This window comes from Nonomuraea sp. NPDC048826, assembly GCF_043198225.1.
GTDB lineage: Bacteria > Actinomycetota > Actinomycetes > Streptosporangiales > Streptosporangiaceae > Nonomuraea.
Window position 1 is genome coordinate 499,400 of the sequence record NZ_JBICUQ010000007.1, and the last position, 56,819, is coordinate 556,218.

The window sequence follows — 56,819 nt, forward strand, 5'->3', positions numbered from 1 at the left end:
CGGCGCCAGGCCGCTGACCAGCATGAGGCTGGCGAAGATCCGGGCGATCGCGGGCCCGTCGTAGAGGTCGCGCACCACGGCGCGGACGATGACCAGGGCGGCGCCGCCGAGCATGCCCTGCAGCAGCCGGAGCGCGATGAGCACGGGCACCGACGGGGCGAAGGCGCACAGCAGGGAGGACACCATGAAGCCGGCCACGCCGACGATCAGCGGGACCCGGCGGCCGCGCACGTCGCTGAGCGGCCCGGCCACGATCTGCCCCGCCGAGACGCCGATGAGACAGGCGGTGAGCGTGAGCTGGACCTGGGCGGGGACGCTGAGCATCTCCTCGGTGATGGCGGGCAGCGCCGGCAGGTACATGTCGATGGACAGGGGCCCGATCGCGGAGAGCGCGCCGAGGATGAACAGCAGGAGCCCTCGCCGGCTCGGCTTGACGATCGGTTGCGCGGCTTCTGCCACGGACATGCGGGTGTACCTCTCTCACTGCAGGCCGACGGGGGCGGGATGCGAAGTGGCCGAGGAGGAAGAACCTCTTTTTGGCAATACACATTCCCGGTTTCCGGAAATTTCCGGTAAACCGATCGTCGCAGGCTTAAATCCCCGTCGTCACCCGGCGCGGGGCTGGTCGGCGAACCACCGTTCGCGGTCCCTAGACTCGGGGTCATGACATCCCCAGCCGTCGAGATCGTCGACCTCGTGAAGCGGTACGGCGGCACCGCCGCGATCGACGGCCTCACGCTGAGCGCCGCCCGCGAGGCGGTCACGGCCATCCTCGGCCCCAACGGCGCGGGCAAGACCTCGACGGTGGAGATCTGTGAGGGGTTCCGCACCGCCGACGGCGGCACGGTGCGGGTGCTCGGGCTGCCGCCCGCCGCGGCCGAGCTGCGCCCCCGGGTGGGCATCATGCCGCAGTCGGGCGGCGTGCCGCCCGCCGCCCGGTGCGGCGAGTGGCTGCGGCTGGTCGCGCGGTTCCACGCCCGGCCGCTGGACCCGTCCGCCCTCCTGTCCAGGCTGGGGCTGTCGGACCACGTACGGACCCCGTTCCGCCGTCTGTCGGGCGGGCAGCAGCAGCGGCTGTCGCTGGCCGCGGCCGTGATCGGCCGGCCGGAGCTGGTGTTCCTCGACGAGCCCACGGCCGGGCTCGACCCGCAGGCTCGGCACGCCTGCTGGGAGCTGGTGGGCGAGCTGCGCGCCGCCGGGGTGTCGGTGGTGCTGACGACCCACCACATGGACGAGGCCGAGCGGCTGGCCGACCACGTGGTGATCATCGACAGGGGGCGGGTGGTGGCCGAGGGCAGCCCGTCGTCCCTGACCGGGGCCGAGCGGCAGCTGCGCTTCCGCGCCCGCCCTGGGCTGACGCTGGAGGAGCTGCTCAACGCGCTGCCGGTCGGCAGCGCGGCCAAGGAGTCGCCGTCCGGCCACTACATCGTCGAGGGCCAGGTCGACCCCGAGCTGCTGGCCACCGTGACCGCGTGGTGCGCGGCGGAGGGCGTGACGGCCGACGACCTGCGCATCGAGCGGCGCACCCTGGAGGACGTGTTCCTGGAGCTGACGGGCAGGGAGCTGCGGTGACGACACCCACACTCGACTTCACGCCGGCCCCGGGGGCGGCGCCGTTCCCGCGCATGGTGCTGGCGCAGGCCGGAGCCGAGGTCCGCGGCATGCTGCGCAACGGCGAGCAGCTCCTGCTCACCATGATCATTCCGGTGCTGCTGCTGGTCGGCTTCTCGCTGGCGCCGCTGATCGACGTGGGCGGCGGACGCCGGGTCGACTTCCTGGCCCCGGGCGTGCTGGCGCTGGCGGTGATGTCCACGGCGTTCACCGGGCAGGCGATCGCGACCGGGTTCGAGCGGCGCTACGGGGTGCTCAAGCGGCTGGGCGCGACCCCGCTGTCCAGGGGCGGGCTGATGCTGGCCAAGACGGCGGCGGTGCTCGTGGTGGAGGCCGTCCAGGTGGTGGTGCTGGTCGCGGTGGCGCTGGCGCTCGGCTGGAGCCCGCAGGGCTCGCCGGTGACCTCCGTGCTGGCCGGCGGGGCGCTGGTGCTGCTCGGCACCGCCGCCTTCAGCGGGCTCGGGCTGCTCATGGCCGGGCTGCTGCGGGCCGAGGCGACGCTGGCCGCGGCCAACCTGGTCTACCTGCTGCTGCTGGCGGCGGGCGGGGTGGTGTTCCCGCTGGACAAGTTCCCCGCCGCGGTGCGTCCGGTGCTGGAGCTGCTGCCGATCTCGGCGCTGACCGGCGGCCTGCGCACGGTCCTCACCGGTGGCGCGCTGCCGCTGGCGGCGCTGGCCGTGCTCGCGGTGTGGGCCGTCGTCTCGCTCGGGCTGGCCGCGCGCACCTTCCGCTGGGAGTGATCATTCGGGGCGCGGCGCGCCCTCTTCCGGGGCGCGTGAACCGTACCGTCTGCGGCTGATCGCGGCGACCGCCGTCAGCGGCGCGGTGACGGCCGCGGCCAGGCCGAACAGCAGCCCGTACGAGCCGCGCCCGGCGAGCGGGCCGGCCGCCCACGAGGAGACGGCGCTGCCCATGAACAGGCAGGAGGCGAAGAACGCCACCGTCGTGCCGCGCGCCCGCGGCGCCACGGACGTCGCCCAGGTCTGCAGCGACGAGTGCATGAACGACCAGCCGCCGCCGAGCAGCAGCGCGGTGACCGCGACCGTGGCCAGGTTCGCCTGGACGGCGACGATCACGAAGCCGGCGCACATCTGCGTCCCGCCGGTCAGGATGAGCACCCATACCGGCCACCCTCCCGCCAGCCGCTTGACCACCTGCGAGAACAGGTAGACGCCCGCCCCGTAGCCGGCCGCGGCCAGCCCGGCGGGCCCGGTGGCGACGCCCTGGTGCTGCAGCGCCGTGGCCAGGAACGTCAGCATGCCGAGCAGCACCGCGCCCTCGACGAACGCCAGCGCGAACACCAGCAGCGCCCACGGGCGGCGCAGCACCTCGCCGACGTGCCGGCCCAGCCCGCCGACCTCGGCGCGCGGCGGCTCCGGCAGCCATCGCAGCGCGACGGCGCAGGCCAGCGCGCACGCGGCGGGCACGCTGAACGCCGCCCGCCAGCCGGCCAGGTCGCCCAGCACGCCGCCGAGGCCGGTGGCCAGCGCGGTGCCCAGCGCCATCAGCCCCATCAGGTCGGACAGGGCGCGCTGCCGTAACGAGACCTCGACCGTGTCTCCCACGTACGTCAGCGACGTGGGGATCACCGCGCCGAAGCAGGCGCCGGCCGCGATTCTGGCGGCGATCAGCGCGGGCAGCGCCGGCATGGCCGCCGAGGCCAGGCCCGCCAGCCCGGCCCCGAGCAGCGCCAGCCGCATCACCCGGACCCGCCCGAACCGGTCCGACAACAACCCCCACACCGGCTGCGAGACCCCGTAGGCGAGGTAGTAGCCGCTGGCCACGGCCACCGCGGTGGCCAGCGGGACCTCCAGCTCGGCCGCGATCAGGACCAGCAGCGGCGTCACCACCAGGCGGTCGAAGCTGCTGACGAACGAGGCGGCGGCGAGGGCGAGGGGCGGGCGGGTGCGGCTGACGGTGGGGGCTGAGGCGCTCATGTGCTCCGCGTCCGGGGTCGGGGGTTCTGGATCAGTAAAACACTCCCTTTGTCAGGAATGTTCTGGCAGGTCGCTACGCTTCTCCCCGAAGTGCCCGAGGTAAGGAGCTCAGTGACCGCCTTCGCCCTTGACAACCCGCTCGACCGCGGCGGTCTGCCGCGGCCGGGTAACCTGCTGCGCACCGCCGCCGACTCCATCCCGCCGTCCGGGCTGGTGCTGCTGGCGATCTTCTCGGTGCAGCTCGGGGCGGGGTTCGCCAAGCAACTGTTCGCCGCGCTGCCGCCGAGCGCGGTGGTGTTCCTGCGCATCGCCCTGGGCGCGCTGGTCATCGGCGCGCTGGCCCGGCCGAGACTGCGCGGCCTGCGGGGTCGTGACTGGGCGGTCGGGATCGGGTTCGGCGTGACGCTGGCGCTGATGAACCTGACCTTCTACGAGGCGCTGTCGCGGCTGCCGATGGGCGTCGCGGTCGCCGTCGAGTTCCTCGGCCCGCTGGGCGTGGCGGTGGCCGCCTCCCGGCGCCGTCTGGACCTGCTGTGGGTGGGGCTGGCCGGGGCCGGGGTCGTGCTGCTCGCGCCCTGGGGCGAGACGGGGTCGGCGAGCTGGGTCGGGATCGGGTTCGCGCTGGCGGCGGGGATCTGCTGGGCGGCCTACATCCTGCTGTCCGCGGCGGCGGGCAGCAGGTTCCCCGGCGCCACCGGGCTGGCGTTCGCGATGATCGTGTCGGCCGTGGTGATCGCGCCGGTGGGCGTGGTCAGCGGCGGGGCCGACCTGCTCCGGCCCGAACTGCTGCTGATCGGGCTGGGCGTGGGGCTGCTGTCGTCGGTGATCCCGTACTCGCTGGAGCTGCAGGCGCTGCGCCGGATGCCCAAGCACGTGTTCGGCATCCTGATGAGCGTGGAGCCCGCCGCGGCGGCACTGGTCGGCGTGCTGGTGCTCGGCGAGCTGCTGCACGCGCAGCAGTGGGTGGCCGTGCTGTGCATCGTCGCGGCCAGCCTCGGCACCACCAGGACGACGCGGAAGGGTTAGCCCTCGCGGGCCGCCCAGATGCCTCTGACGTGCTGGATGTGCTCGCTCATGATGTGTTCGGCGGCCCGCTCGTCGCCGTTCTCCAGCGCGTCGAGCAGCGCCAGGTGCTCGCGGGCGGAGTCGGCCAGCATGCCGCGCTCGGCCAGCTGCGACAGGCCGTAGAGCCGGGCCCGGGTGCGCAGGTCCTTGACCACCTCGACCAGGTGGCCGTTGCCCGAAAGGCCGAGCAGCTCCAGGTGGAAGCGCAGGTCGGCGTTGACGTAGGCGAGCAGGTCGCCCCGCTCGGCGGCGGCGAGGATCTCCTCGGCGGCCGGGCGCAGCCGCCGGAAGTCGGGGGCCCGGCCCGCGTCGGCCATCCTGGCGACCGTCGGCACCTCGATGAGCTCGCGCAGCTGGGTCAGCTCGTCGAGGTCGCGCTCGGACAGCTCGGTCACCCGGAAGCCCTTGTTGCGTACGGCCTCGACCAGGCCCGCCTTGGCCAGGTCGAGCATGGCCTCGCGGACCGGGGTGGCCGAGACGCCGAACTGGGCGGCCAGCACCGGCGCCGAGTAGACCACGCCGGGGCGCATCTCCCCGGTGATCAGTGCCGCCCTGAGCGCCTGCGCCACCTGCTCGCGCAAGCTCTGCCGCTCCCCCACCATCGGCAGGTCGAGCCGGTCCTCGGCAGCCATCCGCCCTTCCCTTCCCTAGGTCTCCCTGTTCCAGGCCTCGTACGCGGCGGCCGCGACCACCAGGTCCTGCCATGCCATGCCGGTGCCCTTGAACACCCGCGGCCCGGCCCCGGCCGCCACCCGGCCGGCGATCAGGTCGGCCAGGTTCCCGGCGAGATGGCGGGTGGTGATCGTACCGTGGCCGATCGGGATGACGACATCGCCCGCCTCGGCCAGGGCCGCGGAACGGGCCTCCACGACCACCGTGGCCCGGGCGACGAGACCGCCGTCGAGCTCGCGCGCGGCGGGCTCGTGCGAGCCGATGGCGACCACCGTCGCGCCGTCGCGGACGAGCCCGCCGTCGAACAGCGGCTCCCTGGCGGTGGTGCAGCAGACGATCAGGTCGGCCCCGGCGACGGCCTCCGCGGACCGGTCCCCGGTGCGGGCGTCCGCCTCGAGTCCGAGCCCGGCGCAGCGGGCCGCGAAGGCGTCCGTACGGGCCGGGTCGCGGCCGACGACGGTGACCCGGCGCAGTGGGCGGACCTCGCGCAGCGCGAGGACGTGCCCCCATGCCTGCGGGCCGGTGCCGAACAGCACCAGGTCGCCGGCGTCCGGGCCGGCCAGGTGGCTGACCGCCAGGGCGGAGACGGCAGGGGTGCGCAGGGAGGTGAGCGCGATCCCGTCCATGGCCGCCAGCGGGGCCAGGGTCTCGCCGTCGTACAGCAGGTAGGCGCCCTGGATCCGGGGCAGCCCGCGGGCGGGGTTGCCGGGCGCGACGGTGGCCGCCTTCACGCCGGCGTAGCGCCCGAAGGCGGCGGGCATCAGCAGGAGCTGCCCGGCGGGCAGCTCGACGACGGGCCGCCGGGGCGTCTCCTCCGGGTCCAGCCCGGCCCGCAGCGCCTCCTCCAGCAGCCGTACGGCGCGCGCGGCGGGCACCAGCCGGGCCACGGCGGCGGCGTCGAGGTAGGGCAGCCCGGTCATCGCAGCGTGAACCCGGTGCCGAGGGGGTCGTCGGGGTCGAGCTCGAAGGCGTGCCGGCCGGTCCGGTAGGCCATGCCCTCGATCTCGGGGATCACCCCGGCCTCGACGACCCCGGCCACCCGGCCCAGGAACGTGGTGCCGACGACGCTCTCGTGCGCGAGCGTGCCGCGCAGCCCGTCCTCGTGCAGCAGCGCCAGCCGGGCCGCGGTGCCGGACCCGCACGGCGACCGGTCGACCTCCCCGTCGGCGAACACGGTCACGTTGCGCTGGCGCGCGTGCCCGGGCTCGGCGTCCAGCTCGTCGTGGAAGATGACCCCGTACACGCCGGACAGCCGGTCGTCGCCGGGGTGCCGGGTCGCCGGGTGACCCGCCAGGGCGGCCTTGACGCGCCGCCCCCAGGCGATCAGCTCGGTCAGGTGCTCCGGCCCCACTTTCAGCCCTACGGCCGCGGCCGGCAGCGAGGCGTAGATCGCTCCGCCGTACGCGAGGTCGACGCGGACGCCGGCGGCCTCGACGCCGCGCGCGATCACGTACGAGGGGACGTTGACGAAGGTGACGCCGGTGACGCGGCCGCCCGCGCAGCGCACCCGCGCCGTGACGCGGCCGGACGGCACGTCGATGACCACGTCCGTCACGCCGTCGGGGTCGGCCGCCACCAGGCCCTCGCGCACCGCGTGCACGCCGAGCGCGATCGTGCCGTGGCCGCACGCGGTGGAGTAGCCGTCCTTGTGCCAGAACAGCACGCCGAGGTGCGCGCCCGGGTCGTCGGGAGGGACGAGGAAGCAGCCGTACATGTCGGCGTGGCCGCGCGGCTCGTGGCAGAGCAGCCTGCGGATGTGGTCGGCGGGCAGGGCGTTGGCGCGGCGTTCCAGGACGGTGGCGCCGGGGATGACGGGGACGCCGCCGGTGACGATCCGGAACGGCTCGCCGGCCGTGTGGTAGTCGACGGTCGTGACAGTCGTGACGGGCGGCGTGCTCACAGCTCGAAACCCTCCGGGAACGGGTCGCGCGGGTCCAGGAAGTACTGGGCGGTGCCGGTGATCCAGGCGCGGCCGGTGATCGACGGCACCACGGCGGGCCTGCCGCCGACGGTGGTGTCCTCCAGGAGCCTGCCCACGAACCGGGTGCCGATGAACGACTCGTTGACGAAGTCGCGGCCGATCGGCAGCTCGCCGCGGGCGTGCAGCTGGGCCATCCGGGCGCTGGTGCCGGTGCCGCACGGCGAGCGGTCGAACCAGCCGGGGTGGATGGCCATGGCGTGCCGTGAGTGGTGGGCGTCGGAGCCTGGGGCGGCGAAGTAGACGTGGTGGCAGCCGCGGATGCGGTCGTCCTCGGGGTGCACCGGCTCGTCGGCGGCGTTGATCGCCTCCATGGTGGCCAGCCCGGCGGCCAGGATCTCGTTGCCGGCCTTGCGGTCGAACGGCAGCCCGTAGGCGTCGAGGTCCACGACGGCGTAGAAGTTGCCGCCGTACGCCAGGTCGTAGCGGATCTCCCCGTACCCGGGCACGGTCACCGCGGCGTCGAGCCGGTCGGCGTAGGAGGGGACGTTCCGCAGCGTCACGGACATGGCCATGCCGTCCTCGACGGCCACGTCCACCACCACCAGCCCGGCCGGGACCTCCAGGCGGACGGTGGTGACGGGCTCGGTGACCTCCACCATGCCGGTCTCGACGAGCACGGTGGCCACCCCGATGGTGCCGTGGCCGCACATCGGCAGCAGGCCGGACACCTCGATGAACAGCACCCCCCAGTCGGCGTCGGGCCGGGTGGGCGGCTGCAGGATGGCGCCGCTCATCGCGGCGTGCCCGCGCGGCTCGTTCATCAGCAGCTTGCGGATGTGGTCGAGGTGGTCGCGGAAGTGGATCCGCCGCTCGGCCATGGTGGCGCCGGGCACGGTGCCGACGCCGCCGGTGATGACCCGGGTGGGCATGCCCTCGGTGTGGGAGTCGACGGCGTGGAAGACCCGCCTGGTCCTCATCGCAGGCCCTCCGCGAGCGCCTTCTCGGTGGCGGCGCGCACGGCGGCGGCCTGGTCCTCGGTGAGCGGCTGCCGGGGCGGGCGGCACGGGCCGCCGCGGCGTCCGGCGAGGTCCATGGAGAGCTTGATGGCCTGGACGAACTCGGTCTTGGAGTCCCAGCGCAGCAGCGGGTGGAGCTTCTTGTAGAGCGGGAGCGCGGTCTCCAGGTCGTGGGCCAGGGCCGCCCGGTAGAGGGCGACGTTGGAGACCGGCAGCGCGTTGGGGTAGCCCGCGACCCAGCCGACGGCTCCGGCCAGCGCCAGCTCCAGCAGCACGTCGTCGGAGCCGATGAGCAGGTCGAGGCCGGGGGCCAGCTCGGCGAGCTCGTAGGCGCGCCGCGGGTCGCCGGTGAACTCCTTGACCGCCACGATCAGCCCCTCCTCGTGCAGCCTGGCCAGCAGGGCCGGGGTCAGGTCGACCTTGGTGTCGTAGGGGTTGTTGTACGCGACCACGGGCACCCCGGCACCGGCCACCTCACGATAGTGCGCGAAGACGGCTGATTCGTCCGCCCGGTAGGCGTTCGGCGGGAGCAGGAGCACCGATCCGCAGCCCAGTTCCGCCGCCTTCTCGGCCCAGCGCCGCGACTCGGCCGCGCCGTACGCGCCCGCGCCCGCCATGACCCGGTCGCCGCCGACCGCTTCGACCGCGGTCTCCAGGACCTTGGCGCGCTCGCCGGGGGTGAGCGTCTGGTACTCGCCGAGCGAGCCGTTGGGCACGACGCCGTCGCAGCCGTTCTCGACCAGCCAGCGGCAGTGCGCGGCGTAGCCGTCGTAGTCGACGGACAGGTCGTCGCGCAGCGGGAGCGCGGTGGCGACCATGACGCCGTGCCAGGGCTTGGTGCGTTCAGTCATGGGGTTCCTCCAGGGTGAGTTCGGCGAGAGCGGCCAGGGGGACGGGCTGGGCGACGGGGCGGCGGGGCGCGGCCTGCCCGCCGCCGGTGAGGCAGGCGACGGGGTAGCCGCAGATCCGTCCCTGGCACCAGCCCATGCCGGCCCGGGACAGCAGCTTGGCGGAGCGGGCGTCGGTGGCCCCGAGCTCGCGGGCCTCGCGGATCCGCGCCAGCGGCACCTCCTCGCACCGGCACACGAGGGTGTCGTCCCGCAGCCATCCCTGCCATCCGTCCTTGACGGGGTAGGCGGCGAGCAGGGCGGCGGCGAACGCGCGCAGCCTGGCCCGCCGCCGCAGCAGGATCCCGGGCGCCCCGGGGAGGCCCGTGTGGTCGGCCGCGACGGACAGGCCCGCGACGCGGCCTTCGATCTCGGACAGCTCCCGGCCGCCGACGCCCGTGGGCTCGCCGGCGGCCCAGACGCCGGGGACCGTGGTGCGCTGGGCGGCGTCGACGGAGAGCACGGGGGTGCCGTCGGCGTCCGGGCGGGTGGCGCAGCCGAGCTGGACGCCCAGCTCGATCTGGGGGACGAACCCGTAGCCGGTGGCGAGCGTGTCGCAGGGGATCCGGCGGGTGTCCAGCACGTTCCAGTCGCGGTCCAGGCGGGCCACGGTGACGGCGGTCAGCTCCCGGTCGCCGTGGGCGGCCACCACCGCGTGCCGGGTCCGGTACGGGATGCGGCGCCGGGCGAGCGCGGCCAGGTAGCCGGCCGCCTCGCCGGCCTTGCCGAGCGCGAGCAGGGGGTGGCGGGCCAGACCGAGCCCGCCGCCGGCCTCGTACACGCCCGGCACCTTCGCCCCGGCCGCGGCCAGGCCGGCCGCGACGGGCAGCAGGAACGGCCCGGTCCCGGCCACCACGACCCGGCTGCCCGCGACCACGCCGTACCCCTTGAGCAGCGCCTGCGCCCCACCGGCGGTGAGCACGCCGGGCAGGTCCCAGCCGGGGAACGGCAGCGGGCGGTCGTGCGCCCCGGTGGCGATCAGCAGCCTCCGGCACCGGACGGCGGCCCCGCCGACGCAGTGCACGGTGAAGGCGTCGCCGTCGCGGGTGACGGCCCACACCTGGTGGCCGAGCCGGATCGTGGCACGTTCCCGCAGCGCCGCCGCCTGCCGGGCGAAGCGTTCGAAGCCGGGGGTTGCGGGCTCGCCGGGCGCGTCCCGGTGCCGGAAGTACTGGCCCCCGAGCCGTGCGCCGGAGTCGACGAGCGCCACCCGCAGGCCGCGCAGCGCCGCGGACAGCGCCCCGGCCACTCCGGCGGGCCCGCCGCCGACGACGGCGAGATCGTACGGAGCGGTCACGACGTCGTCACCTCGTCCCCCGGGCGGGCCTCGGCGAGGCAGGCGCGTTCGACCGGCTCGCCGTTGACGCTGATCAGGCAGTCGAAGCAGACCCCGATCCCGCAGAAGAGCCCGCGCGGGCGGCCGCCGAAGCGGGTGGTGCGCCAGGCGCGGATGCCCGCCGCGTGCAGGGCCGCCCCGATGGTCTGGCCGGGCAGCGCCGGCACGGGACGGCCGTCGACGGTGATCTCGAAGGTCATGCGTGCTCCCCGAAGCGGTCGGGACGGAACGGGTGCGGGTCCAGGTCGGGCCGCTGCCCGGTGAGCACCTGGGCGAGCAGGTGCCCGGTGGCGGGCGCCAGGCCGATGCCGGCCCCCTCGTGGCCGCAGGCGTGGTGGAGTCCGGGCGCGCGCGGGTCGGCGCCGATCACGGGCAGGTGGTCCGGGCAGTACGGGCGGAAGCCGCAGTAGGACCGGATGGCGCGGACCGCGCCGAGTGCCGGGAACAGCGCCACGGCCTGCGCCGCGAGCCGTGACAGCACCGGCAGGGACGTGGTCCGGTCGAACCCGACCCGTTCCCTGCTGGCGCCGATGAGCACGGTGCCGGCGGGGGTGCCCTCGACGACGGCCGAGGTCTCCAGCGCGGCCGAGTCGCTGGCGACGTTGGTGACGTAGGCGGCCGTGTAGACCTTGTGCCGGATGAGCGGCTCGGGCAGCGGCTCGGTGACCAGGATGAACCCGCGCCTGGGCAGCACCGGGAGCCGCACGCCGGCCAGCGCGGCCAGCTCGCCGCCCCAGGTGCCGGCGGCGTTGACCACGGCCCCGGCCAGCAGGTCGCCCTCGCTGGTGCGCACGCCGGTGACGCGGTCGCCCGCGCGGGTGAAGCCGGTGACGGTGACGCCGAGCCGCACCTTCAGCGCGCCCCCGCCGAAGCTGTCGGCGCCGTGCCTGAGCAGCCGGGCGGCGGCCAGCATGGGCTGCACCTGCGCGTCCTGCGGGTAGTGGACGCCACCGGCCAGCCCGTCGGCGAGGTGGGGCTCCAGCGCGCGCAGGCCGCCGGCGGGGACGACCTCGTGCGGCAGTCCCTGCTTGGCGGCCAGGTCCACCAGGTGTTCCTGGATCTCCGGTGTCTCGGCGACGACCAGCCCGCCCTTGGGCTCGTACTCGAAACCGCCGCCCGTCTCGGCCAGCTCCCGCCACAGGCGGTTGGAGAGCACGGCGAGGTCCAGCTCGGGGCCGGGTTCCTTGTCGGAGACGAGCACGTTGCCCTCGCCCGCCCCGGTGGTGCCGCCGGCCACGGGGCCGCGGTCGAGAACGGTGACGTCGAGCCCGGCGCGGGCGGCGTAGTAGGCGCACGCGGCGCCGACGACCCCGGCGCCGACGACGATCACGTCCGGCATCACCACCTCCCGCTCAGTAATATGTCACATACGCCGAGGGTTGAAAAGGCGGTGAAAGGACCGCCCCACCCGGCCCGTACCATCGATGACGTGAAGGTACCCACCGACCACCCCTCTCCTTTCGTGCGGCGCCTGCTGTCGTTCTGGGCCCCGACCCCCGCCGCCATGCGGGCCTGGGCGCTGGCCTCCGTCGTGGTCAACGCCGGCATCACGGTCAGCGGCGCGGTGGTCCGCGTCACCGGCTCCGGCCTGGGCTGTCCCACCTGGCCGCGGTGCACCCCGGAGAGCTTCGTCCCGGTCGCGCATCCCGAGATCGACCCGCTCAACATGGCGATCGAGTTCGGCAACCGGCTGGTGACGTTCCTGGTCCTGGTGGTGGGCTTCGCCTGCGTGGTCGCGGCGATGCGGCTGTCGCCGCGGCGCCCGTCGCTGGTGCGGCTGGCGTGGCTGCAGCCCGTGGGCATCGCGGCCCAGGCGCTGTGGGGCGGCGTGGTGGTCAGCTCGATGCTCAACCCGTTCACGGTGAGCATGCACTTCCTGCTGTCGATCGGCCTGACCGCCTTCTGCTGGATGCTCTACGTCCGCGCCGGCGAGGGCGACGGGCCCGTCCGCCCGGTGACCCACGGCGCGATCCGGCGGCTCGGTCACGTCCTGCTGGCGGCGGTGTTCGTGCTGGTGGTCATGGGCGTGGTGGTGACCGGCACCGGACCGCACTCGGGTGACGTGCTGGCCTCGCGGTTCGGCTTCGACATCGAGACCGTGGCGCGGCTGCACGCCGACGCCGCCTACCTGGTGGTCGGGCTGACGTTCGCGCTGCTGTTCGCGCTGTACGTGACCGGCGCGCCGCGGGCGGCCCGGCGGGCGGCGCTGGCGCTGCTGGTGGTGGAGCTGCTGCAGGGCGTGGTCGGCTACGTCCAGTACTTCCTGGGCGTGCCCGCCGCGCTGGTGACGCTGCACGTGCTGGGCTCGACCCTGGTGTGGATCGGCGCGCTGCGGGTGGTCAGCTCGCTGCGCACGCGCGGCCCGCTGGCCGAGCCTGCCGCCCCGGCTCCCGCGGGGACGCCCGCGTCCGTGTGACGCGCGGCCCCGCTCCCCCGCCGGACCGGCCTCCCGCGACGCAACCGGTCTGCCAGTCTTTGGGGTGATAAGTCCGCCACTCCCCCACGGACCGGAGGCCCCGTTTGTTAGCGTTCGTCCGCCCCTCTCGGAAGACCCTGCGGCGCGCGTACCAAGCCGTGGTGCTGGTCAGCGTGCTCGCCCTGGCGCCGACGACCTGGGCCTGGCTCGCCAGCGACCCGCACCGGACGGTGGCCGGCGACGCCGGCTGGCCGGACCGGGTGCCGCCGGCGCAGGCCGCGCTGGTGCTCGGCGCGGGACTGTACGGCGACCGGCCGTCCCCCATGCTGGCCCGCAGGCTCGACCTCGCCGCCGACCTGTGGCATGCCGGACGGGTACGGGCGCTGCTGCTGTCCGGTGACAACAGCCGCAAGGAGTACGACGAGCCGACGGCCATGCGCGACTACCTGCTGGCCGCCGGCGTGCCCGGCGAGGTGATGGTGCTGGACTACGCCGGGTTCGACACGTGGGACTCGTGCGTGCGCGCTCGTCAGGTGTTCGGGGCCGAGCGGGTGACCGTGGTGACGCAGGACTTCCACCTGCCCAGGGCGGTGACGCTGTGCCGGACGGCCGGGCTGGAGGCGTTCGGGGTGGGCGACGACGCGGCCAGTGTCTGGGGCGTCACCGCCTACGCGCTGGCCGCCCGCGAGATGCCGGCCACGGTCAAGGCGTTCGCCGACGCGCTGGTGCTGCGCTCGGACCCGGTCTTCCCCGGGCCGCGGGAGACCTCGCTGCTCACCATCCTGACTCAGCCCGGCGCGTAACCGGCCGTGCCGATCTGCGCGGGCGGCTCGGGGAACTCGGCGCGGGCGCTGCTCATGCACTCCAGCAGGGCCCGCTGCTCCTCGTGGAAGGTCTGCTCGTCGACCATCCGCCGTGCGGCGCGCTCGTGCAGCAGGCCCAGCTCGGTGGCGGCGAGCTGGTAGTCGCTCATCGCCCGCAGCCCCTTCTTGCCGCCGTACATGCGCGCCCACTGCCGGGCGTGCCTGCGCCGGGGCAGCGTCACGAGCATGTGGATGTCCTCGGCGGTCACCAGCTTGGTCGGCTCGTACGGGGGGAGGTAGCGCTGGATGAGGGCCACGATGCGGCGCCGGTCGCGGATGACCACGCCGATCAGCACCACCAGCACCGCCATCAGCACCAGGTAGGCGACGGCCAGGCCGGGGAAGCCGCCGTAGGAGACGAGCCCGTTCCACAGGCCGTGCAGGATCATCGCGCCCGACCAGCCGGCCAGGATGGAGAAGGTCCGCTGGGGCCCCTCGCGCTGGGCCGCGAAGGCGACCGCGACCCCGATCATCGAGGTGAACAACGGGTGCGCGAACGGCGACAGGATGCCCCGCAGCACGACGGTGACGGCCAGCCCGACACCGCCGGCCTCGGAGTTGAGCGCGGCCAGGTAGTAGCTGACGTTCTCGCTCATGGCGAAGCCGAGGCCGACCATGCTGGCGTAGATGATGCCGTCGGTGAGCCCGTCGAGCTCGAACCTGCGGAACCGGAGCAGCCCGAGCAGCACCAGCCCCTTCATCGTCTCCTCGACGACGGGGGCGCCGAAGGTGGCCGCGATGTTGCGGGCGCTGGCCTCCGACAGGTTGACGGTGTCCATGATGTAGTGCAGGTTGAGCGAGTTGACCACGCCCGCGACCAGCACGGCCACGCCCGCTCCCCACGCGAAGGCGAAGACGAGGTTGCTGCGCGGCTCCGGCTCCATCCGGTCGAGCGCGAGCACGGCGGCCAGCAGCAGCGGCACCGGCGCGAGGGCCAGGGTGAGCGCGATGAAGAACTGGACGGGTTCGCCGTTGAGCACGTCGAAGGAGAACGACACGAGCGTGCAGATGCCGGTGAGGACAAGCCCGATGATCAACGCTGAAGACGGGCGGTCCTTGAACACCCAGCGTGGATCATGGGACGGCATACGGTGACTGTAACCGATCAGGAAGGCGATGTCCTTCCTGGCATCATACGCCCACCGGCCCCGGCGGTCAGGCCAGGAGCGGGTCGATGGCGACGGCCAGGAACAGCAGCGCCAGGTAGGCGTTGGACCAATGGAAGAAGCGCATCGGGCGCAGCGCCACCCCGGTCTTGCCGGCGTTGAGCCGGGTCAGCAGGGCGTGCACCTCCCACAGGCACAGCGCACCCAGCACGGCCGCGACGGCCGGGTAGAACAGCGTGGTGCCGGCGACCGGCCACAGGGCCAGCGAGCACAGCACGGTCGCCCAGGTGTAGGCGATCGACTCCATGATCACCCGGCGCTCGGTGGCGACCACGGGCAGCATCGGCACCTCGGCCGCCGCGTAGTCCTCCTTGTAGCGCATGGCGAGGGTCCAGGTGTGCGGCGGCGTCCAGAAGAACACCACGCCGAACAGCACCAGCGGCGCCCAGTCGAGCCGCTCGGTGATGCCCGCCCAGCCGATCAGCACCGGCATGCAGCCCGCGATGCCGCCCCACACGATGTTCTGCGCGGTGCGCCGCTTGAGGAGCAACGAGTAGACGAACACGTAGTAGAGGATCGCGGCGGTCGACAGCGCGGCCGCGAGCCAGTTGGTCGTCAGCCACAGCCCCGCGGTGGACAGCACGCCCAGCACGATGCCGAAGATCAGCGCGGCGCGCGGCGACACCTGGTGCCTGGCCAGCGGGCGGCGCCGGGTGCGGCGCATCTTCTGGTCGATGTCGCGGTCGATGTAGCAGTTGAGCGCGTTGGCGCTGCCGGCCGACAGCGTGCCGAACACCATGACCGACACCGCGGTCCACAACGGCGGCAGGCCCCCGGCCGCCAGGAACATCACCGGGAGCGTCGAGATCAGCAGGAGCTCGATGACGCGCGGCTTGGTGAGGGCGACGTAGGCCATGACGACCTCGCCGATCGACCGGGGCGCGGGGTGCGCCACCGCGGCCTGCCGGTGGTCGGGGGCGTCGTGCGGCCTGCTCGCCTGCCTGTTCGTCAGCACCGTCAAGGCGCTTCCAGCACGTGCGGAGTCAACGCGTAACCTCGGATTAGAGCGGATTCGTACGGGCAGCCGTGGCGTCCCTGGGAACAAACAAACTGTAGTCGCAGGGGCGGGCGGTCCGGCCAATGGGGGGCGTGCGCTTGCTCGGGACACGGTCGGGTGGATCGAGTGGATATGGAATCGACGTCCGTCGCCTCTCGGTTAGGGTCCCGTGTGGGCGGGATTTGCCAACCGGCACCATCATCAGACAACTAGATTCCGGAGATCGAGCTTGAGCACCGAACTCGTGCCAGCCCTTGAGTGGACCGACCTCGACAGGCAGGCTGTCGACGTCGTCCGAGCGCTGGCGATGGACGCAGTGGAGAAGGCGGGTTCGGGACACCCCGGCACCGCGATGAGCCTGGCCCCCGCCGCCTACCTGCTCTTCCAGCGTGAGATGCGGCACGACCCGACGGATCCCCAGTGGATCGGCCGTGACCGCTTCGTCCTGTCCGCCGGTCACACCAGCCTGACGCTGTACATCCAGCTCTACCTGTCGGGCTACGGGCTCACCCTGGACGACCTGCGGCGGCTGCGCCAGTGGGACAGCCTCACGCCCGGCCACCCGGAGCACGGCCACACGGCCGGCGTCGAGACCACCACGGGCCCGCTGGGCCAGGGCCTGGGCAACGCGGTGGGCATGGCGATGGCGGCCCGCCGCGAGCGCGGCCTGTTCGACCCGGACACCGAGCCGGGCCGGTCGCCGTTCGACCACCACATCTGGTGCATCGTCAGCGACGGCGACATCGAGGAGGGCATCAGCCACGAGGCCAGCTCCCTCGCCGGCCACCAGAAGCTGGGCAACCTCATCGTCATCTACGACGACAACGAGATCTCCATCGAGGACGACACGCTCATCGCCAAGTCCGAGGACGTGGTCAAGCGCTACGAGGCCTACGGCTGGCACACCCTGAGCGTCGACTGGACCGAGACCGGCGACTACACCGAGGACGTCCAGGCGCTGCACGAGGCGCTGCAGGCGGCCAAGGCCGAGACCGACCGGCCGTCGTTCATCCGGCTGCGCACGATCATCGGCTGGCCCGCGCCCAACAAGCAGAACACCGGCAAGATCCACGGCTCGGCGCTCGGCGCCGAGGAGGTCGCGGCCACCAAGCAGGTGCTCGGCATGGACCCGGCCAAGACCTTCGACGTGCCGGCCGAGGTGCTGGAGCACGCCCGCCAGGCGGCCACCAGGGGCCATGCGGAGCACGCCGAGTGGGAGCGTGACTACCTGCGCTGGCGTGAGGCCAACCCGGAGCGGGCGGCCGAGTTCGACCGCATCTCCCACCGCGAGCTGCCCGCCGGCTGGGCGAGCGCGCTGCCGTCGTTCGAGATCGGCGGCTCGATGGCCACCCGCAAGGCCTCCGGCGAGGTGCTGAGCGCGCTGGCGCCGGTGCTGCCCGAGCTGTGGGGCGGCTCGGCCGACCTGGCCGAGTCCAACAACACCACGATGAAGGGCGAGCCGTCCTTCATCCCCGAGGAGTTCCAGACCAAGGACTTCCCCGGCAACCGCTACGGCCGCACGCTCCACTTCGGCATCCGCGAGCACGCCATGGGCGCCATTCTCAACGGCATCGCACTGCACGGCGGCACGCGCCCGTACGGCGGCACGTTCCTGGTGTTCTCCGACTACATGCGCCCGTCGGTGCGGCTGGCCGCGCTGATGAAGCTGCCGGTCACGTACGTGTGGACGCACGACTCCATCGGCCTGGGCGAGGACGGCCCGACCCACCAGCCGGTCGAGCACCTGTGGGCGCTGCGCGCCATCCCCGGCCTGGACGTGGTGCGCCCGGCCGACGCCAACGAGACCGCGGCGTCCTGGAAGACGGTGCTGGAGCACACCGACCGTCCGGCGGCGCTCGCGCTGACCCGGCAGAACCTGCCCACCTTGGAGGGCACCAGCGCCGACGGCGTGGCCCGCGGCGGCTACGTCCTGCGCGAGGCCTCCGACGGTCAGCCCAAGGTCATCCTCATCGCCACCGGCAGCGAGGTGGAGATCGCGGTCCAGGGCCGGGAGCTGCTGGAGTCGCAGGGTCTTCCGACACGAGTCGTGTCGATGCCGTGTGTCGAGTGGTTCAAGGGGCAGGACTCCGCATACAGGCAGACCGTCCTGCCGTCGTCGATCCGCGCTCGGGTCGCCGTCGAGGCGGGAATCGCCCTCGGCTGGCACGAGTTCATCGGAGAGTGCGGTGAGGTCGTCAGCCTCGAACACTTCGGCGCCTCCGCGCCGTACAAGACGTTGTACGAGCAGTTCGGGCTGACGGCGGAGCGCGTGGCCGCGGCGGCCAGGGCGTCCCTGGCCAAGCTGGGGCAGGACAAGGGCGAGACGACGGGAAACTGATAGACATGAGCGAGATCCTCAAGAAGCTGTCAGGCCAGGGCGTGGCCATCTGGCTCGACGACATCAGCCGCGAGCGCCTGCGCACCGGCAACCTGGAGCAGCTGATCCGGGAGAAGAACGTCGTCGGGGTGACCTCCAACCCGACGATCTTCGCCAGCGCGCTCGCCAAGGGCGACGCGTACGACACCCAGATGCACGACCTGGCGGTGCGCGGCGTCGACATCGGCGAGGCCGTGCGCGCGATCACCACCTACGACATCCGCTGGGCGGCCGACGTGCTGCGGCCGGTGTACGACGCCACGGCGGGCGTCGACGGCCGGGTGTCGCTGGAGGTGGACCCGCGCCTGGCCCGCGACACCGACAAGACGGTCGCCGAGGCCCGGGCGCTGTGGTGGCTGGTCGACCGGCCCAACCTGTTCATCAAGATCCCGGCGACCCTGGAGGGCCTGCCGGCGATCACGCAGGCGATCGGCGAGGGCATCAGCGTCAACGTCACGCTGATCTTCTCGCTGGAGCGCTACCGCGCCGTCATGGACGCCTGGCTGTCCGGCCTGGAGGCCGCGCAGGCCAAGGGCCTCAACCTCGCGACGATCGAGTCGGTGGCGTCGTTCTTCGTCAGCCGCGTCGACACGGAGATCGACGGCCGGCTCGACAAGCTCGGCAAGCCCGAGCTGAAGGGCAAGGCCGCGGTCGCCAACGCGCGGCTGGCCTACGCCGCGTTCGAGGAGATCATGAACTCCGACCGCTGGCAGCGGCTGCGCGCCGCCGGCGCCCGCCCGCAGCGGCCGCTGTGGGCCTCCACCGGCGTGAAGAACCCCGACTACTCCGACACCCTGTACGTGGACGAGCTCGTCGCCCCCGGCACCGTCAACACCATGCCGGAGAAGACGCTCGACGCGACCGCCGACCACGGCAAGGTCACAGGCGACACCGTGCGCCCCCACTACGAGCAGGCCTGGAACACCATGGCCGAGCTCAAGGACGCCGGCGTCGACTACGACGACGTGGTCCGGGTGCTGGAGGAGGAGGGCGTGCAGAAGTTCGAGGCGTCCTGGAACGAACTTCTCGAGACCGTACGCAAGAACCTGGTCCCCTAGACCGCCGGTCGCGCCGCGGCGGAGGGGTCGCTCCTCCGCCGCGGCGCGCCTGCACAGGAGGTTTGAGATGAGTGACCCGGCAGGGCCCCCGGCGGAGGCGCTCACCGTCGCCGCCGCGGTCGCCGGCACCTCGACCACGATCGAGGTGGCGGCCGCCAACCCGCTGCGCGACCCGCGCGACAAGCGGCTGCCGCGGGTGGCGGGCCCGTGCGTGATGGTGTTGTTCGGCGTGACGGGCGACCTGGCCAAACGCAAGCTGCTGCCGGCCATTTACGACCTGGGCAACCGGGGGCTGCTGCCACCCGGGTTCTCGCTGGTCGGGTTCGCCCGGCGTGATTGGCAGAACCAGGATTTCGCCCAGTTGACGCACGACGCGGTGAAGACGCATGCCAGGACCCCGTTCCGGGAGGAGGTCTGGCGGCAGCTTCGCGAGGGCATCCATTTCGTCCCGGGCGAGTTCTCCGACGACGGCGCGTTCGACGCGCTGGCGATGGCGCTGCGGGAGATCGACGAGCTGCGCGGCACGGGCGGCAACTACGCGTTCTACCTGTCGGTGCCGCCGAAGTTCTTCCCCGTGGTGGTGGAGCAGCTCAAGCGGACCGGGCTGGCGCAGGCTCCTGACGGCTCGTGGCGGCGGGTGGTGATCGAGAAGCCGTTCGGCCATGACCTGAAGTCGGCCCACGAGCTGAACGAGATCACCACGTCGGCCTTCCCGGAGAGCTCGATCTTCCGGATCGACCACTACCTGGGCAAGGAGACCGTCCAGAACATCATGGCGCTGCGGTTCGCCAATAACCTGTACGAGCCGATCTGGAACCGCAGCTTCGTCGACCACGTGCAGATCACGATGGCCGAGGACATCGGCATCGGCGGCCGGGCCGGTTACTACGACGGCATCGGCGCGGCCCGCGACGTGATCCAGAACCACCTGCTCCAGCTGCTGGCGCTGGTGGCGATGGAGGATCCGACCTCCTTCGACGCCAAGGCGCTCCGCCGCGAGAAGGAGAAGGTGCTGATGGCCCTGCGGCTGCCGTCCGACCTGGGCCGCAACACCGCGCGCGGCCAGTACGCGGCGGGCTGGCAGGGCGGCGAGAAGGTGCCGGGCTACCTTCAGGAAGACGGCATCTCGTCCGACTCGATGACCGAGACGTACGCGGCGGTCAAGCTGGAGATCGCCAACCGGCGCTGGGCCGGGGTGCCGTTCTACCTGCGCACCGGCAAGCGGCTGGGGCGCCGGGTCACCGAGGTGGCGGTGGTGTTCCAGCGGGCGCCGCACCTGCCGTTCAGCAAGGACGACACCGAGATCCTGGGGCAGAACGCGCTGGTGGTCCGGGTGCAGCCGGACGAGGGCATCACGGTGCGGTTCGGCTCGAAGGTGCCGGGCACCGCGATGGAGGTCCGCGACGTGTCCATGGACTTCGCCTACGGCGAGTCGTTCCTGGAGTCGTCGCCCGAGGCGTACGAGCGGCTGCTGCTCGACGTGATGATCGGCGACCCGCCGCTCTTCCCGCACCAGCGCGAGGTGGAGCTGTCGTGGAAGATCCTCGACCCGATCGAGGAGTTCTGGGCGACCCAGGGGCAGCCGGAGCCCTACCCGTCGGGGTCGTGGGGGCCGCCGTCGGCCGACGCGATGATGGCCCGCGACGGGCGCGTGTGGAGGAGGCTCTAGTGACAACCGCCGAGCGCGGCGCGCGACCTGCCGAGGAGAGCTCGTGACGACGTTCATGCTGGCCGACACGACGGCCGGGAAGATCTCCAGCCAGCTCACGCAGCTGCGCCACCAGATGGGCGCGCCCGCGGTCGGCATGGTGCTGACGCTGGTGGTGGTGTGCGAGGAGCGCGACCAGTACGACTCGATACGCGCGGCCACGGAGGCGGCGCGCGAGCACCCGTCGCGCATCCTCGTGGTGATCAACCGGGAGACCGACGAGGCCAACCGGCTCGACGCCGAGCTGCGCATCGGCGAGTCGGCGCCGGGCGAGACGGTGGTGCTGCGGCTGTACGGGGAGCTGACCGACCACGCCGACTCGGTGGTGAGCCCGCTGCTGCTGCCCGACACGCCCGTGGTCGCCTGGTGGCCCAGCCGCGCTCCTGAGGTGCCGTCGGCGGACGCCATCGGGGCGCTCGCCCAGCGGCGGCTCACCGACGCCAGGGCCGCCGCCGACGGGGTCGCCGCGCTGAGCGACCGGGCCAAGGGCTACTCACCCGGCGACACCGACCTGGCGTGGGCGCGGCTGACCCCGTGGCGCAGCCTGCTGGCGGCCGCGTTCGACCAGCCGGTGGGCAAGGTGTACGGCGGCCAGGTCGCCGGCGCGGCCGGCAACCCGAGCGGCCCGCTGCTGGCCGCCTGGCTGTCGGAGCGGCTCGGCGTCCAGATCGGCGTCACCGAGTCCGGCGGGCCCGGCCTCACCGAGGTGCGCCTCACGATCGACGACGGCGAGCTGTCGGTGATGCGCGAGGACGCCCGGGTGGCGACGCTGTCGCGGCCCGGCCAGCCCGACCGGCACGTCGCCCTGGCCCGGCGCCAGCTCTCGGAGCTGCTGGCCGAGGAGCTGCGCCGGCTCGACTCCGACGAGACCTACGAGCAGGCCGTCAAGCGGCTCGCCCGCACCTACGCCCACTAAGGTGATACAGGTGAGCGTTCCCACTGTTGTCGTGCACCGTAATGCCGATGTGCTGGCCAAGGCCGTGGCGGCGCGGATCATCACCCGGCTGGTCGACGTGCAGTCCGCGAAGGGCTCGGCGTCGCTCGTGCTGACCGGCGGCAGCGTCGGCATCGCGACGCTGACCGCGATCCGCGACACCCCGGCCCGTGACGCCGTCGACTGGCGGCGGCTCGACCTGTGGTGGGGCGACGAGCGCTTCCTGCCGTCGGGCGACCCGGAGCGCAACGAGACAGGCGCCCGGGAGGCGCTGCTCGACCACGTGGACGTCGACCCGTCGCGGGTGCACGTGATGGCCGGGCCCGACTCGGGCCTGTCGGCGGAGGAGTCGGCCGACGCCTACGCCACCGAGCTGGCCAAGGCCGCCCGGCCGGAGGACCACGGGCCGGCGCCCAGCTTCGACGTGATGCTGCTGGGCATGGGGCCCGACGCCCACGTGGCGTCGCTGTTCCCGGGGATGCCCGCCCTCTACGACACCCGGCCGGTGGTGGCGGTGCACGGCGCGCCGAAGCCGCCGCCGACCCGGATCTCGCTGACGCTGCCGACGATCCAGGGTTCGCGCGAGGTGTGGGTCGTGGCGGCCGGCGAGGAGAAGTCGGGCGCGGTCCGCCTGGCCCTGTCGGAGTCCGGCCCGGTGCAGGTCCCGGCGGCGGGCGCGCGGGCCCGGGGGCGCACGCTGTTCCTGCTCGACCGAGCGGCGGCGGGCAAGATCCCGCTCGGTCTCGGCCGCATCGCCTCCCCCTGATCTGAGACCGCGAGCGCCCGCCGGCACGACGCCGGCGGGCGCTCGCGTGTGTGCGGCGCCCGGACGTGAGCCCGGCGCGCCGATGATGAAAGTTTCAGCGCTCCGGCCGACCCGGGCCCGGCTCTCCCGTCGCTTTCCCGCACCCTCGCCGACCTGCGCCGACCTTCGGTCCGCAGCGGTCGCGGAGGCAGCGCCCGAGCGCCTCTGGTGCAGGGGCCGTGGTTTGTCCGGCTTCCCGTGATCCCGGTGCTGTGCTTGAGTCGGCAGCACTTCGGAAAGCGCTTACCAAGGAGTTGGCCGATGCGCCTCGGAATGGTCACCGCCTGCGCCGCGCTCGTGGCCGGCGCCCTCGCCGCGGTGTCGCCCGCGTCCGCGGCCACCACCCGGTACGAGGCCGAGACCGCCCCTGCGGCCTGCACCGGCGCCGTCGAGTCCAACTGGTCCGGCCACACCGGCAGCGGCTCCTGCGACGGCGACAACACCACGGGCGCGCACGCCCGGTTCACCGTCGACGCCCCCGCAGGCGGCACCGGCGCCTGGTCCAAACGGGCCGCACCACCACAGACCCGACCCCCCAGCCTGAGAAGAGAGAGGTAAGACAAGGATGAGACGACCAGTCGCATGGCGACTCCCGGCCGTGCTGACCACGGCTGCCGTCGCGGCCGCGATCGGCCTGGCCGCCCCGGCCATGCAAGCCTCGGCGGCCGCCGGCGGCGTCACCGGCTACGCGACCGCCAACGGCGGCACCACCGGCGGCGCGGGCGGGCAGACGGTCCGGGCCACGACGGGGACCGCCATCCACACGGCCCTGTGCAACCGGGCCAGCAGCAGCACCCCGATCATCATCCAGGTCGAAGGCACCATCAACCACGGCAACACGAGCAAGGTGTCCGGCAACAGCTGCAACACCGCCGCCGGCGTGATCGAGCTCAAGCAGATCAGCAACGTCACGATCGTCGGCGTCGGCAACGGCGCCGTCTTCGACCAGCTGGGCATCCACATCCGCGAGGCCGGCAACATCATCATCCAGAACGTGACCGTACGGAACGTCAAGAAGTCCGGCTCCCCCACGTCCAACGGCGGCGACGCCATCGGGATGGAGAGCGACGTACGCAACGTCTGGGTCGACCACGTCACTCTGGAAGCCTCGGGCGGCGAGTCGGAGGGGTTCGACGGCCTCTTCGACATGAAGGACAACACCCAGTACGTGACGCTGTCGTACAGCATCCTGCGCAACTCGGGCCGCGGCGGGCTCATCGGATCCAGTGAGAGCGACCGCTCGAACGGCTACGTCACCTTCCACCACAACCTGTACGAGAACATCGACTCGCGCACGCCCCTGCTGCGCGGCGGCATCGCGCACATCTACAACAACTCGTACGTGAGCCTCCACGAGTCCGGCATCAACTCCCGGGCCGGCGGGCGGGCCAAGGTGGAGAACAACTACTTCAGGAACTCCAAGGACGTCCTGGGCACCTTCTACACCGACGAGGCCGGTTACTGGCAGGTCAGCGGCAACATCTTCGACAACGTGACCTGGTCCGCCCGCAGCGGCGACACCAACCCGGCCGGGCCGAACCCCCAGTCGAACACCTCCGTCAGCGTCCCGTATTCCTACAGCATGGACGGGGCCTCGTGCGTGCCGAGCGTCGTCAGCCAGACGGCGGGCGCCAACAAGGGCCTGCGGGTGTCGGACGGCAGCTGCACGCCGCAGTCGCCGTCACCGACGAACACCCCCACGAGCACGCCGACCTCCAGCCCGACCCCGACGGTCACCCCGACCCAGGGCGGCCCCAACCTCAGCATCGGAGCCGGCGCTGACGGCTCCAGCAAGGCCTCCGGCACGAGCTACGGCAACGTGGTGGACGGCGACACCGGCACCTACTGGTCCCCCAACGGCTCGACCGGCGACATCTCGGTCAAGTGGGGCAGCGCCAAGACGGTGTCCAGGATCGTCATCCGTGAGGCGTCGGGTTCGTCCATCGGATCCTGGCAGGTCGTCAACCACGACAACTCCGCCGTGCTGGCCTCCGGCAGCGGGGCGGGCACGATCACCTTCTCCCCCACCACGCTGAAGAAGATCACCTTCAGGATCACCGGGTCGTCCGGCACGCCGCGGGTCGCCGAGTTCGAGACCTACGCCGGGTAGCGACCGGCTCGCCGCCTGACCGGGGCGGGGCCGCCTCCGGGCGCCCCGCCCTTCGGCTCGTCGTGGAAGGTCGCGGGCTCTCACCGGCTGCCCGCGGGCTTGCGGTAGGTGACGAGCTTGTCGCTCTTCCCCGGGTACGCCATGATCAGCAGCCGCTGGGTGCCTCTCTCCTCGCCCTTCCAGGGAACCCAGGCGTGATGGACGCGGATGCGGTAGGAGCCCCGGCGGCCGTCGAGCGACAGGTCGGGCAGCACGATGCCGGCCAGGCCGTCGCGGAACACCAGCTCGCCGTCCGTGCTGATGTAGCCGGCCTCCGTGACGTGGCCCCAGCCCTTGGTCTCCACCGGCGGGCGACGGGAGTAGGTCTCCAGGGTGACGCAGACGTGGTACTCGGAGTCCACGGACACCCTCAGGTGCCCGGGGCCGGACTCGACCAGGCCGTCCCGGCGGCCGGTGGAGTCGCCGGTGGCCGCCGAGTCCCACATCTCCAGCCCGATCTCCGGCCACACCGGGTCGTCGGGCGTGACCGCCTTGACGGGCTCGATGAGCGGACGGTGGCGCGGGGCGGCGGCGCACTTGGCCCGCTCCTCGGCCTGGAACGCGGCGAACTCCTGGTCGTCCGCGGCCCGCTCGGCCTTGACCTTCGCCGCAGCGGCGGGACAGATGTCGGCTATCGCCCAGTACATCCCCTGGACCCGCACGCCTTCCTCGGCCTCCACCTGGGCCAGCTCGCGCGGGTCGTTCCGGGTGTAGACGCCGCACAGGCGGCGGCCGTGGGCGAGCAGCACCTGGTCGGGCGTGCCGGCGGGGAAGTCCAGGGCCTGGCGGGTGCGTACCTGGCAGATGAACGCGCGCTCGCCCGCGAGCGGCGGCGGCTCCACCGTCGTCCGCCAGTGGTCCGGCGGCGCGCAGTCGGCGGCGGTGGTGACCGCGCCCGGGGACCCGTCGGCGGCCGGGACGAAGCCCAGCGCCACGGCCGTGGCGAGCGCCGCCGCGAGCACCCGGCGCCTCGGGCGGGCGGGCGGGGCCGCGTACAGGAAGAACAGGACGAGGGCGGAGGCCGCGAGCGCCGCGCTGTACCAGAGCGGCGAGAGGCCGAACACGAGCTGCCCGTCCTGGCCCCCGCCGAACTGCCCGGCCGGGTAGACGGCGAGCCGGTGCTCGGTCATCTCGGGGATGAGCTGCCAGTCCTCCTCCGGCCGCATCGTGAGCGCCGTCACGACGCCCGCCGCGGCGGCGAGGACCAGGGACAGCATCGTGCCGGTCAGCAGCCGCCGGCTCCTGCGGATGACGGCGACCAGGACGAGCACGGCCGGGGCGCCCGCGCCGACGAGCAGATCCACGGCGACCCAGGCCAGGCTCGCCGCGTGACTGGAGTACTCGCGGAAGAACGCGTCCACCGCGCCCCTGGGGCCGATCCAGAAGGGCATCCCCTGAACGAGGTTGACGGCGGCGGGGACCAACGGCAGCACCACGGCCACGGCGGCGAGGGGCCACGGGCGCGCCGCCGCCCGCTCGTCCCGGCGCGCGGACGGCTCCGTCGGCGGCCCGGCCGGCTCGTGGGCCGTGCGCGCCATCCAGATCAGCGTGAACACGCTCAGGATGTCGCGGGCCATCAGGATCACCGTGCCGCGGTCCGCGCCGCCGCCGAACGCGACGATCATGAACGACCCGGACGACAGCGACGCCAGCACCGCCGCGACCATGCCCGCCCGCACGGTGCCCCGGCTCCAGCGCCCGTCCCGGGCCTGCCCGATCAGCACCGGCACCAGCCACAGCAGGTAGGGCACGTTGCTCAGCGACGGCAGGTCCCAGTGCTGCCCCAGGCCGTAGGCGATAGTGGCGACCAGGTCCACGGCGGTGTCGGCCAGGCCCGCCACGAGCGCCACGATCCGCAGCCACCGGGGGATGGATCCGGCGAGGACCACGAAGAACAGCCAGACGATGGCGAACTGGGTCAACGTGCCGGGCAGTTCGAGCCACCACTGGTACGGGATCGGCGCCTCGTACACCAAGGAGGAGGCGAGGCTCACGTACAGCGCGGCCCGCAAGAGCCGCACCGGCCGCGCCAGGACGGGCGGCTCTCCGGCCCGCCGCCCGCGCAGGATCTGCCACAGGGTCCAGCCGGTCAGGATCCCGCCCCCGACCACGATGGCCTCCACCCACCAGGTGAAGGGCACCAGCTCCTGGCCCCAGCCGCGCACGACGAGCGCCCGCAGCACGGCGGCGTCGCCGGTGACCAGCGCGAAGACGCCGGCGACCACGGCGGCGCCCGCGAAGGCGACGGCGATCGGAGCGGCGATCCAGCCGAAACGGTAACGGCGCACGGGACCTCTCCCGGAAAGGGGAACGAGTGGACCAGGACCGAACGAAAGGCGACCCACCCTACCGAGCCGCCAGAAAAACGATCAACCCATCGCGAGACAGGCGGGCGGGGTGTGACGGAGACAGGCGTGCACCAGAACGGCGGAACCACGCCAGGCAGGCGGGCGTGCTGTGGTGAGGGCAGGCCTGCGCGAGAACGGCGGAACCACGCCTCCCTGCGGCGTCAGGCGGGCGAGGATCCGGTGAGGAAGGCGTGCAGGCGGCGGGCCTGGCGGACCAGTTCGCTGCCGCGTCGGCGGCTCGCCAGTTCGGCGATCACCGGCAACTCGCCCCGCGCGCCCGCCCAGGAGGCCACGTCGGCCGCGAGCGTCACCATCCGGGTGTGCCCCGTGGTGGCCCGCTCCCCCGACCCCGGCAGGGAGGCGGTCAGCCAGCCGGCCATCACCTCCCACACCTCCCGGTGCGCGCCCTTCTCAGCCGCCTCCCCGAGCGCGGCGAGAGCGTGCGCCGGCCCTTCCCCGCTGTGCCGCAGCACCTCGGTGAGCCGGCGGCCGACCTCTTCCCCCGCCACACCGCGCCCTGCCGCCAGTCGCAGGAACGCCTGCACCGCCCGCTCCCCGCCGTCGGCCAGGGAGTACGCCAGCATCAACGACATCCCGGGCCCCGCCGGGCCGTCGCCGCCGGCCAGCAGGGCGAAGTCGGCAGGTTCGTACGCGCCGTAGTGCCGGTACTCCGCCGGTGGCCGCACGCAGCGGGCGGCGGCCAGCTCCCGGTGCCCGGCGAAGACGGCGAGGGTCCGGCCGAGGTTCTCCGCGTGCCAGCGGTGCACCAGCAGGTCGCCCAGCACCTCCTGATGCTCGGGCCCGGACGAGAACTCCGAGAACATGTAGGACCTGCCCTGGTGCTCCCCGCTGCGGAGCGTCACCAGCGGGTCGGCGGGCCGGTCGGTGAGCCAGCGGGCGACCCGGCGTCCGGCCGCGCCGGTCAGCCGCGCCGCGCGGGCGGCCACCTCGGGGTCGACGGCCCGCCCCAGCCGCAGCAGCGCCTGCCGCAGGTCCACGGGCAGCGCCTCGACGCCGGCCCGCTCGTAGCCTTCGAGCCGCTCCACCAGCGTCCCCGGGTCGAGCAGCCCGTTGACCCGGGTGGGCGTGGCCAGCAGGTACGGCGGCAGCCGCCGCTCGACCAGGGCCTGGTAGACCTCGGCGTACCGGATGAGCGGCATCAGCTTCCAGACCGCGGCGTAGATCATCTCCGGGATCCGTCTCGCCACCGGGACGGCGTCCCGGATCCGGCTCTCCACCCCCGGATCAGCCAGCTCCCTGACCATCGCGCCGGCCCACATGTGCGCGTGCCACCACGGCTCTCCCCTGAAGTCGCTGTCCGGGGTCGCGTGCCGGGCCAGCGCGGCGGGCAGCAGGCCGCGCTCCGGCCCCGCGACGAGCCGGACGAATCCGTCCAGCCAGCGCTCGGTCCTGAGCCAGTCGGACTCCTTGGGCAGGAACGTGCCCAGTTCGCCGGGAGTGCGGAGCGGCGGCGGCATCGGGGCGGCCTGAGGCGCGGGCGGCAGCGTGCCGGGCGTGAACATCTCCGGCTCCGGCTCCGCCGCCACGTCGCCGCCGAAGGCCGCGGCCAGCGCGGCGCCCTCGTGGGCGGGGAGCGTCGCCACCGCCTCGCGCAGCGTCTCGGCCCCGGCCGGCCCGAACCGGGCCGCGTGCTTGACGGCCAGCCGCACCGCGCGCTCGCGGGCGGCGGCGGCCTCGCAGAGCAGGGCGACGGCCAGCGCGGGCGCGTAGCCGTCGAGGTCCTCGTCGCCGTCCTTGAGGAGCCGGTCGAGCCAGGACAGACCGGCCCGTACGAGCTTGCCCTCCTTGCGGAACAGCAGACCGTGGACGGCCTCTCCGGCGTCGGCCGCGGGCACCGGACCGCCCCGCCGGACCTGCTTGAGCGCCAGGTCGGCGACGTTGGCCGGGGACGCGGGCAGCAGCGCCAGGTAGTCGCCCAGGCGGTCGGCGATCTCCTCGGGCGCGGGGTCGAGCCGCTCGTGGAGATGGACGAAGAAGCGCAGGTCGGCGGCCTCGCCGCCGCGCAGGAACCGGGTGACGCAGCCGTCGAGCAGCTCCTGCCGCGCGATCCTGCCGGTACGGGCGAGCTCGGCGAGCGCGGCGGCCCAGGCGTCCTCGCCGAGCAGCCGGCCCGCGCCCTCGGTCTCGAACAACCTGGGCGCCATCGTGTCCAGGAGCGGGTCGCCGGGCAGCCGGTCGAGGGGGGTGCCGACGATCCAGGCCAGGGTGAGCGGGTCGTGCGCGGGCGGGGCCGTGCCGGTGCGGCGCAGCAGCTCCAGGGCGAGCCGGACGCGCCGGTCGCGGGCGGGGCGGGCGCCGCGCAGCCGCAGCGCGAACCGTACGGCGAGGTCCTGCTGCCAGGCGACCGGCCGGGCCGACACGACGTCGAGGATGATCGGCACGTCGTCGAGGTGGGCCGCTTCCAGCCGGCGCTGCAGCGCGGGCCTGGTGAGCCAGGTGGCGACGGCTGCGGCGCCCGCGATGGTGGCGGCCCCGGCGACCCGCATCGGCTCGATCCAGAGCTCAGTCCGCCACCAGGCGTCGTGGTCGTAGTACTCCGGAAACTCGTACATCGCCCGGCCCGTCCTGCCGGCGAGCTCGCGGACCGCGGCCATGCGCCGTTCGGCGCGCTCGTGCTCCCTGCGCCGGCCGGTCTCCTGCGCGACGGGCAGGTGTCCCGGCAGCGCGGCGGCCACCTCGCGGCGCTGCTCGTCGTCGAGCCCCGTCACCAGCTTGGCCACGGCGGGCAGGTCTTCCGCCTCGATGGCGGCCCTGACCTCTTCCCAGGCGTTCGTCATGATCGGGACCTTAGGGGGTCCCTCCGACAATCGCGGGTCCGTCAGGCGACGAGGGCGTCGATCTCGGCCAGGAGCGCCTGCTTGCGCTCCTGGGCCAGGTAGGACGCCGTCACCGCGTTGCGGGCCAGCTGCGCCAGCTCCGCGCGGCCCAGCCCGAGCGCGCGGGCCGCCACGCGGTACTCACCGGCCAGGGTGGTGGCGAACATGGGCGGGTCGTCGCTGTTGAGCGTGACGAACAGACCCTCCTCCAGCATGCGCGGCAGCGGGTGGTCCTCGATGCGGGCGACCTGACCGGTGCAGACGTTGGAGGTAGGGCAGACGTCCAGCGGGATCTGGGTCTCACGTAGATGGGCGACGAGGCGGGGGTCGGCCAGGCAGGAGATGCCGTGGCCGATGCGCTCGGCGCCGAGACCCTCGATGACCTCCCAGACGGTCTCGGGGCCGGTCATCTCGCCGCCGTGCGGCACGCTGTGGAGCCCGGCGGCCCGCGCGGCGGTGAACGCGTCGCGGAAGGCGTCGCGGTACGCGGGCCGCCGCTGCTCGATCCCGCCGATGCCGAAACCTACCAATGCGTTGGGAGGTTCCTCCAGAGCGTGGTCCAGCGTGATCTTCGCGGCCTCCTCGCCGAACTCCCCGGGGATGTCGAAGATGTACGCGATCTCGACCCCGTGGCGGGCGAGCGCCTCCCGCGCGGCCAGGTCCAGGGCCCGGGTGACCTCCGCTCGCGGGATCCCGGTGACGTGGTGCGCGTACGGCGTGACCTGCAGCTCGGCGTAGCGCCCGCCCTGCTCCGCCAGGTCGCGGGCCAGCCCGGTGACCAGGGCCGCGACGTCCTCCGGCTCGCGCACCAGCGCGTTGACGGCGCTGTACACGCGGGCGAAGTGCGGGAAGTCGCGGAAGGTGTAGAACGCGCGCAGCCCGCGCTCGTCCGTGGGCACGCCGCCGTCGGGGTGCCGGCGGGCCAGTTCGAGCACGGTGGGCACGGAGGCGGAGCCGACCAGGTGGACGTGCAGTTCGACCTTGGGCAGGGCGTCTATGAAGGCGTCGAGGTCCATGCGGGAGACCTTAGGCGCGGGCCGGGCCCGTCCGGAAGCGTTTCCGGCTGAATCTGCCAGCAGATTGTCAGGTTCAGTCGGACAGCCTCGCGCGGGCGTGCCGTTCCTCGCGGCGGGCGACCTCCAGCCGGTGCGCCGTGTCCGCCAGCCGCTTGCGCGCCTTGGCCAGCTTCTTCTCCAGCCGGTCCACCTTCTCCGCGCGCTCGCCGTGCTCCCGTTCGGCCTCGGCCAGGGCCTCGCTCCACTCGCGGTGCGCGGCCTCGGCCTCCTCGCGTTCCTTCGCCTTCCTGGCCTCGATCTCGGCCCGCCGCGCCGCCCGCTCGTCGTCCTCCTCCGGCGCGGGCTTCTTGCGGCGGGGGGCGCCCCGGGTCACGGGCGCGGGGGCGAAGCCGCTGTAGCTGAGCGGTTTGGCCAGACGGCCGCGCCGCACCTCGTCAGCGGCGTCGGCGTCCACGACGGCGGCGTCGAGCGTCTGGTCCACCTCGGCCACGGCGGCGGACGACAGGTCCGCATCCTGCCTGATCAGCCGGGAGAGCCTGCCGGTCAGCTCGCCGCGCCGCCGGGTCGCCTCGGCCAGCGCGTCGGCGTCCTGGGACGCCCAGGCCTCGCGCAGTTCCTCGCCGAGGGCCAGCAGCTCGTCCAGCTCGCCGGGGTGCTCGCGGGCCGCACGGTTCACGGCCCAGGCGGAGACGGTGGGCTTGCGCAGCTTGCCGATCTCACGGGCCAGCGCGGCGTCGCCCGCCTGCTTGGCCGAACGCGCCTCCTCGGCGCGCGCGGCGGTGAAGTCGGACGGCGGCAGCGCATACAGCCGAGCCGCCACCTCGTCAAGATCCACACAGGTGAGATACCCCACATGGCCGGTTTCTAGCGCATAGTGGAGGCAGCCCACTCGAACGGAGGCCGCCCGTGTTCGAGCGCTTCACCGACCGTGCCCGCCGGGTCGTGGTCATGGCCCAGGAGGAGGCCAGGTCCATGGGCCACAACTTCATCGGCACCGAGCACGTGCTGCTGGGCCTCATGCGGGAGCCCGAGGGGGTGTCCGCGCAGGTGCTGGGCGGCTGCGGGGCGCGTCTGGAGCAGGTGCGGGAGTTCGTGCGGCGCGAGATCGGCCCCGGCGAGGGCGGCCCGGAGGACCACATCCCGTTCACGCCCCGGGCCAAGAAGGTGCTGGAGCTGTCGCTGCGCGAGGCCCTGCAGCTGCGCCACACCTACATCTCCAGCGAGCACATCCTGCTCGGCCTGCTGCGTGAAGGCCAGGGCATGGGCGCGCAGGCCCTGGCCGAGGCGGGGGCCGACTTCGTGGCGATGCGGCAGCGGGTCCTGGACCGGCTGAGCCGGGGCCCGAAGGAGCGTCCGGGCGAGATGTACTTCACCGCGAGCTCGGCCGTGGCCCAGCGGCTCGCGCAGATCCAGGAGAGCCTCGACCGCATCGAGCGGCACCTCGGCACGAAACCGGAGCCCGGCCCGTCAGACTGACGTCATGACGCCGACGGGCAGCCGTCCCTCCACCACGCCGGGGTCGTCGGTGTAGCAGAGCGTGGCGCCCAGCGAGAGCAGCAGCCGGCGCATGCGGACGTTGTCGGCCAGCATCGAGGTCCTGACCTCGGCGTACCCCAGGTCACGGGCCTGGCGCACGAGCGTCCTGGCCAGGATCGCGCCCAGCCCGCGCCCCTGCCAGCGGTCCTCGACCAGGAACGCCATCTCGGCGATGCCCGGGTCGGCGGTGAAGACGAGGTTGGCCAGCGCGACCACCTGGCCGTCGTTGCCCGCGATGATCGAGTGGCCGCGCCGGCGGTCGCACAGCCGCTCGAACATCCGCGGCGGCAGCGTCGGCAGCGCGGTGAAGTAGCGGAACCGCCGCGACTCGGGCGAGCAGCGGTCGTGCAGGTCGCGTACCGCTTCACGGTAGACCGGGGTGAGCGTCTTGATCACGACTTCGGCGCCGTCGGGCAGCTTGAGCGCGCGCTCGCCGCCGCCCTGCTCCGCCGGCGGCTGGGCGAGCCGGGCGAAGGAGGCGGCCCTGGCGGCCTCGGTCAGCGTGAACGGCAGCTCCGCGCGGCGCAGCCGCACGGCTCTCTTGGGGGCGACGGGCACCACGAGCTGGGTCGGATCAGGCAGCTCGCTCACCGCGTCACCGTAGATCCACCTGGCGTCGTCCGCGCGCAGCAGTTCCGCCAGCAGCTCGGGCAGCCGCCACGGCGCGGCGCGCAGCCGGGAGGCCAGCAGCAGCGCGCGGGTGGGCTCGTCGGTCAGCTCGTGCGCGGTCGCGGGCACGACCAGGACGTGCCGGCCACCGGCCGCCTCGAGCGCGTCGCGCACGGTCTCGGGGTTCGCGGGGATGTCGGCGACGAACTCGTCGACGGTTCCGTCAGGATCGGACTGGACGCTCAGGCCGAGAATGTTGCCACCCCGCTCCGCGAGCGCTGAGGCGAGGGAGGCGAGCCGTCCCGGACGCTCGTCGACGGTGGTACGGATGCGCAGAAATCCCATATGAGAAGGATGCCGGGTACCTGTTACGTTGCCGCTAACGTCGTGTTTCACCGCTCAACTACCTGGACGAAAGAACGGATCGCATGAACATCCTCTTCAGAGGCGGGCGCGTGTTCACCGCGCAAGGTGGCTTCGCCGAGTCCGTCCTGGTGCGCGACGGCGTGATCGCCGCCGTCGGCGCGGAGCGGGAGCTGGCCGCCCAGGCGCCCCGGCACGAGACCGTGGACCTGGACGGCGGACTGCTGACGCCCGGGTTCACCGACGCGCACATGCACCCGGTCCAGGCGGGCCTGGAACGCGCCGCGTGCGACCTCGCGGAGGTGTACGGGCTGCGGGAGTATCTCGGCGCGGTGCGCGCCTACGCGGACGCGCACCCGGACAAGGAGTGGATCGCCGGCGGCGGCTGGGACATGTCCGCCTTCCCCGGCGGGCTGCCCAGGCGCGAGCAGCTCGACTTCCTGGACCGGCCCGCCTACCTGATCCAGCGCGACCACCACGCCGCCTGGGTCAACACCCGCGCCCTGGAACTGGCCGGGATCACCCGGGACACGCCGGACCCGGCCGACGGCCGGATCGAGCGCGACCCCGACGGCACTCCCACCGGCGTGCTGCACGAGGGCGCGATGGACCTGGTCGGCCTGCTCACCCCGCGCCCCGCCGCAGCGGACCTGGACGCCGCCCTGCTGGACGCCCAGGCGCACCTGTTCACCCTGGGCATCACCGGCTGGCAGGACGCCATCGTGGGCTCGTACGCGGGCTCACAGGACCAGTTGCCCGCCTACCTGTCCGCGGCCCGCTCAGGGCGGCTCAGGGCGCGCGTGGTGGGCGCGCTGTGGTGGGACCGCACCCGCGGCCTCGACCAGATCGGCTCCCTGCTCGAACGGCGGGCGTTGGCCGACGGCCTGGACCGGTTCGCCGCCACCTCCGTCAAGATCATGCAGGACGGCATCACGGAGAACTTCACCGCCGCCACGCTGGAGCCGTACTGCCGGTGCGGCGGCACCGGCCTGTCGTACGTGGACCCGGCCAAGCTCCGGGAGTACGTCGCCGAACTCGACCGGCTCGGCTTCCAGGTGCACGTGCACGCGATCGGCGAGCGGGCGGTGCGCGAGGCGCTCGACGGCTTCACCGGAACCGACCCGGCCAACCGGCACCACATCGCCCACCTGCAGATCATCGAGCCGTCGGACGTGCCGCGCTTCGCCGAGCTGGGCGTGACGGCCAACCTGCAGCCGCTCTGGGCCACCCACCACCTGCAGATGGACGAGCTGACGCTGCCCTTCCTCGGCGAGCCGCGCTCCTCCTGGCAGTATCCGTTCGCCGACCTGCTGCGGCACGGCACCCGGTTCTGCGCCGGCAGCGACTGGCCGGTGTCGAACGCCGACCCGCTGCAGGGCATGCACGTCGCCGTCAACCGCACCGAACCGGGCGGGTCCGTGCACGCCGGCTACCCGACGGCGCAGACGCCGTTCCTGCCCGAGCAGCGCATCGACCTGGCCACCGCGATGACCGCGTACACGGCGGGCTCGGCGTGGATCAACCGCTCCCCCGCCGGGGTGATCGAACCCGGCCGCCCCGCCGACCTGGTGGTGCTCGACCGCGACCCGTTCACGCTCCCGGAGACGGAGATCTGGACCACCCGGGTCCGCATGACCTTCGTCGACGGCGAGGCCGTGCACGAGGCCCCATGACCGCGCCCCGAAAACGCACCCGTGAACGCATCCCATGAGCGCATCCCATGAGCGCATGCCTTGAACACATGCCTTGAACGCACTGAAGGGCCCCGGCGCGGTGCCGGGGCCCTTCGGTTTTCCGCACTGTTCCGCTCTGTGCCCTACCAGGGGGACTTGTTGTTGCGCAGCCGCTCCAGAGCCTCCTGGAGGATGGCCTTGCCGTCCTTGTCGCTCCTGCGCTCCTTCACGTAAGCGAGGTGCGTCTTGTAGGGCTCGTTCTTCGGGGGGGCAGGCGGCGCATTCTCATCCTGACCGGCCGGGAGACCACAACGCGGGCAATCCCACAGCTCGGGGATCGCCGCGTCACTGGCGAAACTGGGGCGCGTTTCGTGCATGTTCGCGCACCAGAACGAGACCCGCACTCTCGGAGCCGCCTCGCCGCGCTCGGCCTCCCCCATAGGACCGGCACCGACTCGGCTGCCACGGATCGCGTTGCCACTACCCACGGATGAACTCCTCGCTCGATCGCCCCGTGAGACACGGGGGGAGAATCACTGTCACGCGCTATGCCTGACCTCAGGGCCTGACGAGCAGACCCAGAGCGATGATGCAGACGAACCAGACCACTCCCGTGATGACGGTGAGCCGGTCGAGGTTGCGCTCCACCACCGAGGAACCACCGAAGTTCGACGAGAAGCCGCCGCCGAACATGTCAGACAGGCCGCCACCCTTGCCCTTGTGGAGCAGGACGAGCAAGATCATCAGCATGCTCGTCAGGATGAGGGCGATGGAGATTCCGAGTTCCACGGTATGCCTAGTCCTTCAATGGTCTGGTACGCATGACGATTCGAACTTGCCTCTAGAGGGTACGGCCTGATGTCAAGTCGCACCCACCGAACGGCTGAGTTAGCCTGCCATGTCGGCGAATCGGCAGATCTTCACGAACTCACCGGCGTCGATGCTGGCGCCACCGACGAGCACCCCGTCGACATCCGGTTGAGCCATGATCCCTGCGATGTTGGCCGACTTGACCGAGCCACCGTAAAGGATACGGACCGCGGAGGCCACATCGGGGTCGTACAGCTCCGCGAGTCGCTGCCGGATCACCCCGCACACTTCCTGGGCGTCGTCGGGGGTGGCCACCTCGCCGGTGCCGATCGCCCACACCGGCTCGTAGGCCACCACGATCGACTTCGCCTGCTCGGCGGTGACCTTGCGCAGCGCCCCTTCGAGCTGCCCCAGGCAGTGGGCGCAGTGGGCGCCCTCCTGGCGCACGTCGAGGCCCTCGCCCACGCACAGGATCGGCGTCAGCGAGTGGCGGAGCGCGGCCAGCACCTTCGCGTTGACCAGGTCGTCGTCCTCGCGGTGGTACTGGCGCCGCTCGGAGTGGCCGATCGTCACGAACGTGCAGCCGAGCTTGGCGAGCATGGCGCCGGAGATCTCACCGGTGTAGGCGCCGCCGTCGTGCGCCGACAGGTCCTGCGCGCCGTAGACGATGCGCAGCTTGTCGCCGTCGACGAGGGTCTGCACGCTGCGCAGGTCGGTGAACGGCGGCAGGACCGCCACCTCGGCGCGGTCGAAGTCCTTGTCGTTGAGCGCGAAGGCCATCTTCTGGACCAGCGCGATCGCCTCGAGGTGGTTGAGGTTCATCTTCCAGTTGCCGGCGATGAGGGGCTTTCTCACGGTCAGTCCTCCAAAGCGGCGAGTCCGGGAAGGGTCTTGCCCTCAAGGTATTCCAAGCTGGCCCCGCCACCGGTGGAGATGTGCGAGAAGCCGTCTTCCGGCAGGCCGAGCCGGCGCACCGCGGCCGCCGAGTCGCCGCCACCGACCACGGTGAAGGCGTCGGCGGCGATCAGCGCCTCGGCCACCGCGCGGGTGCCGCCGGCGAACGCGTCGAACTCGAACACGCCCATCGGGCCGTTCCAGAACACCGTCTTGGCGTCGGCGAGCTTGGCCGCGAACAGCTCGCGCGTGCGCGGGCCGATGTCGAGCCCCTGCCGGTCGGCCGGGATCTCGGTCGCGGGCACCGCGTCGAACGGCGCGTCGGCGTCGAAGTGGGTGGCGGCCAGCACGTCGACCGGCAGCACCAGGTCGACGCCGCGCTCCCGGGCCTCGGACAGGAAGCCGCGGACCTGGTCGAGCTGGTCCTCCTGGAGCAGCGACCCGCCGACCTCGTGACCCTGCGCCTTGAGGAAGGTGTAGGCCATGCCGCCGCCGATGAGCAGCCGGTCGACGCGGGTGAGCAGGTTGGCGATGACGCCGAGCTTGTCGCTGACCTTGGCGCCGCCGAGCACCACCACGTAGGGCCGCTCGGTGTCCTCGGTCAGCTTCCGCAGCACCTCGACCTCGGCCGTGATCAGCCCGCCCGCCGCGTGCGGCAGCAGCGCCGGCACGTCGTAGACGCTGGCGTGCTTGCGGTGCACGGCGCCGAACCCGTCGCCCACGTAGAGCTCGGCCAGCCCGGCCAGCCGCTCGGCGAAGGCGCGGCGCTCGGCGTCGTCCTTGGCCGTCTCGCCGGGCTCGAAGCGGAGGTTCTCCAGCAGGGCCACCTGGCCCTCCTGGAGACCCTCCGCGGTGGCGCGGGCGCCGTCGCCGGCCACGTCGGCCGCGAAGGCGACGTCCTGGCCCAGCAGCTCGCCCAGCCGCCGGGCCACCGGCCGCAGCGAGAACTCCGGCTTGACCTGACCCTTGGGCCTGCCCAGGTGGGCGCAGACGATGACCTTCGCCCCGTTGCCGGCCAGGGCCTTGATGGTGGGCAGCGACGCCCGGATGCGGCCGTCGTCGGTGATCGTCTCTCCGTCGAGCGGCACGTTGAGATCGGCGCGCACGAGCACGCGCCGGCCCTTGACGTCGAGATCGTCGATTGTGCGCAACTGGGCTCCCTTCCCTCGCTCGCCCGCGGTCCTACAGGTCCGCGCCCACCAGCTGGATCAGGTCGACCAGGCGGTTGGAGTAGCCCCACTCGTTGTCGTACCAGCCGACGACCTTGACCTGGTTGCCGATGACCTTGGTGAGGCCGGCGTCGAAGATGCAGGAGGCCGGGTCGGTGACGATGTCGGCGGAGACGATCGGGTCCTCGGTGTAGGTGAGGATGCCCTTGAGCGGGCCGTCGGCGGCGGCCTTGACCGCGGCGTTGACCTCCTCGACGGTGACGTCGCGGCTGACGTCGATGGTCAGGTCGGTGGCCGAGCCGGTGGGGATCGGCACGCGCATGGCGAAGCCGTCGAGCTTGCCCTTGAGCTCGGGCAGCACCAGGCCGATGGCCTTGGCGGCGCCGGTGGAGGTGGGCACCACGTTGAGCGCGGCGGCGCGGGCGCGGCGCAGGTCCTTGTGCGGGCCGTCCTGGAGGTTCTGGTCCTGCGTGTAGGCGTGGATGGTGGTCATCAGGCCCTTCTCGATGGTGAAGGCGTCGTGCAGGACCTTCGCCATCGGGGCCAGGCAGTTGGTGGTGCAAGAGGCGTTGGAGATGACGGTGTGCCGCGCCGGGTCGTAGGCGGTGTGATTGACACCCATGACGACCGTCACGTCTTCGTTCTTGGCCGGCGCGGAGATGATGACCTTCTTGGCGCCGTTGTCGGCGTGGACCTTGGCCTTGGTGGCGTCGGTGAACAGGCCGGTGGACTCCAGGACCACGTCGACCCCGAGGTCGCCCCAGGGCAGCTTGGCCGGGTCGCGCTCCTCGAACACCTTGATGGCCTTGCCGTCGACGGTGATCTCGTCGCTGGACGCCTTCACCTCGTACGGCAGACGGCCCAGGATGCTGTCGTACTTCAGCAGGTGGGCCAGCGTCGCGTTGTCGGTGAGGTCGTTGACCGCGACGATCTCGATGTCCTTGCCACTGGCGGCCACGGCGCGCCAGAAGTTGCGACCGATGCGGCCGAAGCCGTTGACGCCTACGCGGATGCTCACGGAACCGATCTCCTCGTACATGATGGCGGGCTGATACCTCAACTCGGAAACCCTATCGGACCTAAATTGGTTTAGACCACTGCGGTCCCCCTCGCTGTGAATGGCGGTTCCTGACGCACACTTTGTACGCTTCGAGTAAAGTGCCCGACTCATCGGAGTAAACTCGGACATTTCTGGGGGCTGAGATGTCAAAGCAACGATCCGGGCTGGTGTCCGGCCTGGTCGTCGGGCTGATCGCCGCGCTGGCAGGCGCGGCCGCGTTCGGGGCGGCCATGCACTTCGCGAGCCGGCTGCCCGAGTCATGGCGCATGTTCGCCGATGGCGTCCCCCTCTACGCCGCGCTCGCGTTCGTCGTGGGCGTACTCGTCGGCCTGGCCATCCGCCTGGTCCGCCCCCGCAGCGTCCTGCTGTCCGTCTTCGCGGCCCTGTACGCGGCGGCGACCGTCCCCGCGGCCATGATCGGAATGACCGCGTACACGGTCTCGACCGTCGGCGCGCAGCGCTTCGGCTCGGACACCGCCATCCCGCCGCTCACCCTCCGAGGACTGCTCGGCGAGCTCCCCGCGGCCGCGGACATGGTCTGGAGCGCGGTCACCGAGTCATGGCAGCTGCCCGCCATCATGGCGGCCGCCGCCCTGCCCGCGTTCGCGCTCGTCCTCGCCCGCGCGCTGCGCCTGCGCCGTACGGGCAAGCACGCCGCGACCGACAAGCCGGAGCGGGACCCTGAGGAGACGGTGGCCGCACGGGAGCCGGAGCCCGAGTACCGGGCCCCGTTCGAGCCGCTCCAGCCCCCCAAGGCGGACCCGACCTCGACCGGCAGCTTCTTCCTGCCACCGGACCGCGGCCAGGCCTGAACCCTCACGACGTCAGCACGCCGACTCCAGCCGACCCCCACCGACAGCTTCCTCCCGCCGGACCGGAGCCCGGCCTGAACCCTCCCAGCGTCAGCACGCCGACCCCACCCACCCCGGACCAGCAGCTCCCTCCCGCCGGACCGGAGCCAGGCCTGAACCCTCCCAGCGTCAGCACGCCGACCCCACCCACCCCGGACCAGCAGCCCTTCCTACTGCCGGACCAGGGCCAGGCCGGAGCCCTCAGGACGTCAGCATGTCGACCGTGAGGTTGGCCTCGGTGCTGGGGATGCCGAGGTCGGCCGCCCGCTTGTCGGCCATGGCCAGCAGCCGCCGGATCCGCCCGGCGATCGCGTCCTTGGTGAGCGGAGGGTCGGCGAGCTGGCCCAGCTCCTCCAGGGACGCCTGCTTGTGCTCCACCCGGAGCCGGCCCGCCACCACCAGGTGATCGGGAGCCTCCTCGCCCAGGATCTCCAGCGCCCGCTGCACCCGCGCGCCCGCCGCCACCGCCGCGCGGGCCGAACGGCGCAGGTTGGCGTCGTCGAAGTTGGCCAGCCGGTTGGCGGTCGCCCTGACCTCCCGGCGCATCCGCCGGTCCTCCCAGGCCAGCACGCTGTCATGGGCGCCCAGCCGGGTCAGCAGGGCGCTGATGGCGTCGCCGTCGCGCACCACGACCCGGTCGACGCCGCGCACCTCGCGCGCCTTGGCATGGATCTTCAGCCGCCTGGCCGAGCCGACCAGCGCCAGCGCCGCCTCAGGGCCCGGGCAGGTCACCTCGAGCGACATCGACCGCCCCGGCTCGGTCAGCGACCCGTGGGCGAGGAACGCGCCGCGCCAGGCCGCCTCCGCGTCGCACGAGGCGCCCGCGACCACCTGCCGGGGCAGGCCGCGCACCGGCCGCCCATGGTTGTCGATCAGGCCCGTCTGCCGGGCCAGCGCCTCACCGTCGCGGTAGACGCGCACGACGTAGCGGGACCCCTTGCGCAGCCCCGCCGGAGCGAGCACCAGCACCTCGGCCTTGTGACCGAACACCTCCCCGATGTCCTTGATCAGCCGCCGCGCGGTGGCGTTGGTGTCGAGCTCCGCCTCGATCACGATGCGCCCGCCCACGAGGTGCAGGCCGCTGGCGAACCGCAGCAGCGTCGACACCTCCGCCTTACGGCAGCAGGGCTTGAGCACAGGCAGTCGGCTCAGCTCGTCCTTCACCACACCCGTCATCGCCATAAGCGTTAGTCCTCCCCCAATCAGACCGGCTCATAGCATCCTCTCGCACCTGGGCGCCACGCCGACCAGGATCAACGCTTCTGGAGGAAAATCTCGTCCAGGACGGAGGCAAGACGTCGTGGGTCGTGCCGGGGCGAGCCGTCGCCGGCGGCCACGTCGGCCGTCACCAGCCGGGCGCCGAACGCCGCCGCCGACTTCTCCAGCGCGTCCGGGTCGTCGACCACGCCGGTGTCGGCGAGCACCACGTCGAGCGACAGATCGGGCGCGTGCTGCCGGAGCACCTCCAGGTGCTGCTGCGGCGAGAAGTCGTCGGTCTCGCCGGGCTGCGGCGCCAGGTTGAGCGTGACCAGCCGCCTGGCCCCCGTCCGGTGCAGCGCCCTGGCCAGCTCCGGCACCTTGAGGTGCGGCAGCACGCTGGTGAACCACGAGCCGGGCCCGAACACCACCCAGTCGGCCTCCAGCACCGCCTCGACGGCCTCCGGCCGCGCGGGCGGGTCCTCGGGCACGAGTGAGATCGCCTGCACCCGGCCGGGGGTCAGCGCGCAAGCCACCTGGCCGCGCACGGTCGAGCGCACGCCGTCGAGCTCCACCTCCGCCACGATGTCGAGCGGCACCGAGGCCATCGGCAGCACCCTGCCGTGCGCGCCCAGCAGCCGGCCCACCCAGTCGAGGCCCGCCACCGGGTCGCCGAGGAGCTCCCACAGGGCCACGATGAGCAGGTTGCCGACGGCGTGCCCGTGCAGCTCGCCCTCGCTGCGGAAGCGGTGTTGCACCACCTCGCTCCAGGTGCTGCCCCACTCGTCGTCGCCGCAGAGCGCGGCCAGCGCCATCCGCAGGTCACCGGGCGGGAGCACGCCCAGCTCACGCCTGAGCCGGCCGCTGGAGCCGCCGTCGTCGGCGACGGTGACCACCGCCGTGAGCCCGTCGGTCACCGCTCTCAGCGCGGACAGGGACGCGTACAGGCCGTGGCCGCCGCCCAGGGCGACCACGCGGGGGCCGCCGCTCGGTGGCTCCGAGCCCGCCCAGAACGGCGGTTCGCTTAACGCGCGCCCGCTCCCGGCGGTCACTCCCGCCCCACATCCCGGTGGCTCACCTGGACCTCCATGCCCCGGTCGCGCAGGCGCGCCGCGAGCTGCTCGGCCATGGCGACACTGCGGTGCTTGCCACCGGTGCAGCCGACGGCGAGCGTGGCGTAGCTCTTGCCCTCACGCCCGTAGCCGGTGGCGACCACCTGCAGGACCTCCTCGTACGCGTCGAGGAACTCCTTGGCGCCGGGCTGGCCGAGGACGTAGTCGCGCACGGCGGGGTCGGTGCCGTTCATCGGGCGCAGGTCGGGCACCCAGTGCGGGTTGGGCAGGAAGCGGCAGTCGACGACCAGGTCGGCGTCGACCGGCAGGCCGTACTTGAAGCCGAACGACACCACGTTGAGCCGCAGGCCGGGCCGGTCCTCGCCGCCGAAGTAGGCGACGATCCGGTTGCGCAGCTCGTGGACGTTGTGGGAGGTGGTGTCGATCACCAGGTCGGCGTTGGCCCGCACCTCACGCAGGATGCCGCGCTCGCGGGTGATGCCGTCGACCAGCCGGCCCTCGCCCTGCAGGGGGTGCGGGCGGCGGACGTTCTCGAAGCGGCGCACCAGCTCCTCGTCGCTGGCCTCCAGGAACACCACGCGCACCCGCACGCCGCGCCCCTCCAGCTCCTCGATGGCGGCGTTGAGGTCGGTGGTGAACGCCAGGCTGCGCACGTCGACCACGGCCGCCACCTTGTCGGCGGCGAGCTTGACCTTGCCGGCCTCCTCCGCCATGGCGAACAGCAGCCCGGGCGGAAGGTTGTCGATCACGAACCAGCCGAGGTCCTCCAGGGCCTTGGCCGCGGTGCTCCGCCCGGCTCCCGACATGCCGGTGACGATGACGAACGCCGGCTCGGTGGTCTTCACTGCCTCTCCCCCTTCAGGGTCGACACGATCACCTCGGCCGTGGCGGGGCCGATGCCCGGGACCTCGCGGATCTGCTCCGCGGTGGCCTCGCGCAGTTTCTTGACGGAACCGAAGTGCTTGAGCAACGCCTGGCGGCGTGCCGGTCCGAGGCCGGGCACGCTGTCGAGCGCGCTCTCCTTGACGGACTTGGACCTCTTGGCCCGATGGTAGGTGATGGCGAACCGGTGTGCCTCATCGCGCACGCGTTGCAGCAGGTAGAGGCCCTCGCTGGAGCGTGGCATGATCACCGGCTGGTCGTCGCCGGGCAGCCACACCTCCTCCAGCCGCTTGGCCAGGCCGGCCACGGCCACGTCGTCGATGCCCAGCTCGTCGAGCGCCCGCTGGGCGGCGGCCGCCTGCGGGCCTGCGCCGTCGACCACGACCAGGTTGGGCGGGTAGGCGAACTTGCGCGGCTTGCCCGTCTCGGGGTCGATCGGCCCGTGGCCGTCGTCGTCCTCGGGGGTCAGCTCGCCGGTGGCGGAGCGCTCCTCCAGATAGCGGCGGAAGCGGCGCATGATGACCTCGTGGATCGAGGCGACGTCGCCTTCCTTGGACTTGATCGCGAAGCGGCGGTACTCGCTCTTGCGGGCCAGGCCGTCCTCGAACACCACCATGGAGGCGACGACGTTCTCGCCCTGCAGGTGGGAGACGTCGTAGCACTCGATGCGCAGCGGCGCCTGGTCGAGGTCGAGCGCGTCGGCGATCTCCTGCAGGGCCTTGCTGCGCGTGGTCAGGTCGCCGGCCCGGCGGATCTTGTGCTGGGCGAGCGACTCCTTGGCGTTGCGCTCGACGGTCTCCATGAGCGCCTTCTTGTCGCCGCGCTGCGGCACCCGCACCTCGACCCGGGCCCGGCGCTGCTCGCTCAGCAGCTCGGCGACGGCCTCGGTGTCGGGCGGCAGGGCGGGGACGAGCACCTCGCGGGGCATCGACTCGGCGCTCGCGTCGCCGTACATCTGCAGGAGGAACTGCTCGACCAGCTCGGCGGCGCCGGCCTCCTCGACCTTGTCGACCACCCACCCGCGCTGGCCGCGGATGCGTCCGCCGCGCACGTAGAAGACCTGGACGGCGGCCTCCAGCGGGTCCTCGGCGAGCGCGACGACGTCGGCGTCGGTGCCCTCGCCGAGCACGACCGCCTGCTTCTCCAGCGCCCGCTGCAGCGCCTGGATGTCGTCGCGGAGCCGGGCGGCGCGTTCGTACTCCTGCTCGGCGGCTGCCTCGCGCATCTCGCGCTCCAGCCGCTTGATGAAACGGCTGGTGTTGCCCGCCATGAAGTCGCAGAAGTCGTCGGCGAGCGCGCGGTGCTCCTCGGGGGTGACGCGGCCGACGCACGGCGCCGAGCACTTGTCGATGTAACCCAGCAGGCACGGCCGGCCGATCTGACCGGCGCGCTTGAACACCCCGGCGCTGCACGTGCGGACCGGGAAGACGCGCAGCAGCAGGTCGACGGTCTCGCGGATGGCCCAGGCGTGCGAGTAGGGGCCGAAGTAGCGGTTGCCCCTGCGCTTGGCGCCGCGCATGACCTGCACGCGCGGGAAGTCCTCGCCCATGGTGACGGCGAGGTAGGGGTAGGACTTGTCGTCGCGGTACTTGACGTTGAAGCGCGGGTCGAACTCCTTGATCCAGGAGTATTCGAGCTGCAGCGCCTCCACCTCGGTGCCGACGACGGTCCAGTCGACGTCCGCCGCGGTGGTCAGCATGGTCTGGGTGCGCGGGTGCAGGGCGGAGAAGTCGGCGAAGTAGGAGTTGAGCCGCTGGCGCAGGCTCTTGGCCTTGCCGACGTAGATCACCCGCTGGTGAGCGTCCCTGAACCGGTAGACCCCGGGGGAATCGGGGATGGAGCCGGGCCGGGGACGGAAACTCAACGGACTGCCACCTGATCGCGCCACGATTCCAGCGTAGTGGCCGCCACCGACAGGCTCGCCCGCCCGAGCGGACGGACGAGCCCGCGGGACGTCACGCGAGCGAGATCTGGTCGCCTTCCACCTTGATCTGCTGCTCGGCCAGCGGGTCGGTGGCGGGACCCTGGGCCACCGACCCGTCCTCGATCTTGAACTGGCTGCCGTGGCAGGGGCAGACGATGGCGCCGTTCTCGATCTTGTCCACCGGGCAGCCCTGGTGGGTGCAATTGATGCCGAACGCCTTGAACTGGCCCTCCGCCGGCTGCACCACGACGACCTTCTGGTCCGTGAAGATCTTGCCGCCGCCGACGGGGATCTCGGAGGTGGTCGCCAGCCCCCCGCCCCCCGCGGGTGCGCCCGACGAAGGGGCGCTGGACGACGCCGGAGCACCCGACTCCGGCGACGCGGTCGTGGTATCGCCGCCGCCACACGCGGCCAGCGCGAGCGTCAGGCCACCCGCGCCCACACCCGCGAACACCGCTCTACGGCTCTTGAGGTCTTCTCCCATGCGGCACAGCCAAGCGCACGCAACTGAGAAAAGGATGAAAGCCGCCTTAGGCGAGCCTGATCTTGCCTCCGGACACATTGATCTTTTTCTCCGCCAGCGGTTCGCTGGCGGGGCCCTGCACGACCGAGCCGTCCTCGATGCTGAACTGGCTGCCGTGGCACGGGCAGTTGATCACGCCGTTGGAGATGCTGGCGACCGCGCAGCCCTGATGGGTGCAGGTGGCGCTGAACGCCCGGAACTCACCCTCCGACGGCTGGGTGATGACCACGTCCTGATTCTTGAATATCTTCCCCTGACCACTGGGGATGTCGCTGGTGTCGGCCAGCGCCTTCGGCTGCTTCTTTTTCTTCTTGGGCGCCTCCGACTCCTCCTCGACGGGTTCGTCGAGCGAGTCGTCCGTGTCCGCCGCCGGCTCAGCCACCGGCGAGCCGTAGCTGGCACAGGCGCTGAGCACCGCGGCCAGGCCGGCCCCGCCCGCTCCGAACATCACCGCCCGGCGCGTCGTTTCGGTCATGGTGCGTCCTCCCAGGTTCGGGTTTCACTTCAGGTACGTGCGACGACCTGCATGCGGTTCAGCCTGTCGCGCCCCTGGCCCGGGAACCACGCACAATTACCCGTTCAGACCACCACGATGCCGTCGCCCTCGACCTTGACCTGGTACGGGATCAGGCGTCCGGTCGCCGGGCCCTTCGTCGCCTCGCCCGTGTCGGCGTCGAACTCGCTGCCGTGGCACGGGCAGACCATCACGTTGTCCTTGGGCGGGCTCACGGCGCAGCCGCGATGCGGGCAGGACGCGCCGAACGCCTTGTAGACGCCTTCCGACGGCTGGGTGACCACCATCTTGTACTTCTTGACCACCGTGCCGCCGCCGACCGGGACGTCGGCGGTCTTGGCGATGACCTTGCCCTGGATGCCCGGCACCTTCCGGTCCCCGGCCGCCTCCCCACCGCACGCGGCCAGCGCCGCCACCCCGCAGGCGGCCACCCCCGCCGCCCCCAGCACCCGCCGCCGGTCGATCCCCGAGCCCCCGTTCATCGACATGCCCTCCGCTTCATTGCCTCCGCATTAACGGTTTTTCACGATAGGGCCACCCCCCGTCGCCCTCCTTTTCACCCCCAGCCGAAACGGCCGCCTCGCTACACGGCCTGAGCATGCCGGGGCGCGGCCGGAGCACAGCCAGGGCCGCCGCCCCGCGCTCACTCAGGGGCCGACAGGCACGGGGCCGCGGCGCAGACGTCCGCCACCACGCCCGTCTTGAGGAAGACGGCCTTCTGCAGCTGGGCCGCCGGGGTGCGGCGGGGGTCCTCGTGCGGGTCGGTCCCGTGCGGGCCCTCCATCGGCGGGGTGTTGGTGAGCGGCGGCGACGGGGTGCCGCTGTCCCACACCACCAGCGCCGACCCCGCGTGCGCGGTGCGGAAGCCGCGGATGCCCCAGTACGGTTCGGCGTCCGGGGAGCGGCCGGGCGCGACCGCGGGGAGCCGGACCCGGGCGCCGATCGTGCGTGCCTCGACCTCGGCCGTCACCATGGCCACCTGGTGGTCGCCGTACGCCACCTGCATGAGCACCCGGTGCCGCGGCGTGCCCGAGTACGGGTCGCCGGTCAGGTGGGCGGCGTACCCGTTGGTCTCGCCGCGGTCCCACAGCATCTGGATGAGCGCGAGGATGACCTGCTGCTCCATCCTGTCGGGGTAGCCGCGGTCGAACGCCGCCTGGAAGGGCGCCGCGTCGGAGCTGCGGTTGAACAGGGTGCTGTAGTTCATGCCGGTCACGCCGAGCACGCCGCGCCTGATGTCCGGGGAGAGCGCGACGAGCGCGCCGCCGAAGATGCCGCCCTGGCTGTTGCCGTCGTAGACGAGCTCGGCGCGGGTGTCGATGAGCGAGCGCCCGCGCCCGTCCTTGAAGGCGGGGTGGGCGGTGAAGCCGTCGCGGGCCGTCATGGCGCGTCCCAGGAACATGAAGTTCAGGAAGCCCTGCTGGGTACGGTCCGGCACCGTATGGAAGCGTGACATGTCGCTGAAGGTGCCGATGACGTTGGGGATGTCCTCGTCGGCCATGCCGATCCACTTGGTCGCGCAGAACACGAACCCGTGCCGTTGCGCCATCGTCCGCACGTTGGACGCGCTCACCTCGGTGTGCCTGCCCAGCAGCCCGTGCCCGTACAGGGCGGGCCTGGCCGGGCGGGTGAAGGCGATCCGGGGGATGTCGCACCGGAACGTGGCGACCTGCTCGTTCCCCGGCAGCCGGGCGGGCCGTCCGTCGGGGCCGTAGTTCAGGCCGGAGCCGGGCGGCCCGCCCGGCTGGTCGAGGTAGCTCGGCACCCGGAACGTCCCCTCGACCCGGCGCGCGATCCTGTCGTCCTGCTCGGGGGTGAAGTCGGTGACGGCGGTGACCTCGTACGGGGGCGCGTGCCTGCCGAGCCGCCGCAGGGCGTCGTCGCGCATGGCGAGGGCCCGTCCGGCCAGATTCCGCCCGCTGGCCACGGTGAAGTCCCAGGCGAGGTGGAGGCCGTCGGCGCGGACGCCGTGCCGGCGCAGCGCCTGCAGCACCGGCTGGAGCTCCCGCTGCCGGTCGCGCAGCTCGTGCCCGTGCGGCAGCGGGGCGCCGGCGATGGCGGCGAAGGCCGCGCCGGGCGGGATCGGCGCGCCGTCGGCGTCGCGCAGGTCGCGCAGGGCGACCGCGTACCGGTGGCCCTCGGCCAGGTTCCGCGCGGGCCGGACGATGAGCGCCCGGCGTCCTTCCGGCGCGTTCGCGTCCAGTTCGGCCCAGTACGGCCAGCGCTCGCCGGTCTTCATGTCGAGCAGGACGATGGGCGCGTCCCGATCGAGCGAGGCGCCGATGTCGGTGATCGGGGCCGCGCCGGTCCTGGCCAGGTCGAGGCCGGGCACCAGGGTGAGGATCATCGAGCCGGGCGAGAAGCCGTCGTTGCGGTTCCACGCGGCGGGGTCGATGGGCACGCCGGCCGCCGAGCGGGGCATCGCCTCCACCGGGAACGCCACGCGACGGCCGGTGGCGGTCCCCCGGTCGGCCACGGTGTAGTGGTCGCTGGGGAACGGCAGCAGGCAGGCGGCCGGGTCGATCGGATCACACCCGGGCACACCCCCTCCGGCGGCAGCGGTCGCGCCGGCCGAAGTCGCGTCGGTCGGAGCCGCTGTGGCGGTCGCGGGTGGAAGTGCCGTGGCCAGCGCCGTGACCAGCGTGGCGGCGAGCACGAGAGAGCGGGCACGGGCGCGCATGGCGGCACCTCGGAGGACGCGGAGCGACGATCGGGCCCTCCGATGATCAGATCTCCGGTCCGGGTCGTCAATGCCCTTCACAGCCCTCGTACCTGATTTGTGATGGGTCACAGCAACCGGCCGCCGACTTTGCCGTCCCGTCCAATTCACAGGATCCCGTCCACGGCTCATCGTGTGCTGAACGCCGTCGCGTACCCCTCAGGAGCCGCCATGCATCGCCGGACGTTCCTCCGCACGGTCTCCGCGGGACTGGGCGCCGTCGCCCTGCCGGGCTCGCTCTGGCAGGAGGCGGCCATGGCCAGGGTGGTGCGGGGCGTCAGCCCGTACGGACCGCTGGGCCCCCCCGACGCCAACGGCGTGGCGCTGCCCGCCGGGTTCACCAGCAGGGTGGTGGCGCGGTCGGGCAGGCCGGTCGGCGGCATCCTCTGGCATCCGGCCCCCGACGGCGGAGCCTGCTTCGCCGACGGCACCGGCTGGATCTACGTGTCCAACTCGGAGGTGCCGCTGGTGGGCGGCGCGTCGGCGATCCGGTTCCGGTCGGACGGCTCGATCGCGCGCGCGTACCGGATCCTGGAAGGCACGAACATCAACTGCGCCGGTGGCAGGACACCGTGGAACACCTGGCTGTCCTGCGAGGAGATCTTCCGGGGCCGCGTCTACGAGACCGACCCGTACGGGGTGCGGGTGGCGCAGTCGCGGTCGGCGATGGGCCGGTTCAAGCACGAGGCGGCCGCGTGCGACCCCGACCGGCGGGTCATCTACCTCACCGAGGACGAGGACGACGGCTGCTTCTACCGGTTCATCCCGACGATCTGGGGCGACCTGTCGAGCGGCCGGCTGGAGGTGCTGTGCGGCGGCGACCCGGTGCAGTGGCGCCCCGTCCCCGACCCCACTCCCGCCGTGCTGCAACGGCAGACGCGGCACCAGGTGAGCGAGGCCAGGCACTTCGACGGCGGCGAGGGCTGCCACTACGCCAACGGCGTCTGCTACTTCACGGCCAAGGGCGACCGCAAGGTGTGGGCGTACGACGCGGTCCGCAACCGGCTCGGCTCGGTCTACGACGGCGGCGGCACGCTCGACGGGGTCGACAACATCACCGGCGCGCCCACCGGCGACCTGTACGTGGCCGAGGACGGCGGCAACATGGAGATCAACATCATCACCCCGGACGGGGTGGTGGCGCCGGTCGTGCGCGTCGACGGCCACGAGGAGTCGGAGATCACCGGACCCGCCTTCTCTCCTGACGGCACCCGCCTGTACTTCTCCTCCCAGCGCGGCGCGGACGGCGGCGTCGCCGGCCTCGACGGCGTCACCTACGAAGTCACCGGCCCCTTCCGCCACTGACCCGCCGCAGCTTCCCCAGCACCGCTCCACCCCCCACTCCCCCCGAGAGGTGCCCTCATGATCCGACGCCTGATCGCCGTCCTGACCGCGCCCTTACTCGTCCTCCTGCTGACCTCGCCCGCCCAGGCGCGGGCCGCCGCCGAGTCGTACGTCGCACTCGGCGACTCGGCCGCCGCCGGGCCGCTCATCCCCGACCAGGTCCTGCCCGAGCTGGGCTGCTGGCGCTCCAACCGCAACTACCCCCACCTGACCGCGCAGGCGCTCGGCGTCGCGTCGTTCCGCGACGTGACCTGCTCGGGCGCGAAGACCCGCCACATGTACGAGCGACAGAACACCGACCTCGGCTCGGTGGCGCCCCAGCTCGACGCCCTGCGCCCGGACACCACCCTGGTCACCGTGCACATCGGCGCCAACGACGTCGGCCTGACCGGCTTCATCGAGGACTGCCTGAACCTGCTCCCGCCCCCGGTCGGCGACGCCTGCAACGACGACTACATCGGCTCCGACGGACAGGACAGCTGGCGGGTCAAGACCGACGCCCTGCGTCCCACGCTCGTCGCGCTCGCCGCCGACATCCGCGCCCGGTCGCCGCAGGCCAGGATCTTCCTGGTCGGCTACGCCACCTACGCCCGGCCCAACGGCTGCTACCCGCGCGTCCCGATCATCAAGCAGGACGCCAACTACATCCGGTCCACGCTGATGTACTTCAACCAGATGCTGGCCGAGCAGGCGGCCGCCGCCGGGATCGGCTTCATCGACCTCCAGACCCCCAGCACGGGCCACGACCCGTGCGCCTCCTCGGGCACCCGCTGGATCGAGCCGTACGTCCCGGCCTCCCCGGCGACCCCGTTCCACCCCAACGCACGAGGCATGCGCAACTTCGCCACCATCGTGACGGCAGCCGTCACCGCCGCCCACTGACGAACACGCCGCCGCCCGCGCTGTCACCACCCCGGTGACAGCGCGCCGGCATCCGAGCAACCAAAGCACCCCGCGCACCCTTGGGAGGCAGTCCTACGGGAGCAGCGCCGCAGGCCGGCTCAATCGCCGTTCATCGTCCGGCGGGCTGCCAGTGCCGCGCCGATGCGCTGGAGTTGGGCCGGGTCCATGGGGTCCAGCCCGGTGAGGGCGACGGCCCGGCGCAGCCGGTAGTCCACGGTGTTGGGGTGGACGTGCAGCCGCTCCGCCGTACGCCGCCGGTCCAGGCCGGTCTCCAGGTAGGCCTTGAGCGTGCGCATCAGGTCAGGGTTGCCGAGAAGCGGATCGAGCAGCCCCGCCAGCCCGGCCAGCGCCTCGCTGGGCCTGCTGAGCTGGTACTCCAGCAGCACGTCGGACAGCCGGTACGCGCCGGGCGGCCGCCCCAGGGATCGCACCACCTCCAGCACCTCCTCGGCCAGTGCGGCGGCGGCGGGGACGCGGGCCGGCTCGGCGGGCTCGGCCGCGGCCCACACCGGGACGCCCGCGGCGCGGCCCGCCGCCGCCACCAGCTCTCCGGCCCGGCACCACCAGGGCTCGTCGGCGGCCAGTGGCACCAGCACCAGCCCGCCGGTGCTGTCGAGCGCCGACAGCACCTGCTCGGCGGTGTGCCGCTGCCAGGCCGTGCGGAACCGGTGCAGCTTGCGCCGCCCGGCGATCGGCCCTCCCTGGTCGCCGGCGGCCTCGTCCGGATGCTCGTCGAGCGCCGTGGCGACCACCAGGTAGCGGGGCGCGAGCCGGACCCCGGCCAGCGCCTCCCGGTCTCCCGCGAGCAGTGCGGAGACGGTCGCGTGCATGGCGTGCTGCTCCTGGCTGAGCATGACCTCACGCTCCTCCAGGTACGCGGCGCAGACGGCGGAGGTCACGGCGCCGGTGTAGCGGAGGATGAGCCGGTTGGCGGCCAGCACGTCGTCGAGGTCGTCCGGCCCGGCGTGCTCGAACAGGCTCTCCCACACCTTCGCCACCCCGAGCTGGTACGCGGCCAGCAACGCGTCGAGCGGCACCCCTTCCTGGGCGCGACGTGCGGCCGAGGCGCGCAGCGGCGCCAGCTCCTCCCGGGTGGGCGGGCGCCGCTCGCGGAACACCACGCTGATCACCCGCAGGTTGTACTCGGTGATGTGGGTGATGTCGCCGTCCAGCTCCTCCTTGGGCAGCCGGCGGTAGAGCGGGATCTCCTCGGCGAAGTCGCCGACGAGCCGTCGTGCCAGGCGTACGAGCGGCCGCTCCAGCAGCTTGTGCACGCACACACCGCCCAGCATGAGAGGCCGCGGCGTATCTTCCGACACGGTCAGACCCTGTCAAACCACCCGTCGGAAGACAAGGGCCCCTACCACCCGGGCATACTTCGCGACACCGAGGCCCCGGTGGGACGTGCCGCCGGGGCCTCGGTCACGATCAGACGGACAGGATCTTCCGCAGGAAGCGCCCGGTGTGGCTCTCCTCCACCAGCGCCACCTCCTCGGGCGTGCCCGCGGCCACCAGGGTGCCGCCGCGTGAGCCGCCCTCGGGGCCCATGTCGATGACCCAGTCGGCCGTCTTGATGACGTCCAGGTTGTGCTCGATGACGATGACCGTGTTGCCGCCGTCGACCAGCCGTCCGAGGACGCCGAGCAGCCGCCGGATGTCCTCGAAGTGCAGGCCGGTGGTGGGCTCGTCGAGGACGTAGACGGTCCGCCCGGTCTGCCGCCGCTGCAGCTCGGAGGCGAGCTTGACGCGCTGCGCCTCGCCGCCGGAGAGCGTGGTGGCGGGCTGGCCGAGCCGGACGTAGCCGAGACCGACGTCGTTGAGCGTCTGCAGGTGGCGCTTGATCGCCGGGATGGCGTCGAAGAAGGCGAGCGCCTCCTCGATCGGCATGTCGAGCACCTCGGAGATGGTCTTGCCCTTGTAGTGGACCTCCAGCGTCTCCCGGTTGTAGCGGGCGCCGTGGCACACCTCGCAGGGGACGTAGACGTCGGGCAGGAAGTTCATCTCGATCTTGATGGTGCCGTCGCCGGAGCACGCCTCGCAGCGCCCTCCCTTGACGTTGAAACTGAACCTGCCGGGCTGGTAGCCGCGCACCTTGGCCTCGGTGGTGGCGGCGAACAGCTTGCGGACGTGGTCGAACACGCCGGTGTAGGTGGCCGGGTTGGACCGCGGGGTGCGGCCGATCGGCGACTGGTCGACGTGGACGACCTTGTCGGCCTGCTCGATGCCGTTGATCCGGGAGTGGCGGCCGGGGACGGTGCGGGCGCCGTTGAGCTCCTTGGCCAGCGCGTTGTAGAGGATGTCGTTGACCAGCGTGGACTTGCCGGACCCTGACACCCCCGTGACGGCGGTGAACACCCCGAGCGGGAAGTCGATGTCGACGCCCTTGAGGTTGTGCTCGCGCGCGCCCTTGACGGTGATCTGCCGCTTCTTGTCTCGCTTGCGGCGGGTGGCCGGCACGAGGATGCTCTTGCGGCCCGAGAGGTACTGACCGGTGATGGACTCCTCACTGGTCAGCAGGTCCTGGACGGTGCCGGAGACGACGACCTGGCCGCCGTGCTCGCCGGCGCCGGGGCCGATGTCGACCACCCAGTCGGCGGCGGCGATGGTGTCTTCGTCGTGCTCGACCACGATCAGCGTGTTGCCCATGTCGCGCAGCCTGATCAGGGTGTCGAGCAGGCGCATGTTGTCGCGCTGGTGCAGGCCGATGGACGGCTCGTCGAGCACGTACAGGACGCCGACGAGGCCGGAGCCGATCTGCGTGGCGAGCCGGATGCGCTGCGCCTCGCCGCCCGCCAGGGTGGCGGCGGCGCGGTCCATCGTGAGGTAGTCGAGGCCGACGTCGAGCAGGAAGCCCATGCGGGCGTTGATCTCCTTGACCACCCGCTCGGCGATGTGCATGTCGCGGTCGGACAGCTTGAGCGCGGCCAGGAACTTGGCGCACTCGCCGATCGACATGGCCGCCACCTCGGCGATCGACTTGCCGGCCACGGTCACGGCGAGCGTGACGGGCTTGAGCCTGGCGCCCTTGCAGGCGGGGCAGGGCACCTCGCGCATGTAGCCCTCGAACCGCTCGCGGGTCGAGTCGCTCTCCGCCTCCGCGTGCCGGCGCTGCACCCAGGGGATGACGCCCTCGTAGGTGGTGTAGTAGGCGCGCTGGCGGCCGTAGCGGTTGCTGTAGCGAACGTGGACCTGCTCGTCGTGGCCGAACAGCAGCGACTTCTGCGCCTTCTTGGAGAGCTTCTCCCACGGGGTGTCGGGGGTGAATCCCATGGCGTTGCCGAGCGCCTCGATCAGGCGGCCGAAGTATTCGCTGGCGTGGCCGCCGGTCCACGGGTGGATGGCGCCCTCGCGCAGGGAGCGCTCGGGGTCGGGGACGACCAGGTCGGGGTCGACCTCCATCTTGGTGCCGAGGCCGGTGCACTCGGGGCAGGCGCCGAACGGCGAGTTGAACGAGAACGAGCGCGGCTCCAGCTCCTCGAACGACAGGTCGTCGTACGGGCAGTAGAGGTGCTCGGAGTAGAAGCGCTCGCGGCCGGGGTCGTCGTCGGGCAGGTCGACGAAGTCGAGCGTGATCGTGCCGCCGGACAGCTGCAGCGCGGTCTCGACCGAGTCGTTGAGCCTGCGCCGTGAGGAATCCTTGACCGACAGGCGGTCGACGATGACCTCGATGTCGTGCTTCTCGTACTTCTTCAGCGTCGGCGGCTCCTCCAGCCGCACGACGGTGCCGTCGACGCGGGCCCGGGCGAAGCCCTTGGTCTGCAGCTCGCGGAAGAGCTCGGCGTACTCGCCCTTGCGGCCGCGGACGACCGGGGCCAGCACCTGGAACCGGGTGCCCTCCTCCAGGTCCATCACCCGGTCGACGATCTGCTCCGGCGTCTGGCGGGCGATCGGGCGTGCGCAGGCCGGGCAGTGCGGCTTGCCGACGCGCGCCCACAGCAGCCGCAGGTAGTCGTAGACCTCGGTGATCGTGCCGACCGTGGACCGAGGGTTCTTGCTGGTCGACTTCTGGTCGATGGAGACCGCGGGAGACAGGCCCTCGATGAAGTCGACGTCGGGCTTGTCCATCTGGCCGAGGAACTGGCGGGCGTAGGCCGACAGCGACTCGACGTAACGCCGCTGACCCTCGGCGAAGATCGTGTCGAAGGCGAGGCTGGACTTGCCCGAGCCGGAAAGCCCGGTGAAAACGATCAGAGAGTCTCGCGGCAGGTCAAGCGAGACGTCCTTGAGATTGTGCTCTCGTGCACCACGCACGATCAGGCGGTCTGCCACGGTGATCCCGGAAGTCGAAAGGCGGATAGGTCCACGGGGGATGGTAGACGGGGGCCCCGACAATTTTCGTTGAGCCGACCAGTCAGCCGGTGCTGCTCGCCGGAATTCCGTCCCCTTCAGGTTACGGCCTCCACGAGACGGGAAGGAGGCCTTCCGCTATCAACCCGATGACCTGCGCTTTTATGCCCGAGAGTCGCCTTACACCCCTGATGATGAAATATCGAGACATGACCGTGCTTGCCGCAGTAAGGGTGGAACTGGCCGAGGCGACCGCCCGGCTGCTCACCACCGCCGCCGCGCTCACCGACGCCGATGTCCGAGCCCCCTCCAGACTGCCGGGGTGGACCCGCGGTCACGTGCTCACCCACCTCGCCAGAAACGCCGACAGCCACGTCAACCTGCTCATCTGGGCCAGGACCGGCGTCACGACCCCGCAGTACCCCAGTCTGGACGCCCGCGAGGCCGGGATCGAGGCCGGCGCCGCCCGCCCGGCGGCCGAGCAGGCGGCCGACCTGCGTGACAGCGCCGCCCGCCTGGATCGCGCCATCAGGGAACTGCCCCAGGACGCCTGGCGGGCCCCGGTCGGCGGTCTGCGCCCGCCGCACCACCCCGCCTGGTACTGCCTGATCCGGCGGCTGCGCGAGGTCGGCGTGCACCACGTGGACCTGGACGCCGGGTTCGGCCCCGCCGACTGGCCGGAGAGATTCGTGGACAGGGAACTGCGCGACTGTCTGGGCGCCTGGCCGCGTGACCGGAGCACGATCGGCGCGGCCCGGTTCGTGAGCCCGGCCGGCGAGACGCTGGCGGAGTGGACGGGCCTCGGCGAGGGCCCGACCGTGGAGGGCGAGCGGACCGACATGCTCGCATGGCTGACCGGGAGGTCAGGCGGCGATCGGGTTAGGGTGGTGCCCGGGGAACGGCCGGTCCCGCCGCCACCACCGTGGATGACCGCTGTCGCCCCCGCTGACCTGCCCGCGACGCCCCCGGAGGACTACTGATGACCTACACCGGCGACGTCCAGGTCGGCGGCCCCGCCGACGTGCGGGAGCTGACCGATCTGAGCATCTCCAAGCTCGCCGTCGGCCCCTACGACAACAACGCCTACCTGCTGCGCTGCACGGAGACGGGTGACGGCCTGCTCATCGACGCGGCAGCGGAGCCCGACCGGCTGCTCGCCCTGGTCGCCGACCAGCCGATCAGCTCCATCGTCACCACCCACCAGCACGGCGACCACTGGCAGGCGCTGGAGCAGGTGAGCAAGGTGACCGGTGCCCAGGTGATCGCGCATCCGCTCGACGCGCCGGCCCTGCCCGTGCCGGTCGACCGCACGGTCGAGCACGGCGACCGGATCACCGTCGGCGTGGTCACGCTCGAGGTGATCCACCTG

Annotated in this window: 51 protein-coding genes (2 of these 51 running past the window's edge); 19 read left to right on the forward strand and 32 right to left on the reverse strand. The window is 72.5% G+C overall.

Translation table 11 applies throughout. The features are described 5' to 3' along the window. A protein-coding gene (locus ACGFI7_RS27210) for a multidrug effflux MFS transporter (RefSeq protein ID WP_393409455.1) crosses the window boundary here: on the reverse strand, positions 1-465 show its 5' end (the start). Its footprint begins 753 nt before the window's first position; the window shows 465 of its 1,218 coding nt (coding positions 1-465); the start codon lies at positions 463-465; the stop codon falls past the left edge of the window. Between the two features lie 198 nt (positions 466-663). On the opposite strand from ACGFI7_RS27210, the gene ACGFI7_RS27215 reads away from it, so the two are divergent. Together ACGFI7_RS27215 and ACGFI7_RS27220 are read left to right on the forward strand one after the other, a co-directional pair. Beyond that, positions 664-1,572: an ABC transporter ATP-binding protein gene (locus ACGFI7_RS27215; RefSeq protein WP_393409456.1), complete on the forward strand. Its 909-nt coding sequence runs from the start codon at positions 664-666 to the stop codon at positions 1,570-1,572. 53 nt (positions 1,573-1,625) lie between these two features. Then, on the forward strand, positions 1,626-2,351 hold the full coding sequence (locus ACGFI7_RS27220; protein ID WP_393409575.1) for an ABC transporter permease: 726 nt from the start codon (positions 1,626-1,628) through the stop codon (positions 2,349-2,351). On the opposite strand, the gene ACGFI7_RS27225 is transcribed toward ACGFI7_RS27220, so the two are convergent. Further along, positions 2,352-3,548 (reverse strand): MFS transporter, encoded by a 1,197-nt coding sequence (locus tag ACGFI7_RS27225; protein ID WP_393409457.1) that lies wholly within the window; start codon positions 3,546-3,548, stop codon positions 2,352-2,354. It abuts the gene before it with no gap. A 111-nt stretch (positions 3,549-3,659) separates the two neighbouring features. On the opposite strand from ACGFI7_RS27225, the gene ACGFI7_RS27230 reads away from it, so the two are divergent. Further along, positions 3,660-4,574 carry a DMT family transporter gene (locus ACGFI7_RS27230; protein WP_393409458.1) on the forward strand — a complete coding sequence of 305 codons (915 nt, stop codon included), beginning with the start codon at positions 3,660-3,662 and terminating at the stop codon, positions 4,572-4,574. On the opposite strand, the gene ACGFI7_RS27235 is transcribed toward ACGFI7_RS27230, so the two are convergent. Genes ACGFI7_RS27235 through ACGFI7_RS27270 form a run of 8 tightly spaced genes read right to left on the reverse strand, consistent with a single transcriptional unit; the run spans position 4,571 to position 11,784 of the window. Beyond that, positions 4,571-5,245 carry a GntR family transcriptional regulator gene (locus ACGFI7_RS27235; RefSeq protein ID WP_393409459.1) on the reverse strand — a complete coding sequence of 225 codons (675 nt, stop codon included), beginning with the start codon at positions 5,243-5,245 and terminating at the stop codon, positions 4,571-4,573. The genes ACGFI7_RS27230 and ACGFI7_RS27235 overlap by 4 nt on opposite strands. A 15-nt stretch (positions 5,246-5,260) precedes the next feature. Next, complete coding sequence (locus ACGFI7_RS27240; RefSeq protein WP_393409460.1) at positions 5,261-6,205, reverse strand: ornithine cyclodeaminase family protein; 945 nt, start codon at positions 6,203-6,205, stop codon at positions 5,261-5,263. Continuing rightward, the gene (locus tag ACGFI7_RS27245) at positions 6,202-7,185 is read right to left on the reverse strand and encodes a proline racemase family protein (protein ID WP_393409461.1); all 984 of its coding nucleotides are present in this window, start codon (positions 7,183-7,185) and stop codon (positions 6,202-6,204) included. Before ACGFI7_RS27245 ends, ACGFI7_RS27240 begins: the two co-directional genes overlap by 4 nt. Then, positions 7,182-8,183: a proline racemase family protein gene (locus tag ACGFI7_RS27250; protein WP_393409462.1), complete on the reverse strand. Its 1,002-nt coding sequence runs from the start codon at positions 8,181-8,183 to the stop codon at positions 7,182-7,184. Before ACGFI7_RS27250 ends, ACGFI7_RS27245 begins: the two co-directional genes overlap by 4 nt. Continuing rightward, on the reverse strand, positions 8,180-9,073 hold the full coding sequence (locus ACGFI7_RS27255) for a dihydrodipicolinate synthase family protein (RefSeq protein WP_393409464.1): 894 nt from the start codon (positions 9,071-9,073) through the stop codon (positions 8,180-8,182). The genes ACGFI7_RS27250 and ACGFI7_RS27255 overlap by 4 nt, the downstream gene beginning before the upstream one ends. Then, positions 9,066-10,406, reverse strand: a complete 1,341-nt coding sequence (locus tag ACGFI7_RS27260) for an FAD-dependent oxidoreductase (protein WP_393409465.1) — start codon at positions 10,404-10,406, stop codon at positions 9,066-9,068. The genes ACGFI7_RS27255 and ACGFI7_RS27260 overlap by 8 nt, the downstream gene beginning before the upstream one ends. Then, positions 10,403-10,645 (reverse strand): (2Fe-2S)-binding protein, encoded by a 243-nt coding sequence (locus tag ACGFI7_RS27265; protein ID WP_393409466.1) that lies wholly within the window; start codon positions 10,643-10,645, stop codon positions 10,403-10,405. Before ACGFI7_RS27265 ends, ACGFI7_RS27260 begins: the two co-directional genes overlap by 4 nt. Beyond that, complete coding sequence (locus tag ACGFI7_RS27270) at positions 10,642-11,784, reverse strand: NAD(P)/FAD-dependent oxidoreductase (protein ID WP_393409467.1); 1,143 nt, start codon at positions 11,782-11,784, stop codon at positions 10,642-10,644. Before ACGFI7_RS27270 ends, ACGFI7_RS27265 begins: the two co-directional genes overlap by 4 nt. Before the next feature lie 90 nt (positions 11,785-11,874). Here ACGFI7_RS27270 and ACGFI7_RS27275 point away from each other — a divergent pair, with 90 nt between their 5' ends. Next, positions 11,875-12,861 (forward strand): heme A synthase, encoded by a 987-nt coding sequence (locus ACGFI7_RS27275; RefSeq protein WP_393409468.1) that lies wholly within the window; start codon positions 11,875-11,877, stop codon positions 12,859-12,861. A 104-nt stretch (positions 12,862-12,965) separates the two neighbouring features. Next, a complete protein-coding gene (locus ACGFI7_RS27280; RefSeq protein WP_393409470.1) occupies positions 12,966-13,664 on the forward strand; it encodes a vancomycin high temperature exclusion protein in 699 nt (232 codons plus the stop codon). Here the strand turns inward: ACGFI7_RS27280 and ACGFI7_RS27285 are convergent. Together ACGFI7_RS27285 and ACGFI7_RS27290 are read right to left on the reverse strand one after the other, a co-directional pair. Then, positions 13,649-14,812: a PrsW family intramembrane metalloprotease gene (locus ACGFI7_RS27285; RefSeq protein WP_393409471.1), complete on the reverse strand. Its 1,164-nt coding sequence runs from the start codon at positions 14,810-14,812 to the stop codon at positions 13,649-13,651. The genes ACGFI7_RS27280 and ACGFI7_RS27285 overlap by 16 nt on opposite strands. A gap of 67 nt (positions 14,813-14,879) precedes the next feature. Continuing rightward, the gene (locus ACGFI7_RS27290; protein WP_393409472.1) at positions 14,880-15,851 is read right to left on the reverse strand and encodes a heme o synthase; all 972 of its coding nucleotides are present in this window, start codon (positions 15,849-15,851) and stop codon (positions 14,880-14,882) included. A 343-nt stretch (positions 15,852-16,194) separates the two neighbouring features. Here ACGFI7_RS27290 and tkt point away from each other — a divergent pair, with 343 nt between their 5' ends. The 7 genes from tkt to ACGFI7_RS27325 all read left to right on the forward strand — a co-directional run bounded on the left by tkt (position 16,195) and on the right by ACGFI7_RS27325 (position 24,879). Further along, entirely contained in the window at positions 16,195-18,225 is a 2,031-nt protein-coding gene (gene tkt / locus ACGFI7_RS27295) for a transketolase (RefSeq protein ID WP_393409576.1), read from the forward strand. 5 nt (positions 18,226-18,230) lie between these two features. Beyond that, the gene (tal, locus tag ACGFI7_RS27300) at positions 18,231-19,322 is read left to right on the forward strand and encodes a transaldolase (RefSeq protein ID WP_393409474.1); all 1,092 of its coding nucleotides are present in this window, start codon (positions 18,231-18,233) and stop codon (positions 19,320-19,322) included. A gap of 67 nt (positions 19,323-19,389) precedes the next feature. Continuing rightward, on the forward strand, positions 19,390-20,991 hold the full coding sequence (gene zwf / locus ACGFI7_RS27305; protein ID WP_393409475.1) for a glucose-6-phosphate dehydrogenase: 1,602 nt from the start codon (positions 19,390-19,392) through the stop codon (positions 20,989-20,991). A gap of 43 nt (positions 20,992-21,034) precedes the next feature. Continuing rightward, positions 21,035-21,946, forward strand: a complete 912-nt coding sequence (locus tag ACGFI7_RS27310) for a glucose-6-phosphate dehydrogenase assembly protein OpcA (protein WP_393409476.1) — start codon at positions 21,035-21,037, stop codon at positions 21,944-21,946. A gap of 10 nt (positions 21,947-21,956) precedes the next feature. After that, positions 21,957-22,730, forward strand: coding sequence for a 6-phosphogluconolactonase (pgl, locus tag ACGFI7_RS27315; RefSeq protein ID WP_393409478.1), 774 nt, complete (start codon positions 21,957-21,959; stop codon positions 22,728-22,730). A gap of 300 nt (positions 22,731-23,030) precedes the next feature. Continuing rightward, positions 23,031-23,327 (forward strand): hypothetical protein, encoded by a 297-nt coding sequence (locus tag ACGFI7_RS27320; RefSeq protein ID WP_393409479.1) that lies wholly within the window; start codon positions 23,031-23,033, stop codon positions 23,325-23,327. A 7-nt stretch (positions 23,328-23,334) separates the two neighbouring features. Next, positions 23,335-24,879, forward strand: coding sequence for a polysaccharide lyase family 1 protein (locus ACGFI7_RS27325; protein ID WP_393409481.1), 1,545 nt, complete (start codon positions 23,335-23,337; stop codon positions 24,877-24,879). 80 nt (positions 24,880-24,959) lie between these two features. Here ACGFI7_RS27325 and ACGFI7_RS27330 read toward each other — a convergent pair whose 3' ends face one another. From ACGFI7_RS27330 to ACGFI7_RS27345, 4 genes are all read right to left on the reverse strand, one after another. Then, positions 24,960-27,206 carry a hypothetical protein gene (locus tag ACGFI7_RS27330; protein ID WP_393409483.1) on the reverse strand — a complete coding sequence of 749 codons (2,247 nt, stop codon included), beginning with the start codon at positions 27,204-27,206 and terminating at the stop codon, positions 24,960-24,962. A gap of 221 nt (positions 27,207-27,427) precedes the next feature. Further along, positions 27,428-30,064 carry a DUF6493 family protein gene (locus ACGFI7_RS27335; RefSeq protein WP_393409485.1) on the reverse strand — a complete coding sequence of 879 codons (2,637 nt, stop codon included), beginning with the start codon at positions 30,062-30,064 and terminating at the stop codon, positions 27,428-27,430. A gap of 41 nt (positions 30,065-30,105) precedes the next feature. Continuing rightward, entirely contained in the window at positions 30,106-31,119 is a 1,014-nt protein-coding gene (gene add / locus ACGFI7_RS27340) for an adenosine deaminase (protein WP_393409487.1), read from the reverse strand. A gap of 73 nt (positions 31,120-31,192) precedes the next feature. Continuing rightward, positions 31,193-31,954, reverse strand: coding sequence for a hypothetical protein (locus ACGFI7_RS27345; protein WP_393409488.1), 762 nt, complete (start codon positions 31,952-31,954; stop codon positions 31,193-31,195). Between the two features lie 71 nt (positions 31,955-32,025). Here ACGFI7_RS27345 and ACGFI7_RS27350 point away from each other — a divergent pair, with 71 nt between their 5' ends. Continuing rightward, positions 32,026-32,595: a Clp protease N-terminal domain-containing protein gene (locus ACGFI7_RS27350; RefSeq protein WP_393409490.1), complete on the forward strand. Its 570-nt coding sequence runs from the start codon at positions 32,026-32,028 to the stop codon at positions 32,593-32,595. Here the strand turns inward: ACGFI7_RS27350 and ACGFI7_RS27355 are convergent. Continuing rightward, positions 32,587-33,609: a GNAT family N-acetyltransferase gene (locus ACGFI7_RS27355; RefSeq protein WP_393409492.1), complete on the reverse strand. Its 1,023-nt coding sequence runs from the start codon at positions 33,607-33,609 to the stop codon at positions 32,587-32,589. The two genes, ACGFI7_RS27350 and ACGFI7_RS27355, sit on opposite strands and share 9 nt — an antisense overlap. A gap of 83 nt (positions 33,610-33,692) precedes the next feature. Here ACGFI7_RS27355 and ACGFI7_RS27360 point away from each other — a divergent pair, with 83 nt between their 5' ends. Next, positions 33,693-35,300: an amidohydrolase gene (locus ACGFI7_RS27360; RefSeq protein WP_393409494.1), complete on the forward strand. Its 1,608-nt coding sequence runs from the start codon at positions 33,693-33,695 to the stop codon at positions 35,298-35,300. 143 nt (positions 35,301-35,443) lie between these two features. Here ACGFI7_RS27360 and ACGFI7_RS27365 read toward each other — a convergent pair whose 3' ends face one another. The 5 genes from ACGFI7_RS27365 to gap all read right to left on the reverse strand — a co-directional run bounded on the left by ACGFI7_RS27365 (position 35,444) and on the right by gap (position 39,191). Next, complete coding sequence (locus ACGFI7_RS27365) at positions 35,444-35,788, reverse strand: RNA polymerase-binding protein RbpA (protein ID WP_148031269.1); 345 nt, start codon at positions 35,786-35,788, stop codon at positions 35,444-35,446. Positions 35,789-35,858: 70 nt separating this feature from the next. Then, entirely contained in the window at positions 35,859-36,089 is a 231-nt protein-coding gene (gene secG, locus ACGFI7_RS27370; protein WP_393409496.1) for a preprotein translocase subunit SecG, read from the reverse strand. Between the two features lie 99 nt (positions 36,090-36,188). Then, positions 36,189-36,971 (reverse strand): triose-phosphate isomerase, encoded by a 783-nt coding sequence (tpiA, locus tag ACGFI7_RS27375; RefSeq protein WP_393409577.1) that lies wholly within the window; start codon positions 36,969-36,971, stop codon positions 36,189-36,191. Beyond that, positions 36,968-38,155 carry a phosphoglycerate kinase gene (locus ACGFI7_RS27380; protein WP_393409499.1) on the reverse strand — a complete coding sequence of 396 codons (1,188 nt, stop codon included), beginning with the start codon at positions 38,153-38,155 and terminating at the stop codon, positions 36,968-36,970. Before ACGFI7_RS27380 ends, tpiA begins: the two co-directional genes overlap by 4 nt. A 31-nt stretch (positions 38,156-38,186) precedes the next feature. Continuing rightward, entirely contained in the window at positions 38,187-39,191 is a 1,005-nt protein-coding gene (gene gap / locus ACGFI7_RS27385) for a type I glyceraldehyde-3-phosphate dehydrogenase (protein ID WP_393409501.1), read from the reverse strand. 185 nt (positions 39,192-39,376) lie between these two features. Between gap and ACGFI7_RS27390 the strand changes: the two genes are divergently transcribed. Further along, complete coding sequence (locus tag ACGFI7_RS27390) at positions 39,377-40,045, forward strand: hypothetical protein (RefSeq protein WP_393409503.1); 669 nt, start codon at positions 39,377-39,379, stop codon at positions 40,043-40,045. 240 nt (positions 40,046-40,285) lie between these two features. Here the strand turns inward: ACGFI7_RS27390 and whiA are convergent, their stop codons facing one another. From whiA to ACGFI7_RS27430, 8 genes are all read right to left on the reverse strand, one after another. After that, on the reverse strand, positions 40,286-41,266 hold the full coding sequence (gene whiA / locus ACGFI7_RS27395; RefSeq protein WP_393409505.1) for a DNA-binding protein WhiA: 981 nt from the start codon (positions 41,264-41,266) through the stop codon (positions 40,286-40,288). A gap of 71 nt (positions 41,267-41,337) precedes the next feature. Continuing rightward, the gene (yvcK, locus tag ACGFI7_RS27400; protein WP_393409578.1) at positions 41,338-42,255 is read right to left on the reverse strand and encodes a uridine diphosphate-N-acetylglucosamine-binding protein YvcK; all 918 of its coding nucleotides are present in this window, start codon (positions 42,253-42,255) and stop codon (positions 41,338-41,340) included. A gap of 74 nt (positions 42,256-42,329) precedes the next feature. Continuing rightward, positions 42,330-43,199: an RNase adapter RapZ gene (gene rapZ / locus ACGFI7_RS27405; RefSeq protein WP_393409507.1), complete on the reverse strand. Its 870-nt coding sequence runs from the start codon at positions 43,197-43,199 to the stop codon at positions 42,330-42,332. Beyond that, entirely contained in the window at positions 43,196-45,100 is a 1,905-nt protein-coding gene (uvrC, locus tag ACGFI7_RS27410; RefSeq protein WP_393409508.1) for an excinuclease ABC subunit UvrC, read from the reverse strand. The genes rapZ and uvrC overlap by 4 nt, the downstream gene beginning before the upstream one ends. A gap of 91 nt (positions 45,101-45,191) precedes the next feature. Further along, positions 45,192-45,644, reverse strand: a complete 453-nt coding sequence (locus tag ACGFI7_RS27415) for a Rieske (2Fe-2S) protein (RefSeq protein ID WP_393409509.1) — start codon at positions 45,642-45,644, stop codon at positions 45,192-45,194. A 46-nt stretch (positions 45,645-45,690) separates the two neighbouring features. Further along, positions 45,691-46,158: a Rieske (2Fe-2S) protein gene (locus tag ACGFI7_RS27420; protein ID WP_393409510.1), complete on the reverse strand. Its 468-nt coding sequence runs from the start codon at positions 46,156-46,158 to the stop codon at positions 45,691-45,693. A 104-nt stretch (positions 46,159-46,262) separates the two neighbouring features. Continuing rightward, positions 46,263-46,685 carry a Rieske (2Fe-2S) protein gene (locus ACGFI7_RS27425; RefSeq protein WP_393409511.1) on the reverse strand — a complete coding sequence of 141 codons (423 nt, stop codon included), beginning with the start codon at positions 46,683-46,685 and terminating at the stop codon, positions 46,263-46,265. Between the two features lie 155 nt (positions 46,686-46,840). Continuing rightward, complete coding sequence (locus ACGFI7_RS27430; RefSeq protein WP_393409513.1) at positions 46,841-48,877, reverse strand: hypothetical protein; 2,037 nt, start codon at positions 48,875-48,877, stop codon at positions 46,841-46,843. A 210-nt stretch (positions 48,878-49,087) separates the two neighbouring features. Between ACGFI7_RS27430 and ACGFI7_RS27435 the strand changes: the two genes are divergently transcribed. Next, positions 49,088-50,221: an alkaline phosphatase PhoX gene (locus ACGFI7_RS27435; protein WP_393409515.1), complete on the forward strand. Its 1,134-nt coding sequence runs from the start codon at positions 49,088-49,090 to the stop codon at positions 50,219-50,221. Positions 50,222-50,278: 57 nt separating this feature from the next. After that, positions 50,279-51,142, forward strand: coding sequence for an SGNH/GDSL hydrolase family protein (locus ACGFI7_RS27440; protein ID WP_393409516.1), 864 nt, complete (start codon positions 50,279-50,281; stop codon positions 51,140-51,142). A 119-nt stretch (positions 51,143-51,261) separates the two neighbouring features. Here the strand turns inward: ACGFI7_RS27440 and ACGFI7_RS27445 are convergent, their stop codons facing one another. Further along, the gene (locus tag ACGFI7_RS27445; RefSeq protein WP_393409517.1) at positions 51,262-52,437 is read right to left on the reverse strand and encodes a PucR family transcriptional regulator; all 1,176 of its coding nucleotides are present in this window, start codon (positions 52,435-52,437) and stop codon (positions 51,262-51,264) included. 154 nt (positions 52,438-52,591) lie between these two features. Then, entirely contained in the window at positions 52,592-55,432 is a 2,841-nt protein-coding gene (gene uvrA / locus ACGFI7_RS27450; protein WP_393409519.1) for an excinuclease ABC subunit UvrA, read from the reverse strand. Between the two features lie 227 nt (positions 55,433-55,659). On the opposite strand from uvrA, the gene ACGFI7_RS27455 reads away from it, so the two are divergent. Together ACGFI7_RS27455 and ACGFI7_RS27460 are read left to right on the forward strand one after the other, a co-directional pair. Next, positions 55,660-56,430, forward strand: coding sequence for a maleylpyruvate isomerase family mycothiol-dependent enzyme (locus ACGFI7_RS27455; RefSeq protein WP_393409521.1), 771 nt, complete (start codon positions 55,660-55,662; stop codon positions 56,428-56,430). Beyond that, positions 56,430-56,819, forward strand: partial view of an MBL fold metallo-hydrolase gene (locus ACGFI7_RS27460; protein WP_393409522.1) — the 5' portion only. Its footprint extends 267 nt past the window's final position; the window shows 390 of its 657 coding nt (coding positions 1-390); the start codon lies at positions 56,430-56,432; its stop codon lies beyond the right edge, outside the window. Before ACGFI7_RS27455 ends, ACGFI7_RS27460 begins: the two co-directional genes overlap by 1 nt.

Coding starts and splice junctions, on each gene's coding strand:
- ACGFI7_RS27235 (WP_393409459.1), bottom strand. CDS start 5,245: ATGGCTGCCGAGGACCGGCTCGACCTGCCGATGGTGGGGGAGCGGCAG.
- ACGFI7_RS27420 (WP_393409510.1), bottom strand. CDS start 46,158: ATGACCGAAACGACGCGCCGGGCGGTGATGTTCGGAGCGGGCGGGGCC.
- ACGFI7_RS27455 (WP_393409521.1), top strand. CDS start 55,660: ATGACCGTGCTTGCCGCAGTAAGGGTGGAACTGGCCGAGGCGACCGCC.
- ACGFI7_RS27440 (WP_393409516.1), top strand. CDS start 50,279: ATGATCCGACGCCTGATCGCCGTCCTGACCGCGCCCTTACTCGTCCTC.
- ACGFI7_RS27430 (WP_393409513.1), bottom strand. CDS start 48,877: ATGCGCGCCCGTGCCCGCTCTCTCGTGCTCGCCGCCACGCTGGTCACG.
- add (WP_393409487.1), bottom strand. CDS start 31,119: ATGGACCTCGACGCCTTCATAGACGCCCTGCCCAAGGTCGAACTGCAC.
- ACGFI7_RS27335 (WP_393409485.1), bottom strand. CDS start 30,064: ATGACGAACGCCTGGGAAGAGGTCAGGGCCGCCATCGAGGCGGAAGAC.
- ACGFI7_RS27415 (WP_393409509.1), bottom strand. CDS start 45,644: ATGGGAGAAGACCTCAAGAGCCGTAGAGCGGTGTTCGCGGGTGTGGGC.
- ACGFI7_RS27435 (WP_393409515.1), top strand. CDS start 49,088: ATGCATCGCCGGACGTTCCTCCGCACGGTCTCCGCGGGACTGGGCGCC.
- ACGFI7_RS27320 (WP_393409479.1), top strand. CDS start 23,031: ATGCGCCTCGGAATGGTCACCGCCTGCGCCGCGCTCGTGGCCGGCGCC.
- zwf (WP_393409475.1), top strand. CDS start 19,390: ATGAGTGACCCGGCAGGGCCCCCGGCGGAGGCGCTCACCGTCGCCGCC.
- whiA (WP_393409505.1), bottom strand. CDS start 41,266: ATGGCGATGACGGGTGTGGTGAAGGACGAGCTGAGCCGACTGCCTGTG.
- ACGFI7_RS27355 (WP_393409492.1), bottom strand. CDS start 33,609: ATGGGATTTCTGCGCATCCGTACCACCGTCGACGAGCGTCCGGGACGG.
- ACGFI7_RS27225 (WP_393409457.1), bottom strand. CDS start 3,548: ATGAGCGCCTCAGCCCCCACCGTCAGCCGCACCCGCCCGCCCCTCGCC.
- ACGFI7_RS27215 (WP_393409456.1), top strand. CDS start 664: ATGACATCCCCAGCCGTCGAGATCGTCGACCTCGTGAAGCGGTACGGC.
- tal (WP_393409474.1), top strand. CDS start 18,231: ATGAGCGAGATCCTCAAGAAGCTGTCAGGCCAGGGCGTGGCCATCTGG.
- ACGFI7_RS27220 (WP_393409575.1), top strand. CDS start 1,626: ATGGTGCTGGCGCAGGCCGGAGCCGAGGTCCGCGGCATGCTGCGCAAC.
- ACGFI7_RS27325 (WP_393409481.1), top strand. CDS start 23,335: ATGAGACGACCAGTCGCATGGCGACTCCCGGCCGTGCTGACCACGGCT.
- ACGFI7_RS27250 (WP_393409462.1), bottom strand. CDS start 8,183: ATGAGGACCAGGCGGGTCTTCCACGCCGTCGACTCCCACACCGAGGGC.
- ACGFI7_RS27265 (WP_393409466.1), bottom strand. CDS start 10,645: ATGACCTTCGAGATCACCGTCGACGGCCGTCCCGTGCCGGCGCTGCCC.
- ACGFI7_RS27360 (WP_393409494.1), top strand. CDS start 33,693: ATGAACATCCTCTTCAGAGGCGGGCGCGTGTTCACCGCGCAAGGTGGC.
- ACGFI7_RS27270 (WP_393409467.1), bottom strand. CDS start 11,784: ATGCCGGACGTGATCGTCGTCGGCGCCGGGGTCGTCGGCGCCGCGTGC.
- ACGFI7_RS27390 (WP_393409503.1), top strand. CDS start 39,377: ATGTCAAAGCAACGATCCGGGCTGGTGTCCGGCCTGGTCGTCGGGCTG.
- ACGFI7_RS27285 (WP_393409471.1), bottom strand. CDS start 14,812: ATGCCGTCCCATGATCCACGCTGGGTGTTCAAGGACCGCCCGTCTTCA.
- ACGFI7_RS27425 (WP_393409511.1), bottom strand. CDS start 46,685: ATGTCGATGAACGGGGGCTCGGGGATCGACCGGCGGCGGGTGCTGGGG.
- tkt (WP_393409576.1), top strand. CDS start 16,195: ATGGACGCAGTGGAGAAGGCGGGTTCGGGACACCCCGGCACCGCGATG.
- ACGFI7_RS27255 (WP_393409464.1), bottom strand. CDS start 9,073: ATGACTGAACGCACCAAGCCCTGGCACGGCGTCATGGTCGCCACCGCG.
- ACGFI7_RS27240 (WP_393409460.1), bottom strand. CDS start 6,205: ATGACCGGGCTGCCCTACCTCGACGCCGCCGCCGTGGCCCGGCTGGTG.